Origin of the sequence: Pyxidicoccus trucidator (assembly GCF_010894435.1) — a bacterium.
Classification (GTDB): Bacteria; Myxococcota; Myxococcia; order Myxococcales; family Myxococcaceae; genus Myxococcus; species Myxococcus trucidator.
This window is the reverse complement of sequence record NZ_JAAIXZ010000017.1, coordinates 1-57,671: the sequence shown is the minus strand read 5'-3', so window position 1 is coordinate 57,671 and position 57,671 is coordinate 1. Positions and strand designations below refer to the sequence as shown.

The 57,671-nt window shown below is 70.9% G+C and carries 29 protein-coding genes, 1 tRNA gene and 1 pseudogene (1 of these 31 running past the window's edge); 14 read left to right on the top strand and 17 right to left on the bottom strand.

The annotated features are described in order from the left end of the window. The 5 genes from G4D85_RS36370 to G4D85_RS36350 form a co-directional block, all read left to right on the top strand. On the top strand, positions 1–755 hold the 3' portion of the coding sequence (locus G4D85_RS36370) for a hypothetical protein (RefSeq protein WP_164018701.1). The gene continues 175 nt to the left of window position 1, outside the view; 755 of the gene's 930 nt are visible here — the last part of the coding sequence; the start codon falls outside the window, past its left edge; the stop codon is at positions 753–755. Positions 756–928: 173 nt separating this feature from the next. Then, a complete protein-coding gene (gene ftsH / locus G4D85_RS36365) occupies positions 929–2,956 on the top strand; it encodes an ATP-dependent zinc metalloprotease FtsH (protein ID WP_164018834.1) in 2,028 nt (675 codons plus the stop codon). A gap of 191 nt (positions 2,957–3,147) precedes the next feature. After that, positions 3,148–3,393, top strand: a complete 246-nt coding sequence (locus G4D85_RS36360) for an RNA polymerase sigma factor region1.1 domain-containing protein (protein WP_164018700.1) — start codon at positions 3,148–3,150, stop codon at positions 3,391–3,393. Between the two features lie 98 nt (positions 3,394–3,491). Next, on the top strand, positions 3,492–4,097 hold the full coding sequence (locus tag G4D85_RS36355; RefSeq protein WP_164018699.1) for a nucleotide exchange factor GrpE: 606 nt from the start codon (positions 3,492–3,494) through the stop codon (positions 4,095–4,097). Positions 4,098–4,158: 61 nt separating this feature from the next. Next, a complete protein-coding gene (locus tag G4D85_RS36350; protein ID WP_205525857.1) occupies positions 4,159–5,622 on the top strand; it encodes a trypsin-like peptidase domain-containing protein in 1,464 nt (487 codons plus the stop codon). A 176-nt stretch (positions 5,623–5,798) separates the two neighbouring features. Here the strand turns inward: G4D85_RS36350 and G4D85_RS36345 are convergent, their stop codons facing one another. Continuing rightward, positions 5,799–6,437, bottom strand: a complete 639-nt coding sequence (locus G4D85_RS36345) for a DUF6066 family protein (protein ID WP_164018697.1) — start codon at positions 6,435–6,437, stop codon at positions 5,799–5,801. A gap of 170 nt (positions 6,438–6,607) precedes the next feature. Here G4D85_RS36345 and G4D85_RS36340 point away from each other — a divergent pair, with 170 nt between their 5' ends. Further along, positions 6,608–6,967: a PilZ domain-containing protein gene (locus G4D85_RS36340; protein ID WP_164018696.1), complete on the top strand. Its 360-nt coding sequence runs from the start codon at positions 6,608–6,610 to the stop codon at positions 6,965–6,967. Positions 6,968–7,124: 157 nt separating this feature from the next. Here the strand turns inward: G4D85_RS36340 and G4D85_RS36335 are convergent, their stop codons facing one another. Continuing rightward, a complete protein-coding gene (locus G4D85_RS36335) occupies positions 7,125–8,675 on the bottom strand; it encodes a Glu/Leu/Phe/Val family dehydrogenase (protein WP_164018695.1) in 1,551 nt (516 codons plus the stop codon). 314 nt (positions 8,676–8,989) lie between these two features. Here G4D85_RS36335 and G4D85_RS36330 point away from each other — a divergent pair. Beyond that, positions 8,990–9,065 (top strand) — tRNA-Thr (locus G4D85_RS36330). 121 nt (positions 9,066–9,186) lie between these two features. Here the strand turns inward: G4D85_RS36330 and G4D85_RS36325 are convergent. From G4D85_RS36325 to G4D85_RS36315, 3 genes are read right to left on the bottom strand one after another with little or no spacing between them, the layout of a single operon-like run. Further along, on the bottom strand, positions 9,187–10,080 hold the full coding sequence (locus G4D85_RS36325; RefSeq protein WP_164018694.1) for a cupin-like domain-containing protein: 894 nt from the start codon (positions 10,078–10,080) through the stop codon (positions 9,187–9,189). 40 nt (positions 10,081–10,120) lie between these two features. Continuing rightward, positions 10,121–11,353: a cupin-like domain-containing protein gene (locus G4D85_RS36320; protein ID WP_164018693.1), complete on the bottom strand. Its 1,233-nt coding sequence runs from the start codon at positions 11,351–11,353 to the stop codon at positions 10,121–10,123. Between the two features lie 15 nt (positions 11,354–11,368). Further along, the gene (locus G4D85_RS36315) at positions 11,369–12,124 is read right to left on the bottom strand and encodes a class I SAM-dependent methyltransferase (protein WP_164018692.1); all 756 of its coding nucleotides are present in this window, start codon (positions 12,122–12,124) and stop codon (positions 11,369–11,371) included. Positions 12,125–12,238: 114 nt separating this feature from the next. Here G4D85_RS36315 and G4D85_RS36310 point away from each other — a divergent pair, with 114 nt between their 5' ends. Further along, the gene (locus tag G4D85_RS36310; RefSeq protein WP_164018691.1) at positions 12,239–15,511 is read left to right on the top strand and encodes a non-ribosomal peptide synthetase; all 3,273 of its coding nucleotides are present in this window, start codon (positions 12,239–12,241) and stop codon (positions 15,509–15,511) included. Between the two features lie 4 nt (positions 15,512–15,515). On the opposite strand, the gene G4D85_RS36305 is transcribed toward G4D85_RS36310, so the two are convergent. After that, the gene (locus G4D85_RS36305) at positions 15,516–18,068 is read right to left on the bottom strand and encodes a DUF5916 domain-containing protein (RefSeq protein WP_164018690.1); all 2,553 of its coding nucleotides are present in this window, start codon (positions 18,066–18,068) and stop codon (positions 15,516–15,518) included. 125 nt (positions 18,069–18,193) lie between these two features. On the opposite strand from G4D85_RS36305, the gene G4D85_RS36300 reads away from it, so the two are divergent. After that, on the top strand, positions 18,194–20,518 hold the full coding sequence (locus tag G4D85_RS36300; RefSeq protein WP_164018689.1) for a M28 family peptidase: 2,325 nt from the start codon (positions 18,194–18,196) through the stop codon (positions 20,516–20,518). Positions 20,519–20,551: 33 nt separating this feature from the next. Here the strand turns inward: G4D85_RS36300 and G4D85_RS36295 are convergent, their stop codons facing one another. From G4D85_RS36295 to G4D85_RS36275, 5 genes are all read right to left on the bottom strand, one after another. Then, positions 20,552–22,600 (bottom strand): RiPP maturation radical SAM C-methyltransferase, encoded by a 2,049-nt coding sequence (locus G4D85_RS36295; protein WP_240359710.1) that lies wholly within the window; start codon positions 22,598–22,600, stop codon positions 20,552–20,554. Beyond that, positions 22,597–30,030 carry a non-ribosomal peptide synthetase gene (locus tag G4D85_RS36290; protein ID WP_164018688.1) on the bottom strand — a complete coding sequence of 2,478 codons (7,434 nt, stop codon included), beginning with the start codon at positions 30,028–30,030 and terminating at the stop codon, positions 22,597–22,599. Before G4D85_RS36290 ends, G4D85_RS36295 begins: the two co-directional genes overlap by 4 nt. After that, complete coding sequence (locus G4D85_RS36285; protein WP_164018687.1) at positions 30,023–31,027, bottom strand: class I SAM-dependent methyltransferase; 1,005 nt, start codon at positions 31,025–31,027, stop codon at positions 30,023–30,025. Before G4D85_RS36285 ends, G4D85_RS36290 begins: the two co-directional genes overlap by 8 nt. A gap of 40 nt (positions 31,028–31,067) precedes the next feature. After that, positions 31,068–35,600 carry a non-ribosomal peptide synthetase gene (locus tag G4D85_RS36280; RefSeq protein WP_164018686.1) on the bottom strand — a complete coding sequence of 1,511 codons (4,533 nt, stop codon included), beginning with the start codon at positions 35,598–35,600 and terminating at the stop codon, positions 31,068–31,070. Between the two features lie 84 nt (positions 35,601–35,684). Beyond that, positions 35,685–37,352 (bottom strand): PhpK family radical SAM P-methyltransferase, encoded by a 1,668-nt coding sequence (locus G4D85_RS36275; RefSeq protein WP_164018685.1) that lies wholly within the window; start codon positions 37,350–37,352, stop codon positions 35,685–35,687. 217 nt (positions 37,353–37,569) lie between these two features. Between G4D85_RS36275 and G4D85_RS36270 the strand changes: the two genes are divergently transcribed. Beyond that, positions 37,570–38,871: an MFS transporter gene (locus G4D85_RS36270; protein WP_205525856.1), complete on the top strand. Its 1,302-nt coding sequence runs from the start codon at positions 37,570–37,572 to the stop codon at positions 38,869–38,871. 113 nt (positions 38,872–38,984) lie between these two features. On the opposite strand, the gene G4D85_RS36265 is transcribed toward G4D85_RS36270, so the two are convergent. The 5 genes and pseudogenes from G4D85_RS36265 to G4D85_RS36245 all read right to left on the bottom strand — a co-directional run. Next, positions 38,985–40,769: a B12-binding domain-containing radical SAM protein gene (locus G4D85_RS36265; protein ID WP_164018683.1), complete on the bottom strand. Its 1,785-nt coding sequence runs from the start codon at positions 40,767–40,769 to the stop codon at positions 38,985–38,987. A gap of 19 nt (positions 40,770–40,788) precedes the next feature. After that, entirely contained in the window at positions 40,789–41,766 is a 978-nt protein-coding gene (locus G4D85_RS36260; RefSeq protein ID WP_240359709.1) for a hypothetical protein, read from the bottom strand. A gap of 119 nt (positions 41,767–41,885) precedes the next feature. Beyond that, entirely contained in the window at positions 41,886–42,923 is a 1,038-nt protein-coding gene (locus G4D85_RS36255; protein ID WP_164018682.1) for a pyridoxal phosphate-dependent aminotransferase, read from the bottom strand. A 23-nt stretch (positions 42,924–42,946) separates the two neighbouring features. After that, a complete protein-coding gene (locus G4D85_RS36250) occupies positions 42,947–52,828 on the bottom strand; it encodes a non-ribosomal peptide synthetase (protein WP_240359708.1) in 9,882 nt (3,293 codons plus the stop codon). A 133-nt stretch (positions 52,829–52,961) separates the two neighbouring features. Beyond that, a pseudogene (locus G4D85_RS36245) lies at positions 52,962–53,264 on the bottom strand (LysR substrate-binding domain-containing protein); the annotation flags it as partial. A gap of 105 nt (positions 53,265–53,369) precedes the next feature. Between G4D85_RS36245 and G4D85_RS36240 the strand changes: the two are divergent. Beyond that, a complete protein-coding gene (locus G4D85_RS36240; protein ID WP_164018680.1) occupies positions 53,370–54,251 on the top strand; it encodes a hypothetical protein in 882 nt (293 codons plus the stop codon). Here G4D85_RS36240 and G4D85_RS36235 read toward each other — a convergent pair. Further along, on the bottom strand, positions 54,241–55,122 hold the full coding sequence (locus G4D85_RS36235; RefSeq protein WP_164018679.1) for a LysR family transcriptional regulator: 882 nt from the start codon (positions 55,120–55,122) through the stop codon (positions 54,241–54,243). The genes G4D85_RS36240 and G4D85_RS36235 overlap by 11 nt on opposite strands. 75 nt (positions 55,123–55,197) lie before the next feature. Here G4D85_RS36235 and G4D85_RS36230 point away from each other — a divergent pair, with 75 nt between their 5' ends. The 3 genes from G4D85_RS36230 (at position 55,198) to G4D85_RS36220 (ending at position 57,424) form a co-directional block, all read left to right on the top strand. Continuing rightward, positions 55,198–55,800, top strand: a complete 603-nt coding sequence (locus tag G4D85_RS36230; protein ID WP_164018678.1) for a cysteine hydrolase family protein — start codon at positions 55,198–55,200, stop codon at positions 55,798–55,800. A gap of 100 nt (positions 55,801–55,900) precedes the next feature. Next, on the top strand, positions 55,901–56,710 hold the full coding sequence (locus G4D85_RS36225) for a sigma-70 family RNA polymerase sigma factor (protein WP_164018677.1): 810 nt from the start codon (positions 55,901–55,903) through the stop codon (positions 56,708–56,710). Positions 56,711–56,827: 117 nt separating this feature from the next. Beyond that, positions 56,828–57,424 carry a superoxide dismutase gene (locus G4D85_RS36220; protein ID WP_205525855.1) on the top strand — a complete coding sequence of 199 codons (597 nt, stop codon included), beginning with the start codon at positions 56,828–56,830 and terminating at the stop codon, positions 57,422–57,424. Positions 57,425–57,671: the final 247 nt, after the last annotated feature.

The window sequence follows — 57,671 nt, the reverse complement described above, 5'->3', positions numbered from 1 at the left end:
TGCTGCCCGAGCTGTCCGGCCTGGCCGCCAGCCAGCGCCACCCCGGCGTCTTCTGGGCGCACAACGACTCCGGCAACGCCTTCGAGGTGTTCGCCATCGACGAGACGGGCGCCGTCCGCGCGAAGCTGACGCTCACCGGCGCCGACCCCCGGGACGTCGAGGACGTGACGGTGGGCCCCTGCGCTCCCGGCGACTCGCGCCCGTGCGTCTTCCTGGCGGACATCGGCGACAACTTCGAGCGCCGCGACTCCGTGCGCCTCTACCGCCTGCCCGAGCCCGAGTCCGTGGCCGATGCCACCCTGCCGGTGGAGGTGCTGACCTTCACGTATCCGGACGGCTCCCATGACGCGGAGTCGCTGGTGGCGGACGCGCGCTCCGGGCGGCTGGCCGTCGTCACCAAGGCGCGCGCCACGCTGGGCAACGTGTACGCGCTGGACGGGGCCCGGCCGGGCGCCACCATCCAGGCGACGAAGCTGGGCACGCTGGAGGTTCCCGAGGGGCTGGATAGGGCCACCACCGCCGCGTCGCTCCACCCGTCCGGCCAGCGGCTGCTGCTGCGCACCTACTCCCGCGTCTGGGAGGTGCGCCAGCCAGACGCCGCCCGCCTGGAAGACCTCCTGAGGGGACAGCTCGTCGAGGTGCCGGGCGCGAGCCAGGCCCAGGCCGAGGCCATTACCTTTCTACAGGACGGCAACGGCTACCTGCTGGGCACGGAGTTCACCAGTCAACCGCTGTGGCGCACGGGATGTCGCTGATCCGGCGCAAAGGTCGGCACCGCCAGTGAAGCCCGCCTGCCGGGTTGACGGTATGGCGACGGTGAACATCTTTGGCCACAGCCAGGGTGCCGCCACATGGGCAAGGTGTCCCTGTGAGTGGGAGGGGGAGGGCGAGCGTGCCGACGATGAAGCCACAGGATTTGCCGCCGGGGATGGCCCCCCGCGGAAAGAAGACGGACAAGCCAACTCCGACGCCGGGGAAGGGCTTCAGGCTCGGTTCACCGCTGGGCTACATCTTGCTGCTGGTCCTGGGCTTCCTGCTGTTCCGCAACGTCTTCCAGGACGCGGGCGTGCGGCGTGTGAGCTACAGCCAGTTCCGTGATGCGGTGGAGGCGGGCAACTTCAGCCGCGTCCAGATTTCCAACGAGTGGGTGAAGGGCTTCCTCAAGGACACGGCGCAGCAGCCGCCGCCCTCGGGGGACCGCGCGCTGCGCAGCGAGCCCAGCGCCCTGCCGTGGATGGCGTACCGCGTCCCCGGGGACGAGGGGCTCGTCCCCATGCTGGAGGAGAAGGGCGTCCAGTTCGAGGCGGTGCCGCAGTCCGGCCTGGGCGAGGCGCTGTGGATATGGCTGCTGCCGCTGGGCCTCTTCTTCCTCTTCTGGAGCTTCATGATGCGCAGGGTGTCTGGCGGCATGGGCCAGGGTCCCCAGAGCGTCATGAGCTTCGGCAAGACGCGCGCGAAGGTGCAGGCCGAGGCCGACACCGGCGTGGGCTTCAAGGACGTGGCCGGCGTGGACGAGGCCGTGGACGAGTTGCGCGAAATCGTCGAGTTCCTCAAGACGCCGGAGAAGTTCCGCCGGCTGGGTGGGCGCATCCCCAAGGGCGTGCTGCTGGTGGGCCCTCCGGGTACCGGCAAGACGCTGCTGGCGCGCGCGGTGGCGGGTGAGGCGGGCGTGCCCTTCTTCAGCCTCTCCGGCTCCGAGTTCGTGGAGATGTTCGTCGGCGTGGGCGCGGCCCGTGTCCGAGACCTCTTCGCGCAGGCCACGGCGAAGGCGCCGTGCATCATCTTCATCGACGAGCTGGACGCCATCGGCAAGAGCCGCAACGCGGGTGTCGCTGGCGGCCATGACGAGCGCGAGCAGACGCTCAACCAGCTGCTCGCGGAGATGGACGGCTTCGACAGCCGCGCGGGCCTCATCATCCTCGCGGCCACCAACCGGCCTGAAATCCTGGACAGCGCGCTGATGCGCCCGGGCCGCTTCGACCGGCAGGTGCTGGTGGACCGGCCGGACAAGCGGGGCCGCGAGCGGGTGCTGGAGATCCACTCGAAGGGCGTGAAGCTGGGCCCGGACGTGGACCTCAAGTCCATTGCCTCCCGCACCCCGGGCTTCGCCGGCGCGGACCTGGCCAACGTGGTGAACGAGGCCGCGCTGCTGGCCGCGCGCCGCAACCGCGACGCGGTGATGCGGGCGGACTTCGAGGAGGCCATCGAGCGCGTGGTGGCGGGCCTGGAGAAGAAGAACCGCCGGATGAACGAGCGCGAGAAGGAGATTGTCGCGCACCACGAGGCGGGCCACGCGGTGGTGGGCTGGATGATGCCGCACGCGGAGCGCGTGACGAAGGTGTCCATCATCCCCCGCGGCCTCGCGGCGCTGGGCTACACCATGTCGCTGCCGCTGGAGGACCGCTACCTCATGTCGCTGGATGAATTGCGCGACAAGATGGCGGGGATGATGGGTGGCCGCGCCGCGGAGGAGATCTTCGTCGGTGAGATTTCCACCGGCGCCTCCAACGACATCCGCCAGGCCACGGAGATGGCCCGGATGATGGTGCGCGACTACGGCATGAGCACCCTGGGCCCCGTCGCCCTCAGCGCCGACCACGGGCCGGGCTTCCTGCGCTCCGCGGGCGTGCCCGAGGTTCGCAGCTACTCCGAGCAGACAGCGCGGATGATTGACGAGGAGGTCCGCAAGCTCGTCAGCGAGGCGCTCGACAGGGCACGGGAGACGCTCACCCTGCACAAGGACAAGGTGCAGGCCGTGGCGGCCCGGCTGTTGGCCACGGAGGTCATCGAGGAGGACGCGATGGCCGCCATCCTCGGCCCCAAGGTGGTCGCCCAGCGCGGCCTGCTGCACCCGGAGGCGCGTCAGGTCCTCTCCGCGCACCCCGTGGGTGTCGGGGGCAACGACGAGCAGACGCCGCCCACGCAGCACAGCACCAAGACGTCGCTGGACTCCTGAAGTCCCGGTGTCCGGGGCAATGGCGGGTGGGCCTCGTTAGGAAATGAGGGGCCCACCCGTTGAGCCCCCGGTGCGTCCGGGCGGCGACGCTCGGGCGCCTGCCCTGCAACCGTCCATTCGCCCACCCACGCCGCGGATGCCTGCGGTGTCCGGTGGGCGAAATTAACTTGAGGCCGAAAGGAGGCGTCGCCGTGGAGAACAGAATCGGCAAGAGCTACGTGGCCCGGAAGTCCCTCTTCGCCAAGGGGCTGAAGGAGGGGCGGCTCACGGTTCAGGAGATCGAGGAGGCGCTGCCTCCGGGGACCCTGACGGCGGCGGAGCGGTGGCTCCTCTACTACTCCCTGCGCGCCGCGCAGGTGGAAATCATCGACGAGGTGACCGGGCAGGTGGACCACGGCTTCATGGCCGAGGCGCCCTCCGCACCGCAGGAGCACTAGCGCTCGCGCGTTGACAGGTGCGCTCCCGCGGTTACGTTCCGGGCAACCCAGACCCCCACCGCGCGCGAGAGCGCACCTACCGCACCAGGTTCGACGACATGGATGGCAAGCCCCGCAGCGACGCAGCCCCGGAAACCCAGCAGGCCCAGACCGCCAACGGCCAGCCGCAGGGCGCGGAGGAACGCACCCCCGCGGAGGACTCCGCGCAGCAGGCCGACCCGGAGCTGGAGCGGCTGCAGGCGGAGCTGGAGGCCACCCGGAAGAAGTATGACCAGCTGGCCCGCGCCTACCAGGACGTGAACCGGGACCGCGAGGAGTTCAAGCAGCGGCTCACCCGCGAGCGCGACCGGATGATGGACGTGGAGCGCGGCAACGTGGCCACCACGCTGCTGGAGGCCATCGACGAGCTGGACCGGTGCCTGGTGGCGAGCGCCCAGGACACGTCTCCCCTGGCCCAGGGCGTGCGGATGATTCGCGACGCGCTGCTGACCAAGGTGCAGGGCACGGGCATCGAGCGCATCCAGGTGGTGGGGCAGACCTTCGACCCCAACGTGGCCGAGGCGACCGACATGGAAATCACCACCAACCCGGACGAGGACCAGAGGGTCGTCGCCGAGGTGCGCGCGGGCTACCGGCTGAAGGACCGCATCATCCGGCCCGCCCGGGTGAAGGTGGCCAAGTACATCGCCCCGGCCCAGGCCTGACGGGGAAAGCCGCTTCCGCTCGGGAAGGGGGCGACCGGGGTGGCTGTTGGCCCCGAACGCCATGGCCCGCCGTATAAGCTGCCTCACCGTGTCCTCCCGACTGCTCTCCGTCCTTCTCGTGCTGGCACTCGCCCCCGTGGCGGGTGCCGACGAGGGTCCGCTCGACTCATGGCTCCAGGCGCGGGTGCGCGAGCACACCGCCTGGTTCGCCGCCTCCCAGGGGACGGCGGGTGAAGGCCGCCCCGCCGCGCTGGGGCTGGGGCTGTGGCGCGAGCGTGCCCCCGGTGACAGGGGCATCCCCGACTTCGTGCCCCCCACGTCGCTGGCCCCGCTGATTCGCGCGGTGGAGGCGGGCGTGGTCAACATCACCACCGTGGCCCTGCGCGAGAGTGGGCTGGGGGGGATGAAGAAGGCCACCGGCTCCGGCTTCGTGCTGACGCCCGACGGGCTGGTGGTGACGAACAACCACGTGGTGGCGGGGGCGCGGCAGATTGCGGTGCGCCTGTCGGACGGCCGCGAGTTCCCCGCCGAGGTGGTGGGCCGCGACGCGTCCACGGACGTGGCCCTGCTGCGGCTGAGTGGCGCCGGCCTGGGCAACCTGCCCGCCGTCTACCTGGGGGACTCGGACCGGCTGGAGGTGGGGGACTGGGTGCTGGCCATCGGCAACCCCTTCGGCCTGGACCACTCGGTGGCGCACGGGATGATTTCCGCCAAGGAGCGCGTGCTGGGCGTGGGCCAGTTCGACGACTTCATCCAGACGGACGCCCTCATCAACCCCGGCAACTCCGGCGGGCCGCTCTTCAACATGAAGGGCGAGGTGGTGGGCGTGACGACGGCCATCATCAGCCAGGGGCAGGGCATCGGCTTCGCGGTGCCCATCAACCTGGTGAAGGACTTGCTGCCCAACCTGCGGGAGAACGGGAAGCTGGAGCGCGGCTGGCTGGGCGTGGTCATCAACGACGACGGCGGCAATGGCGAGCGGCGCGCCCCGGTGGTGAAGGACGTCTACAAGGAAAGCCCGGCGGCCACCGCCGGCATCCGTCCCGGCGACAGGCTGGTGGCGGTGAACGGGCGCACCATCGGCTCGTACCTGCAGTTGCTGCGCAAGGTGGCGCTGCTGGCGCCCGGCACCGAGGCGCGGCTGACGCTGATGCGCGAGGGCGTCACGAAGGAGGTGACGGTGCGCCTCATCGTCCGTCCCGCGCAGGAGGCCACCGAGGGGCTCCTCCAGCGCAGCTCCAGCGAGGAGGACGTGGGGCTGGTGCTGCGCGACTTGACGCCCGAGGTGGCCGCGCCGCTGGGCGTGCAGGCCTGGTCCGGGGCGCTGGTGTCCACCGTCACGCCGAGCAGCCCGGCGGCCGAGGCGGGCGTGCGCGCGGGCGACGTGGTGACGGAGGTGAACCGCCGCCGGGTGAAGGACGCGGCCGGGGTGCGCGCGGCGCTGGCCAAGGGGAGCGCCGGGGCCAGCATCCTCCTGCGGGTGCAGCGGGGCGACGCGCTCCAGTACGTGGCCATCGCCCGCTGAGGCACGCCGCCTCTGGAGCCTGCATCTCACGCTTGCTGAGGCACGCCGGCCTCGGAGCCCGCCGCCCATCAAGCGGGAAGCAGGGCGCCGCGCTTCGACGCGTGCCCCTGGCCCGGTGAGGCGGGAGCGCCGGGCCACCGGGGCCCGGCACCGAGGCTTGCCGCCGCGTCAGGGAGCTACTTCCCCTTGTTCGCGTCCTTGCCGCCGAGCCACAGGCCCAGCTGCTGGCCGGTGCGCCCCTCGGTGACGAGGATGCCCTCGATTCGGGCGGTGACGCCGAAGTTCTTCCCGCCGCCCTTCTTGGGGAGGCTCCACACGCCCTGCGGGGTGAAGACCACCTGCGCGCGCACGCCGCGCATGGAGAACATGCGCGAGAACATCTGCGCATTCCACCCCTCGGGCAGCGTGCCGGTGACGGCGAGGAAGGGCAGCACGGGGTTGCCGCCGGCGTCCGTCTTCTTCGGCGCGCCGTGGGTGAGCGCGTAGCGGCCGCCCGGGAAGAACGGGGTGATGTTGATGGTGTACTCCCCCGTGGCGGGCGAGTACGGGCCCGGGGCCAGCATGGTGGCGTCGTCCTCGGTGACAATCATGTACAGCCGCTTGCCCTGGTACTTCTTGCGGAACTCCTCCGCCTGCGACTTGCACTGAGGGTCCACGAAGGCGCCCTCGCACGCGCCGATGTACTTCTCCAGGAACGCCCCCAGCCCGCCGAGCGGCTCGGACTCGTCGCGCAGCTTCGCGAAGCGCGAGTCCACGTCGGCCAGGGCCAGCGCGGGCAGGAGGAGGGTGACGGCGGCGACGAGGAAGCGGCTCACGAGAGGGGACTCCGGGGAACGCGGGTTCCCGGGCATGGTGCCACCGAGCCGCCCCCCGGGCACTCCTCTTCTGGTGGGTGGTCAGGGGTAGATATAGGTGAAGAAGTTGCCTACATCTGGCTACCATGTAGTTTGTGCCTGTCACCACCTGTTCCGGGAGGCACATCCAAGTGTTCGAGCGTCCTCAAGAGCGCCGCACCCACCTTCGTTTCGACAAGGTCTTCACCGTCTACCTCACCACCCAGGACGGGATGATGAGGGGGGTGGGCCGCAACATCAGCGCGCGGGGCATGTTCGTGGAGGTCCGGGACTCGGTAGGCCTGGGCGAGAAGCTGAAGGTGACGTTCTCCGGCGAGGACGGCACGGAGATGACGTGCCTGTGCGAGGTCCGCTACCAGGTGGCCCTGTCCTTCGGGCGCAAGGACGGGCGCGAGGGCAGCAGCCGGGGCGTGGGCCTGCGGATTGTCGCCTACGAGACGCAGGATGACGCGCCGCTGCTCCTGGTGGACCGCGAGCGGGTGATGCACTGAAGCCACTCCGGGGCCCGTGAAGGGCTTGACGGCCCGTCGCTCCCGGAAGGTGGGGGCCGTGCGAGCCAGTCTTCCGGACCCTGGAAGCACGAAGGGCACGTCCTCCGAATGGGAGGCCGTGCCCTTCTTCGTTACAGCGGTGAGGCGCTCGCCCGGACTACTGCGAGAAGCCCTCGAGGAGGTAGTGGGCCTCGATGCGCTTGAGCGCGAGAATCATCGCGGCGCAGCGGGTGTCCACGGCCTCGCCGATGCAGTACTGGCGGCTGTCGTGCATCTCCGTCTTGCGCGGCTGGTTGCGCGAGATGTCGCGGATGATGCGGTAGTTGCGCTTCATGGCGCGCTCGAGGCGCTGGTCGACTTCGGCCTCGCTCCAGCGCTCCATGCGCTTGTTCTGGATCCACTCGTAGTAGCTCACCGTCACACCGCCGGCGTTGGCGATGATGTCGGGGATCATCTCGATGCCGCGCTTCTGGAGGACGCGGTCGGCCTCGGGGGTGGTGGGGCCGTTGGCGCCCTCGGCGATGAGCTTCACCTTGAGGCGCTCGGCGACGTCCGCGGTGATTTCGCCACCCAGCGCGGCGGGGATGAGGATGTCGGCCTGGACCTCCCAGAGGTCCTTCTTCTCGATCTTCTGGGCGCCGGGGAAGCCGAGCACGCTGCGCTTGAGATTCTTGGGGTCGGCCACGTAGGCGGCCAGCGCATTCACGTCGATGCCGTCACCGTTGTAGATGGTGCCGTCGGCGTCGTTGACCGCCAGGAGGCGGGCGCCGTTGTGGGCGAGGATGAGGGCTGCGTGGCTGCCCACGTTGCCGAAGCCCTGGAGGACGAACGTCTTGCCCTTCACGGACTCGCCCTTGTCGGCGTAGTAGTCCTCGATGCAGAAGGCGACGCCCTGGCCGGTGGCCTTGCCGCGGCCCTCGGAGCCGCCGATGCGCACGTCCTTGCCGGTGACGATGCCGCGCAGGTTGTGGCGCTCGCGCTCACCGTCGGAGAACTGGCGGTACAGCAGCGCCATGATGTCCGGGTTGGTGCCCACGTCCGGCGCGGGGATGTCGATGTTCGGCCCGATGAGGCTCTTGAGCCGGTACATGAAGCGCAGGGTGATGGCTTCAATCTCCTCGCGGCCGTACTCGCGCGGGTCGATCTGGATGCCGCCCTTGCCGCCGCCGAACGGAACCTCGGAGATGGCCGTCTTCCAGGTCATCTCCGCGGCGAGGGCCTTGAAGAGGTCCAGGGACACCTCGCGGTGGTAGCGGAGGCCGCCCTTGTAGGGGCCGCGGGCCTGGTTGTGCTGGACGCGGTAGGCCTTGAAGCGCTGCGACTCACCGGGGACCAGCTGGTACACCTTGCCGTCCGGCAGGCGCAGGTGGCCCTGGCGGATGGCCACGTCCGAGCCGAGGAGGGCGCGGCCGTTGAGGATGATGTTGCCGTTGGCCAGCAGCTCCAGGCCTTCCTTGTTGCGGACCTGCGTCTCGGGCAGGTCGGCGAAGGACTTCGCGCGGTCGGCGGCCAGGGGGACGAGGCGGTCCTTCAGCTTGGCCGTGACGTAGAAGATGTGCTCGTAGTCGGGCTCCTCGAGCTCGAGACGGACGCGCTTGTCCAGCTTGATGAGGTCCGCAGCGCGATGGAAGATCTCCATCGCCTCCGTGTAGACGGTGCGCTTGGGCGAGGGGGCCGGGGCGCGCATGAAGTTCTCTTCGCTGGCCATGACGGGAAACGCTCCTTGTGGGCCCCACCGGGTTGGTGGCGAGGCACGCGGGGATGGCGGCCCTTATGTGCATAGCCGCTTGGAGGATTCAACCGCGCGCAGCGGAAGGGATTCCTCCGGAATGTGGAGAGATGACGGGCACTTATGGCAACGCGCTGTGTCACCGAGGTCGGACGCGGTGTGTCATCGCTGTCACGGTGGGGTGCTTGGAGAGCCAAGGAGCAGCCGGGCGGGGAGGGGGCGCGAATGCACGGGGCTGATCATTTGTCCTTGCCCGACCAGAACCGGCGTGGTACTCCGCGCCCACCTTTTTTGCCGACATAGCTCAGTTGGTAGAGCAACTGATTCGTAATCAGTAGGTCTCCGGTTCAAATCCGGATGTCGGCTCCAGAACAGAAAATGGCCGGTTGCCCCCAGGGCAGCCGGCCTTTTTCATTTCCGGGCCTGCGGGGCCCGGTGCCGCGGCCGACGGCGCATACGGCCAGCACACCCGGGGATGGCGGCGGCGCGCTCAGCCCCGGGGGAGGCTCCGGCGCAGCAGGGTATAGGCCTCCTGCAGCTTCATCTGAAGGGCGACGCGTGCCGCCACCGGACCGACGCGAACCGTCGTCGGGATGTCCCACCACCAGAGGTTGGCCGCGATGGCGGGAGAGAGCGTGTGGACGCGGTGCCACCAGTGCACCGGGAGGAAGAGGAGCTCGCCCGGTTCGAGGATGAAGTCGTAGTCCGGCCGGAGCCCGCTGGCTGTCGTCCGTCGGGCCGCACCCGGCTTGAGATCCACCCCGCTGAGGTCTGCCGCCCAATCGAGCGGCGCCGGCTGGAGGAGCCGGGCCCGGGCGGGCGAGTAGAGCTGCCAACGCTTTCGGCCCGAGAGCTGGGCGTAGAGGTTGTGGGCGCGGTCCCTGTGGAGCTGGGCAAAGGTGCCGCGCGGGGCAATCCAGACAGAGGACTCGGTGAGCCGGTTCAGCCACCGGGGGGCATAGTCCGGGAAGCGGGCGTCCTCCCGCAGGGAGGGCACGGCCCGCAGCAGCGATGGACCCACCAGGTGGTTGATGTCCTCCGGCCTCTTCTCCAGCATCGTGTCCGCGAGCGCGTCCAGGTCGCTCGCGAGCGGCAGCGCCGCTGAGGCCTCCACCTCGTCCAGGTAGGTGGCCAGCTTCATCCTTCGTGCACCGCCCAGCGGCTCCGCGGTGCCAGGCAGGGCGCCCCAGGTGTACAGCGCCGACCTCACGGTGATCTCGACGTCTCCGTGCGTGGCGCGGAACCACTCGAACGACCACTTCGAGGCGGCGGGCCAGTCCCGGGTGGCACCGGTGAAGATGACCGGGTGTCCTGCCTTCTCCCACGATGCGGCGAAGCGCTCTCGGGAGACGAGCGGAACTCGGGGGATGGCCTGTGGCGTCATGGCGTGCTCCTCCGGGAGCAGGGCGTGCAGGCGCGCGAAGTCAGGCCTCGGCCCGCCACTCCAGGGCGCGGACGGCGTGGAGCTCCTGGATGAGCGTCTCCAGCGGGCTCCGCTCCCGGAGCTCCACGGCGAGCCACTCTCCCGAGTTGACCTGTCCGAGGAAGCCGAGCACGGCCTCGGTCTGGGGCACCGAGAGCCGGTGGCCATTGCTCCAGACGTGCACGTGTCCGTCGGCGGACTGCCAGGCCAGCGGATACCGGTCATCGGTCCGCACCTTGCCGGCGGTGCTGGGCAGAACGTCCTGCTTGCGCGGGGGGAGGGTGTCGAATCCGTAGCCGGAGACGTGCCGCATCCACTGATCCGTGAGGAGCGCCTGGACGAACTCCGGCTCAAGCGAGGAGCGCAGCATGTCGAACGCGCCGAGCACCTGCGTGGGCGGGGCCACGGGCCGCGTGACGCCGCCGGGGAACGGCCCCCAGCTGTCGATGCGCTCACCGGCGCCCGGAAGCTGCTGCAACACCCCGGCGAGGACCTCCGCCAGCACCGCCGCGCGCGGCCGGTTGTACAGGGTGATGTGCAGCACGAACGTGGGCTCCTCCGGATGGGCTTCCACCGTGTGCCAGTACGTGTACGGCCAGAAGAGGACGTCCCCCGGCTCCGCCTCGAGGACGATGGCGTCCTTCCTGAACCGCTCGAGCAGCCCCGGCTCGCGCAGATCTCGTGGCCAGCTCTGCCCGCCCAGCGTGCCAGTCGCCACGCCCCGCTGCGCGAAGTACTCCTCGGGCCACAGCAGGTAGGTCTTCTTCCCCTGGAGGATGAAGGAGATGTTGTTGGCCTCATCCCGGTGGGGGCCCCGGGGCGTACCCGAGTAGCGGCCGAAGAAGACCTCGAGGTTCGCGTGCGTCGGCATGCCGACCAGGCCGTACAGCTCGTGCAGGAAGTCACGGGCGCGCAGCCAGGCGTCCGGGAAGAGCTCCTGGAGCTTGTAGATCACCATGCAGATTTCCTGCTCGGGGGCGCACCGGGCGAGGTACGCGCTCACGTCCCGGTCGGCGTCGCTGGGCGCGAACGCCCCGTGCTCCGCGGCCGTCAGGTGGCGGCCGTCCACGTAGACGCTCGTCGCCTCTGTCTGCGGACGCGCGAACGACGCCCTCATCGCGCCGAACATCTCCTCCGCGGTCGCAATGGGCGTGGGCATCAGGTTCTTGAAGATCCCCGGCTTGCGCTGCCAGTGGTTCTCGACGAAGTCGACCCAGAACGAGCGGGTGGGCATGGCGTGCATTTCTTTTCAGGGCGCGGCAGGCCGCCGGGATTGCCCGGTGCCCGGCGGGACGCAGCGGTACATGCCCCAGGAGTGGTCGAAGCGGATGACCTGGAAGTCTCGCAGCTTCTGGAAGCCGGGGACCTCGGAGAACACCCGCCCGTAGGTGGGGCAGACGTAGATGATGAAGAACTCGCGGGGGGACTCGTCGACCGACTGGCGCACCCGGGCGAGCACCCGCCGCAGCACGGAGGCCCCGAACGGGTGGTACATGTAGAGCACGGCGTTGGAGCGGGGGAGCTCGAAGTCGAGGCAATCCATGTTGAAGCACTGGATGTCCTGGGAGCGCCTCGTGGAGGAGGTGTAACGCGCGACGTTGCGCAGCGCGACCTCGTGCAGCATGGCCGAGGCCTCCACTCCGATGATGCGCGAGAACTCGAACTCGGACGCGACCAGCAGCGCCCGCCCCTTGCCGGACCCGAAGTCCACGAAGGTGAAGTCCCGGTGCTGGATGGGCAGCGACTGGAGCGCGTGGCGGATCACCCGTGCAGGCGTCGGCACGTAGGAAGACGCACTGTCGAGCACCCCCGCCGGAAGCCCCGCCTCATCCGGCATGACATGGCGGGTGGTGTCCACGCCGTGCTCCCGGTCGAAGCCATCGTCCCGCGTATCCGGCGCCACGAGGTGGGCGATCACCTCTCGCAGCGTCTGCGCCGCGCCGAACATCTCCCAGTGCGCCTTGACGATGGCGAGCTTCTCCTTCGCGGTGAGGTGGAAGTTCATCGGGGCGCAGCGAATGCTGGCAGTCGGCTGAGATCCTTGTCAAGGAAGTCCAGGAAGACGCGTAGGCCTCGTTGAAGGGGCCAGTCCGAGCCGGTAACGTCCCCGCTCCCGCCGATGACCCGCACCGCGATCGACGACATCTACCCGCTCTCGCCTTTGCAGCAGGGGCTGCTCTTCCAAAGCCTCTACGCGCCGGCCGCGGGGCAGCACGTGCTGCAGATTGTCTGCGCCCTGGAAGGCCCACTCGACCTCGCCGCGTTCCAGGCCACCTGGACGTACCTGCTCGAACGGCACGGGGCCCTGCGCGCCTCCTTCGCCTGGGATGACGTGGATGAGCCGCTGCAGATCCTCCACCGCGAGGTGGCGCTCCCGCTCGAGTCGCTCGACTGGCGGCAACTGGATGAGGGCACCCAGCGGAAGACGCTGGACGCATACCTGGAGGCGGACCGTGGGCGCGGCTTCGAGCTCGACAAGGCTCCGCTCATGCGGCTGGCGCTCGCCCGGCTCGGGGAGGCGCGGCATGTCTTCATCTGGAGCTGCCACCACCTGCTGACGGACGGCTGGTCGCTCGGGCTGCTGCTGCGGGAGTGCCTTGCGGCGTACCAGGCCCTCTCGGCGGGGCGGACGCCGGCGCCGGCCCCGGTGCGCCCCTACCGGGACTACATCGCGTGGGTGAAGCAGCAGCCGCGGGAGGCGGCCGAGCGCTACTGGCGGGAGCGGCTGCGGGGCTTCACCTCGCCCACGCCCGTGCCCTTCGCTCGCGCCTCCAAAGTGGGAGAGGCGGCGCGCCACGGACGGCGGGTGGCCTCGCTCTCGCGGGAGCTCTCGGAGCGGCTGCGCGACCTGGCGCGTGAGAATGCGCTCACGCTGAACACCGTCTTCCAGGGGGCCTGGGCCCTGCTGCTCTCGCGCTACACGGGCGAGCACGACGTCGTCTTCGGCGCCACGGTCTCCGGCCGCCCCGTCACCCTGCCGGGCGCCGAGGCCATGGTGGGCATGTTCATCAATACGCTGCCCGTCCGCGTCCGGGTGGAGCCGGACGCCGCGCTCCTGCCCTGGCTGCAGCGGCTCCAGACCGCGCAGGCGGAGTGCCAGCAGTACGAGTACAGCTCGCTCATGGAGGTCCAGGGGTGGAGCGAGCTGCCGCGCGGACAGCAGCTCTTCGACACGCTGCTCGTCTTCGAGAACTTTCCCCGCACGCTCGCCGAGGGCTCCCACCTGGGCCGGTTGGGGATTGGGGACATCGAGGTCCTCGACTACACCAACTTCGCCCTGGACCTGGACGTGCTCCCCGGGCCGGAGCTCACCCTGCTGGCGACCTTTGATCTCCACCGGCTCGAAGAGTCGCGGGTCGCCCGTCTGCTCTCGCACCTGCTCCACCTGCTGGCCCAGCTGGTCGCGCGCCCTGACGTGCCGCTGCGGGCGCTGGACATCCTCCCCGAGGAGGAGCGGCGCCGGTTGCTCGTGGAGTGGAGCCAGCGCCCCGTGGAGTTCCCGCTGGAGCGCCCGCTCCACGCGCTGGTCGAGGAGCAGGTGGCGCGGGCCCCGGAGCGGGTTGCCGTCACCCACCGGGACGCCTCGTTGACGTACGCGGAGCTCAATACGCGGGCGAACCGCGCGGCGCACCGGCTCATCGCGGAGGGCGTGGGGCCGGATGTCCTCGTCGCCTTGCTGGCCGAGCGGGAGCTGCACTTTCCCGTGAGCGTGCTGGGCGTGTTGAAGGCCGGCGGTGGGTACCTGCCACTCGATCCAGGGCTGCCTCCCGAGCGCCTCGCCCAGATTCTCGGCCAGAGCCGGGTACCGCTGGTGCTCGTGTCCCCCGGCCAGCGCGAGCTGTTGGAGCGGACGCTGGCCCAGCTGGGGCATCCGTCGCCGCCCCGGATCCTCTCCACCGAGGAGCTCTGGGCGCATCCCGGCCCCGAGACCAATCCGCCGCTCCGGAGCTCCGGCTCCAACCTGCTCTATGTCATCTTCACCTCGGGCTCCACGGGCACGCCCAAGGGGGCCATGCTCGAGCATCGCGGGAAGCTGAACCACACCCTGTCGATGAGGGAGCGCTTGAAGCTCGGCCCCTCGGATGTCATGGCGCAGACCGCGTCGCAGTGCTTCGACGTCTCGGTGTGGCAGTTCCTCACGCCGCTGACCGTGGGCGCGCGGGTGGAGATCTTCGACACCGCGCTCCAGTACGACGCGCCGCGCTTCCTCGAGGAGGTGGAGCGCCGGGGGGTGACAATCCTGGAGGTCGTGCCCTCGCTCCTGGCGAACCTGCTCGAGGAGCTCGAGCGGATGGGCGAGCGCCGCCACCCGTTGGCGGCGCTCCGCTGGCCCATGCCCACCGGCGAGGCGCTTCCGCCCGCGTACTGCCGCCGCTGGCTGCGGATGTACCCGGACAAGCCCCTGTTGAACGCCTATGGCCCCACCGAGGTGAACGACGACACGAACCTCTTCGTCGTCGACCACCCGCCCGCGGAGGACGAGGAGCGCGTCCCCATCGGCTTCCCCCTGGACAACCTGGAGATGTACCTGCTCGACCGGCGCATGGAGCCGGTGCCCATCGGCATCCCCGGTGAGCTGTACATCGGCGGCATCGGCGTGGGCCGGGGCTACCTGAACGCTCCCGCGCGGACCGCCGAGGTGTTCCTCCCCAACCCGTTCTCGTCGCGGCCAGGGGCCCGCTTCTACAAGACGGGGGATGTCTGCCGCTACAGGGAGGACGGCGCCCTCGAGTTCGTGGAGCGGGCGGACTTCCAGGTGAAGCTGCGCGGCTTCCGCATCGAGCCGGGGGACATCGAGACGGCGCTCCAGCGGTATCCTCGCGTCAAGCAGGCCGTGGTCGTCGTCCGTGACGTGAGCGGGGGGAAGGAGCTGGTGGCCTACGTCTCGTTCGATGAACCTCGCGACGGCGCGCCCACGCCCTCCGGCGCGGACCAGGGCCAGCAGCTGCGGAGCTTCCTCCGCGAGCGGCTCCCGCACTACATGGTGCCGGCCGCGGTGGTGGTTCTGCCGTTCCTGTCGCTCAACGCCAACGGGAAGATTGACCGCAAGGCGCTCCCGGCGCCCGAGTCGGCCTTGCTGGCCAGGCCGGCCGTCAGGGCGCCGGGCACCCCGCTGGAGAAGAGCCTGGTGGCGATCTGGGAGGAGCTCCTGGGACGCACGCCCATCGGGGTGGATGAGAGCTTCTTCGAGCTGGGCGGCCATTCGCTGCTCGCCATCCGCGTCCACTCCCGGATGCGGGAGGCCCTGGGCGTGGACCTGCCGCTGCGGAGCCTCTTCGAGCTGGTGACGGTGGAGCAGCTCGCACGGAAGCTCGAGGCGCTGCGCTGGGCCGCCGGCGAGCCCTCTGCGTCTCCGGCGAGCGGAGAAGAGCGCGAGGAGTTCGACCTCTAGGGGCTCAGCCGGCCCAGAAGTAGGACCACTTCACCAGCACGACGTCGGTTGTCGGTCCACTCGGCAGGCCCGAGGGGCGCACCGTCCGGGGCAGTGGCGTGCCCGGCGCCTCGAGCTGGGAGCGGGTGTAGACGAGGTAGAGGAGTGAGCCCAGTCGGTACTCCCAGCGCAGCACCAGGTTCAGGTTCAGCGCGGAGCCGTGGAAGTCCGGACTGCCCCCGTACTCCACCGGCACGAGGTCCGAGAGCCGGATGCGCGAGTCCTCTCCGGGCACTCCCTGGAAGAAGCCGTCATACCTGCCGAGGTTGGTGAACTGCTGCGCGTAGCCCTGCAGCGTCAGCCGCGGCGTGAGCACCCACTGCAGCCGGAGGATGAACGAGAGGCTCTGGGCGGTCAGCGCGCCGAAGACGGGCGCGTCCTCACCCGGGTCGACCCAGCGCGGGCCGCTCGGCGCCAGCTCCGTGCTGACCAGGAGCTTCGCCTCGAAGCGATCATCCGGGCGGTAGGTGAGGCCCGCATCCGCCAGCCAGCCCAGCGCCCCGCGCGAGGCCGTGGGCCAGGGGGTGTACCGGAGGACGCCGTCCAGGGAGAAGGACAGGGGCCGGTGCGGGTTCGTCTCGGCGAGGAGGCTGAGGTAGTGGAGGCCCGCGCGCTGGTAGGGGATTCCCGTGCCGGGAATCTCCCGGGTGTCGAAGCGCGGATCGAGGTTGCCCACCTCCAGCCCCACCTCGTGGAAGCCCGGGAGGACCGCGTTGACCCCCGCACCCACCCGGCGGACCCGGTCGATGCCCCGGCCGTCCGCGGTCCACGTGCCGTTGGCGAGCACATAGGCATCGAAGGAGGGGAACAGGCCAAGGCCGTTCGGCCGGGTGTAGCGCAGGTAGACGGCCGCCGAATGCTCGTTCTGGCTGGGCAGGTAGCCCGCGGCGTTGAGCTCGAGCGTGGGGCTGTTGTACCGGTAGGAGACGTCGAACCGGAACGGCTCGCCGCCCAGCTTTCCCGCCATGACGTAGGCCCCCAGGCCGGTGTCCCCCCGGGCCAGGGGCGTTCCGTCGCTCAGGAGCCGCCGCGGTGGCCCGCCGACGGTCTGCGAGCCAAGGAGCTGGCCGGCCAGCACCCACTCGGAGCCCGCGCTCCGAAGGTCCCACTCGAGGGCCCCTGTGTTGCCCCCCTGCGCCACGCAGCCGAGCGGCTGCTGCGCCTCGGGGCGGGCGGCGTCCTCGTCGGTGCACGTGCTGGTGAAGGGGGTGGCCAGCGCCACCCGGCCGCCCACCGTCATGCCTTCCCGGGGCCGCCAGCGGGTGACCGCCACCAGGAAGTTCGCGGGAATCTGGGGCGCGCGTGGCAGCGCGTTCGCGGGTCCGAAGTGGAGCAGGCCCAGGCGGAACCGCCGGTCCGGTGTGGCCTCGTCGAACTCGGGTGCGCGCGTGCCGAGGACATAGGCGTCCAGCAACGCCACGTCGAGCCGCGGCGTCACCGACCAGGTCAGCTTGGTGGCCGCCAGGATGGGCGTCTCCAGGCCGATGCGGCGTGAGTAGAAGAGCTGCTGCGCCGACACGCCGCCGTTGCCGCTGGGCGGCGGCTGGAAGAGCTCCAGCCCCTGCACGAAGAAGGGCCGCTTCTCCGGGAAGTAGGGCTCGACATTGGACAGGTCGAGGATGAGCTGGTCCGCCTCCACCTGGCCGAAGTCGGGGTGGAGCGTGGCGACCAGCAGCAGCTCGCTGGAGAGGGCCGCCTTGAGGTCCAACCCGACGTCCATCGAGGGATTGAGCAGCCGCGGGTCGGGGCGGGTGGGGTCCGAGAACTGCGGCTCGCGCGCGGCGCGGGCCGCCAGGTAGGGGCTGAGCTCCAGCTGGGGGCGGGGCCTGAGCTGCCTCAGCTCCTCGAGCGTGCCGAACCGCGATATCTGACCGCTGCCGGTGCGGGGGACGAGGGCGGAGGCCATCTCCTCGTTCGTGCGTGCCAGCCTCCGCCGGGCGAGGAACCCCCACGTCTGGAGGTCGGCCTCGGTGAAGCGGAGGATGTTCAGCGGGATGCGCAGCTCGGCGGACCAGCCGCCCGGCAGCGTCTGGACCGCGGCGTCCCAGACCGCGTCCCACTCGGAGGAGACGGTGCCGTCGTCCTGGACGAGCGAGTCGAAGAGCACTCCGCCCGCGTTCACCCCGAAGACGTAGGCGCTCCGGCGATCGTTCACGGAGTCGATGGCCACCTCGACGGTGTCCGACGGGGGAGGGCTGTCCCGCCGCCCGAGCTTCCGGTTGAGCAGGGCGGGCTTCGAGTCGAAGCAGGTGAACCCCACGTAGAGGTTGCGCTCGTCGTACATCACGCGCACCACGGTGCGCTCGCTGGGTGGCGCACCCTCCAGGGGGAAGCGCTGGAGAAAGGCGTCGAAGGGGATGGCGTCGACCCAGGCGGGCTCGTCCAACCTGCCGTCGAGCGCGATCCGCTCCGTCACGCGCCGGGCCTGGAGCGCACGGCCGTCCTCGTTCGCGCCGGCAACGAGCGGCGAGAGCAGGGTGAGGACAACGGCCAGGGCGAGCGCGGCGGCGTGGGACATCTGTCGGGGTTGTCCGGACTATAGCTTGTCCCCGAGAGGGCGCGTCCATTAACCTCCGAGGCCCGCGGCGCGAGCTGTCGGGGCGTCTGGCCGAGCGCGCCCGCCGTGGCCCCGATGAGAGCGACGTGAGCGTGCCCGAGAAGATATCGGAGAGGAGAGGCGGGCTCCGTGCCTGGCTCACCGGGCTCGGGCTGACCACGGTGCTGCTCGCGCTGAATGGGGTGACGGACCGCCTGCCCATGCCCCGGCCCGCGGAGGCGCCTCCCAGCGAGTTCTCGGAGGCCCGCGCCGCGGCCGTCGTCCGCGTTCTCTCCGAGGAGATTGGCCCGCGCGTGCCGGGGATGCCGGGCCACCGCAAGGCCGCCGAGCACCTGCTTGGCCTGCTCCGCGCCATGCCGGGAGTGGAGGCGGAGCTCCAGGACGTCACGGGGACGTACCTCGATGGCGACACCATGGTTGCCTACCGCACCCAGAACGTCGTGGCCCGCCTCGCGGGGCGGAGACCGGACGCGCTGCTCCTCTCCGCGCACTATGACTCGACACCCGAGTCCTCCGGCGCGGCGGACGACGCGGCCGGCACCGCCGCGCTCGTGGAGGTGGCGCGGGCGCTCGCGAGCGGCCCTCCGCTCGAGAACACGGTGCTCTTCAACCTCAACGGCGCCGAGGAGTACTGCCTCTGCGGCTCCGCGGGCTTCCTCCGGCACCGGTGGGCGCGGGACGTGCGCGGCTTCGTCAACCTCGAGGCGACCGGGATGGGCGGGCAGTCCGTCCTCTTCCAGGCAGGGCCTGGCAGTCCGTGGCTGCTGGAGGCCTACGCCCGCGCCGCGCCCCGTCCCGAGGGGAACGTGCTCGGCCAGGACCTCTTCGCGCATGACCTCATCCCGGCCGCCACGGATGGCCTCGTGTACCGGCAGGCGGGCCTCCCCGGGCTGGACGTCGCGTTCTTCCGGGATGGCCATGCCATCCACTCCGCGCTGGACCGCCTGGCGCGGCTCGAGCCAGGCAGTCTGCAGCACATGGGGGACAACGCCCTCGCTGTCACGCGCGAGCTCGCGGGGCAGCCGCTGCGAGCGCCGGAGGCCGGAGCCCCTCCCGTCTTCTTCGATGTGTGGGGGCGCTGGTTGGTGGCCTATGGGCCTGGCGCCGCCGCGGCATGGGCCATCGTGGCGGGGGGGCTCGCCGCCGTGGCCACCGTCTTCGCCGCACGCCGCGCGCGGGTGGCGCCCGGGCGGATTGCCGCGGGTGGGGGGATTGCGCTGCTCTCCTTGACGCTCGCGCTGCTGGTGCCCGTCGCACTCTCGCTCGTCCCCCCCTACGTCCTCGGCCGGCCACACGGCTGGTACGCCACGCCGTGGCTTGCTTCCGCGGGCTTCGGCGCGCTGTCCCTGGCCGGTGCGCTGCTGCCGCGCTGGCTCTGGCAGCGCCGGTGGGTGGCCCGGGGTATTCCTCCGGCGCAGCGGGTCCTCGCGGCTTGGAGCGGCGGCCTGTGGGTGTGGCTGTGCCTCCTGGTGGCGGCGCAGGCCGCCGGGCTCGGCACCGCCTACCTCGCGCTCGGGTGGGTGCTGGGCGGCGCGCTCGGGCTGGCCGCGGCCGCCAGCGTCCCCCCGCGGCTGCGGGCCCTCGTGCTCTACGCGGGCTGGGCGGCGGGGATGTTGCTCACCCTGAACGCCAGCAGCGCGCTGTTGGACCTCTTCATTCCTGTCGCGGGCCGGCTCCCGCTCCCATTCCCGGCGGATCCGCTGATCGCCTTGATTGCCGCGCTGCCGGTGGCCGCCGGGGCGCTGCTGGGGCTTGCGCCTGTCCTGGAGGGCGAGCGGCTCGGGGTGCCCCTGGCCGCGAGCGCCCTCGGGGGCGCGCTGCTCCTGGGGGCCATCGCATCGAGCGCCCCGTATACGCCCGAGCATCCCAAGCGGATGTGGCTGGAGCACCGCCAGAGCGATGCCGGCACCCAGCTGCTTTTCTCGAGCTGGGACCACCCCGACGCGCGCGGGGCGCTCTCGGCCTTCGGCGACCTGCGCTCCGTCCAGGGCCTGCCCGGAGCCCGGCTCCGGTACGGGCGGCCCGCCTCCTCGCTGGAGCTGCTGGAGCCCCGCGTGGAGGTGCTCGAGTCGCGCTTCGACGAGGCCACCGCGAGCCGGACCGTCCGGCTCCGCTTTCCCGCGGGAGCCGACTATCTCTCGCGCGTGACGATTCCGGCGGGCGTGCTCCGGGGCTGGTCGCTGTCGGAGGAGCTCCCTCCCTCGGACGGCGCCCAGGTCCTGGAGCTGCTCGGTGCGCCGGATGCGGGGTGGGAGATTTCCTTGCGGCTCGCGGGCCAGGAGCCCGTGCCGCTGGAGTTCGAGGACTACTTCAGCGCCCGGTCGCCGGAAGTCGACGCGGTGCTCTCCCGGATGCCGCCCTGGACGACCACCAACGTCAGGTTCTCCACCCACGCCACCCTGAAGCTGTGAGCGGGCCCGCCGACGGGCGAGGCCCGGTGCTGCTCAGGCCACCGGCAGCGCCACCGCGGGGCGGCGCGGCTCACCCTCGCTCCCGCCCGGCCGGGAGCGCTCCCGCTGCTCCGCCTCGTGCGACTCGCGAATGCGTCGCGCCGCCATCTGGGGGGTGAAGGCGGGGGCCAGTGCCAGGAAGCGGCTCGCCTCGAAGCGCTCGCCCTCCCGGTAGAGCAGGCGCAGCGCGTTCCAGCCGTCGAGCAGCCCACGCAGCTCCTCCACGCTCATGCGCCCCGTGTCGACGAAGCGCGCGCGGAGCTCCTCCCATTTGCGGATCTCCAGACAGTACAGGTAGACGTCGCGCGCGGGCCCGCGCAGCACCGTGTTCTGGAGCTGGCCGGAGCGGGCATCGTAGATGCGCAGGGACGTGCCTCCGTCCAGATACGACAGCAGGTGCCGGTACTCCGTCTGGCGGGCCGCTGCGTACGCGCCGCTCCACACCTTGCAGGCCTGATAGACGCCGCTCCAGTCCACGGGCTGGGTGGGGCTGTCGAACGAGAGGTCCATCAGCGCCAGCTGCTCGTACACCCGCTCCGGCAGCCCCACGCGGTAGAAGTCCGCGTTGCGGATGCGGGTGAGCCCGTACTCCTTCCGGAGGGCATCCAGCGTCGAGCCGCGTCCCAGCCAGAAGGGGTTTGGGTTGAGCGGCTCATAGGCCAGCGCATACTCGAGGAGGGTCCGCTGGGTCTCCTCCACCTCCTGGGCGGTGCCCCCGGGGAAGTGGGTCAGCAGGTTGGCCCCGTTGGTGATGCCCAGCTCGTGGCAGAGCTTCATCACCTGGAGGTTGGCGATGACCGAGGTGCCCTTGCCGATGCGGTCGAGGTAGCTGGACGAGAGGCTCTCGATGCCGAACTGCACGAAGCGCAGCCCGGCCTCGTGGAGCAGGAGCAGCTCGTAGGGCCGCACGTTCGCCCGCATCTCGTAGAAGATGATGAAGTCCTTCCGGGTGTCGATCAGCCGCTGGGCCAGCTCGTCAATGCCCTTGCTCCGGATGATGTTGTCGAGGAAGAACAGGACGTTGTTGGCGTAGCGCTCGTTGAGCGCGACGACCTCCGACGCGAGCCGCTCCGCGCCCTTCTGGCGGTAGCCGTTCCACTGCACGTTCAGGTTGCAGAAGTAGCAGGTGTTCTTGGGGTTGCCGCTGCGCTTGGTCCGGTCCCACCAGCACCCGCGAGAGCCCTCGATGGTGATGAGCCAGAGCAGGTTGGCCCGCTCGGCCTTCGCCGCGTACTCGTCGTAGTCGGGCAGAGGGAGCTCGTCCATGTTCGAGACCTCCCACAGCGGCGCGCCGTTCTCGTGAGCGGCGGCCGTCTCGCGGGAGAGGATGCCCTTGAGCCCGCTCATGTCCGCGCGGCCCTCCCGGAGCCTGCGGACGAGCGCCGTCAGCGGCTGCTCCCCCTCGCCTTGAATGACGTAGTCGAGGAAGTCGAACTCCTTCAGGAGCGACGGGCCGACCTTCTCGGAGACGGTCGAACCGCCGAGGAGGATGCGGGTTCCCGGCGAGCGCCGCGCGAGCCGCTGACCGAAGGCCAGGTTCGCGAAGAGCTGGCCGAAGCAGGTGGTCAGGCCGACCAGCTGGTACTGCCCGGCGATGGCCTCCACCGCCCGGTCCAGGTGGGCGTCCAGCCGCCCGAGCAGCCCATCGAAGGCGGACTCCCAGGTAGGCTCGGGGCCCCGGAGCGCCGCGTCCAGCAACCCTCCACCCGGGCCATCGAGCGGGCCGGCCAGCTCCGCCATGCGCTCGCCGAAGTAGGCGCGCACGTGCTCCTTGCGCTCCGGGAACAGGAGGGCGGCATAGAGCAGCTCGCCGAGCGAGAAGGCCTGGGAGATGCGGTCATAGAGCGGAACCCCGATGGCCAGCGCGGCCTCGAGGAACTCCGAGCGCGTCGTGACCTCCACGCCCGGCTCCTGCTGGCGCAGGAAGGCCGAGAGCGCTCCGAGCGCGGCGGAGGGATGCCGGTACATGGACCAGGGAAGCGCGATGAGGCACACCTTCATGGGAGCTCCGGTGCGTGGGGAGGGGGTGGGCAGCGCCGTCATGGGGCCTCCATCAGCGCGGCGAGCCGCTGCTCGGGCGCTTCCGTCAGGCGCGCCAGCAGCCGCTGGAAGTCCTCCAGCAGGAGCCGGGCCTGCTCCGTCCCGACGCTATCGAGCCGGTGGCCCAGCTCGATGCCCAGGCGCTCGCCGGGGACCACGACCAGCGCGAGGGGGTACGGCCAGCGGTCGATCACCCGCATCCGGTCGAACGTGAACCCGAGCTGGAGCTGCTCGACGGCGAACTGCATCGGGTAGTTCTGGAAGCGGACGACGCTGTGGAACAGGGGCGCGCCGTCCGGTACGCCGGCCCAGCGGCGCAGGGCGGAGAGGGGGACGTGCTCGAACGGACGCTGTTCCTGTTGGCGGGCCTGCAGGGCCCGGAGCCAGTCCACCGCGGGCGTCAGCGGCTCCAGCCGCGCGCGCAGGGGGAGGGTGTTGAGCAGGGGCCCGATGATGTCCTCGACGCCGGGCACCTCCGCGGGGCGCACCACCGAGGTGGCTCCGAAGCAGACCTCCTCGCTGCGCCTGGCGCGTGCGAGCACCAGGGCCCATGCGCCCTGGACCAGGGTGTTCAGCGTGAGCCGCTGACGCCGCGCCATCCGCGAGAGCGCCTCGGTGCCCTCCCTCGACAGCCGCGCCCGTCGCTCCGCCCACCGCCACTCGCTGGGCTCCTCCGCCCGCTCCACCGGGCCAGGGAGGGCGAGCCCCGAGAGCTCGCGGCGCCAGTACGCCTCGGCCCTGGAGACCTCCTGGCGTCCCAACCAGCGGAGCACCTCCCGGAAGGGAGGACGCGGTGGCAGGTCCATCCCCGTCCCGCGCTCGAGGGACTTGTACAGGGTGAAGACCTCCTGGAGCAGCAGGGACATGCACCAGCCGTCCAGCATTCCGTGGTGGGTGCTCCAGACGAGCTGGTAGCGCTCTGGCGCGAGCTGGACGAGCGCCAGCCGCATGAGCGGAGGCTGCTCCAGCTCGAAGCTGCGCGGGCCGCCTTCGAGCAGCCGCTCCAGCTCCTCGGTACGGCGCTCCGGTGGCAGGCGCGTCGCATCGCTCCGCTCGACGCACAGCCGGGCCTCGCGCTGGACCACCTGGTGTGGCTCGCTCACGCCCTCGAACACCACCGCGCTGCGCAGCACCGGGTTGCGGTCGATGACACGCTGGCAGGCCTGCTCGAAGAGGTCTGGCGAGAAGGCGCCCGAGATGCGTCCGGAGATCTGGATGAAGTACGCCCACGTCCCCGGACGTGCCCGGGTCTCCTCGAACATCTCCTGCTGCGAGAGCGCCAGCGGGTACACGTCCTCCACGGGGCCGCGATTCGCCAGGAGCCGCTCCAGGCCCGGGCGGTCCACGCGCGCGAGTGGGAAGTCGGCCGGGGTGGGCCGCCGCGCGCCCCCTGCCCGGGCGAGCGCCACGAGCCCCCTCAGCGCTTCGAGGAAGTGCCCGGAGAGCCGCTCGACGGTCTCCTCGCGGTGAAGCTCCGGGCTGTACGTCCAGTTCACGCGCAGCTGCCCCCCGTGCTCGAGGCTGTTGACCTCGAGCAGGTGCGGGCGCTGTGCGCGGGGACTGAGGGTGGGCCCCACCGACTCGTCGGCCGGCCGGAAGAGCGCGTCGCTGGAGAAGACCTGGTCGAACTGGCCGAGATGGTTGAAGACGAGCTCCGGCTCGAGCGCCGGGGCCTGCTCCGCCGCGCTCTCGCGCAGGTAGCGCAGGATGCCGTAGTCGATGCCCCGGTTCGGGATGCTCCGCAGCCGGGCCTTGACGGCCTCGAGCGTGTCGAGCAGCTCGCCCCCTCCGTGCTCGAGCACCACCGGGAACAGCGAGGTGAACCAGCCCACCGTCCGTGACAGCTCCACGTCGTCGAAGAGCGGCTCACGGCCGTGCCCCTCGAGGTCGACGAGCCAGCGGCGCCCCCCGGTCCAGGCCGCGAGCGCTGACGCCAGCGCGGTCAACAGGACGTCGTTGATCTCGCAGTGGAAGGCCTTGAGCACCTCCTGCCGGAGCGCCCGCGTCTCCTCGGCGCCGAGCGTGCGGGACAGGGTGCGGGAAGCCCCCACCGTCCGGGCGGACGGGCCAGGGGCGGCGAGGTCCACCGGAAGCGGGGGGATGCCCGAGGTCGGGAGCCGCCGCCAGAAGTCCAGGGAGGCCACGGGCGTGCGTGCGTACTCGACGAGCCGCCGTGCCCAGCGCTGGTAGGAAGTGGTCTTGTCCGGGAGGCTGAGCCCGCGCCCCTCACGCAGTTGCTGGTACGCGGTCTGGAGATCCTCCAGGAGGATGCGCCAGGAGAGCCCGTCCACCACCAGGTGGTGGGCAATCAGCAGCAGCCGCTCCGGCTCGCCGGGGCCCAGCCCGAAGCGGGCGACCTTCAACAGGGGCCCCTGCTCCAGGCTCAGGCGCTCCTGGAGGCCGGCGGCGGCGGCTTCCAGCGCGGGGCGCTGCTGCTCCGGGGGCAGGCCGCCCAGGTCGAAGCTCTCCACCACCGCCCGCTCCTCGGGGGGCGCGCAGCGCTGCGACCAGCCGGAGCCGGTCTGCTCCAAGCGCATGCGAAGCGCGTCGTGGTGGCGCAGGATGTGGCGCACGGCCTGCTCCAGCCACTCCAGGCGCAGCGGCTCGCGGACGACGAGCATCACCGCCTGGTTGAAGTGGTGGGGGGCTACCGGGCGCTGGCGCAGGTACCAGTGCTGCACGGGCGTCAGCGGCACCTCGCCCGTCACGAGCTCCGGCTCCGCCGCGGCGACAGGCGCCGAGCCCACCACCGCCGCCAGCTCGGCGATGGTCTGGTGCGCGAACATCTGCCGGGCGGTGAGCCTCAGCCCGGCCTGGGTGGCCCGTGCGACGATCTGCACGCTCAAAATCGAATCGCCGCCCAGGTCGAAGAAGTTGTCCTGGACGCCAACGCGCTCCCGCCGCAGCACCTGGGCCCAGAGGGTTGCCAGGCGCTCCTCCACCGGATTGCGCGGCGGGACGAAGCCTTCGTCAGGCCGCTGAGGGGTCGCCTCCGGCGCCGGGAGCGCCTTGCGGTCCACCTTGCCATTGGGGTTGAGCGGCAGGGCGTCCAGCAGGACGAACGCCGTGGGCACCATGTAGGCCGGCAGCTGCTTCTGGAGGAAGTCACGCAGCGCGGGGACGAGCGCGCGCCGGGACTGTTCCCGGAGCGGATCGTTGCCGTACCTGCTCCAGTCCTCGCCAGGCGGGCGGCCCCCGTCGGGCTTCGGACGGACCACCTCGAGGCGCTGGCACGGGCGGCGATGGAAGACGGCGTTGAACGCGCCGTCCCGGCCATCGCCGGCCCAGTCGATGACCACGTCGTAGCCCAGCTTCTCCGCGGCCGCCCGGAAGTCTTCCGGGTCCTCCGCGGGGACGGGCGGGAGCGCCGCCAGGGTCCGCCGCAGCTCGCCCACCGTGGCGGGCCCTCCGGCGGCCGCGAGCAGCGCCATGGCCTGCCGCTCGTGGGCCAGGCGCGCGTTGGGCACGTTCGTCAGCGACAGCACCGCCGGGGCCTCCCTCGCGAGTCTCGCGCGGACCTCCTCGAGGGTGAGCCGCCGTTCCCGCCAGTCGAGCCACTCCACCTCGAGTGGCTCCTCGCGCGGGCCGTTCACCTCGAAGAAGACGTCGTACTTGAAGCGGGTCAGCTCGTTGCGGTAGCGGCCCCCCTTCAGCTGCATCCACACCTGGCTCAGCGCGGGGACGTGCTCGCGCACCGCCCGGAAGAACTCCGGGTCGATGCACAGGTCCTTGTCGCCGGCCAGGTTCTCGCGCGCGGCGCGCTGGAGGGCTTCGCGGCCGACCTCGTCGCTGGCGCGGTGGAACTGCACCGTGGTGTGGAACAGCTCCAGCAGGGGCAGCGGGCGCACGCCGCCGACGAAGATCTGCCCGCCCGGGCGCACCAGCGGCACCAGCTTCTCCAGGAGCCCGACGCAGTAGTCCAGCGAGGGGAAGTGTTGGCTGACCTCGTTGATGACGACGACATCGAACGGCTCCTCGCGAATCCGGTCGACCTCGTGCGCCGCACCCTGCATCAGCGAGACGCCGGGCAGGGGAGGGGAGCGTGTCAGGAGCGTGCGCAGCCGCTCCAACGCCACCTCCGAGAAGTCCACGCCCAGGTAGCGGTCGACCCTGGGGGCGATGCGCAGGAGCAGCAGCCCGGTGCCCACGCCAATCTCGAGCACCCGCCGCGGCTTCAGCGCGAGGATGCGCTGGACCGTGTCGTCCACGACCTCGTGGATGACCTCCACCGGGATGGGCGCGTGGTCGTAGGTGTCGATCCAGATGCGGTGGTTGACCGAGGGGTCCTCGCTCGAGAACTCCTCGGCATGGCCGTAGAGCTGGTCGTACATCGTCCGGAACTGCGAGACGCGGTGGCGCTGCGCGTCCTCGGTGGGCGTGCCCTCCGGGGCAATGGCCGGTGTGCCGGCGCGAGCGACGACGTACGCGACCAGCCGCGCGTTGCCGGGGAGGTCCTCCCGGACCGAGACCGCGTTGGCCTGGACGGCGGGGTGCTGCGCCAGTGCCGCTTCAATCTCCTCGAGCTCGATGCGATACCCGCGGACCTTCACCTGCTGATCAATGCGGCCGAGGAACTCGAGCACGCCGTCCGCGCGCAGGCGGCCCAGGTCCCCGGTGCGATAGAGCCGCGCTCCCGGCTCCTGGCTGAACGGGTGGGGCACGAAGCTCGCCGCCGTCAGCTCCGGGCGCCGGTGGTATCCCCGAGCCACCCCGACGCCGCCCAGATAAATCTCCCCCTTCACCCCGATGGGCACCGGCCGCATCCCGGCATCCAGGACATGAATCTCGTTGTTCTCCACCGGCCGCCCCACGGGCACGCGCCCACGGAGCCCGCCCGGCTCGTACTGGTGGATGGTGGTGTAGACGGAGGACTCGGTCGCTCCGTACTCGGTGAAGAGGCCCGCGTGCGGGAAGCGCTCCAGGTGGGTGCTGATCAGCTCGTGGGGCATCGTCTCGCCCGCGACGATTGCCACCTCCAGCGAGCGCATCCGTCCCGCCGGAGCCGCCTCGACCAGCTGCTGGTAGAAGGTCGGCACGCAGAGCAGGTGGGTGATCCGCACCCGGTCGATGCACCGGACCAGCTCCACCGTGTCCTGCTGGAGGTCCACCTCGGGCAGCACGAGCAGCCCGCCCTGGCACAGCGTCCAGAAGATGCCGGCCACCGAGCTGTCGAAGGCGAACGACGAGAGCAGGAGGTAGCGGCGCGCGGGCGCGCGGTAGTAGTGGAGCCGCGCCGTATTCGAGAGCTGCAGGCCCCGGTGGGAGATCATCACGCCCTTGGGCTGCCCCGTCGAGCCTGACGTGTAGATGATGTAGACGAGGTTGTCCGGGGAGACGTTGCGCTCCAGCCTGGCGGCGCGCTCCTGGGAGATGCGCTCCCACTCCAGGTCCAGGCACACCACCCGCGTCTCCCCCGGAGGTGGGAGCACGTCGAGCAGCGCGCGCTGGGTGAGCAGCACGCGCGGCTTCGTGTCCTCGAGGACGAACGCGAGCCGCTGCCGGGGGTACTGCGGATCGAGCGGGACGTAGACACCGCCGGCCTTGAGCACGGCGAGGATGGCCACCAGGGCCTCGGGCGAGCGGCGGAAGCAGAGCGCCACCCGGACCTCCGGGCCCACGCCCAGTGAGCGCAGGTACCGGGCGAGCTGGTTGGAGCGGGCGTCGAGCTCGCCGTAGGACATCGGCGGGAGATCGGCGGTGCCGTGGCCCTCCGCGCACGCCACCATCACCGCCGGGGCCTCGGGGGTGCGGGCCGCCTGCGCCTCGATGAGCTCGTGGATGGGCGTGTCGGCCGGGAAGTCGGCCCGGGTCGCGTTCCACTCCACCAGCACCCGCCGCTCCTCCTCGGGAGGCAGCAGCGGGATGTCCGCCAGACGGAGCTCCGGCTCCGCGGCGACGGACTCGAACAGCCGCCGCAGGTGCTGCTCCATCCGGCCGATGGTGCTCACGTCGAAGAGGTCGGTGTTGTACTTCAGCCGGCAGATGAGTCCGCTCGAGTGCTCTTCGAACTCGATGATCAGGTCGAAGTGCGCCGTCTTGCTCGCGACCTCCAGCGGCTCGACCGACAGGCCCGGCAGCGACGCGTCGGCCTCGCCGCCGGGCGCCATTCCGAACATGACCTGGAAGAGCGAGTTCCGGCTGAGGTCTCTCGTGAGCTGGAGCTTCTCCAGCAGGTACTCGTACGGGAGGTCCTGATGCGCGTAGGCGCCCAGGGACGTCTCCCGGACGCCGGCCAGCAGCTGCGGGAACGTGCTCCGGGCCGAGGGGCGGGCGCGCAGCACCAGCGTGTTGACGAAGAACCCGAGCAGGCCTTCGGTCTCCACGTGACGGCGGCCGGCGATGGGCGAGCCGATCAGCAGGTCCTCCTGGCCGGTGTAGCGATGAAGCAGGGCCGCGAAGCCCGCCAGCAGCGTCATCGCGAGCGTGGCGTCATGACGCTGGGAGAGGGCCTTGAGCCCGGCGACGAGCTCCGGCGGGAGCAGGAAGCTGTACCGGTCACCGCGGTAGGTCTGCGTCGGCGGGCGCGGGCGGTCCGTGGGCAGCTCGAGGACCGACGGGCTGTCGGCGAGCTGGCGCCGCCAGTAGTCGAGCTGCGCCTGGAGCACCTCGCCCTGGAGCCACTGCCGCTGCCAGAGCGCGAAGTCCGCGTACTGGATGGGCAGCTCCGGCAGGTTCGCGGGAACGCCGGCCCGTGCCGCGGCATAGAGCATGGCCAGCTCGCGGTTGAGCACGAGGTCGGACCATGCGTCCGTGACAATGTGATGCAGCGTCAGCAGCAGGACGTGCTCATCCGGAGCCAGCCGCAGCAGCGTCGTCCGGAGCAGGGGCCCCCGGGTCAGCGAGAAGGGACGCCGCGCCTCCTCCTCGGCCAGCCGGCGGGCCACTGCCTCCCGCTCGGAGGGCGGGTGGGCCTCCAGCGAGAGCACCGGGAGCGGGTGGGGCGCGGGCGGGGCGATGACCTGGAAGGGCCGTCCCTCCACGCTCTGGAAGGTGGTGCGCAGGCTCTCGTGCCGGTGGAGCAGCCCGGTGCAGGCCGCCTCGAGCGCGCGCACGTCGAGCTCGCCCCGCAGGCGCAGGGCGCTGGCGACGCTGTAGACCGGGCTGTCGGGCTCGAGCTGTTCGAAGAACCAGAGGCGCTGCTGCGCGAAGGAGAGCGGGAGCTCCGCGGTCCTCGGGGCCCTGGGAATGCCGGAGGCGACCGCGCGGGTCGAGGTCCGCGCCTCGCGCAGCAGCGCGGTGAGCTCGGCCTTCCGGGCGCTGATGGACGCGCGCAGCTCTCCGGTGAGCACTCCCCTGGGCGCGCTGCAGCGCAGCTGCTCCTGCTCGAGCCAGAGCTTCACGTCGAGCTGGCGCAGCTTCGTCACGAAGTCCAGCAGGGGCACCGCTCCGGGCTCTCCACCCGGCTGGCGCGTTCCGCCGCTCCCGTCAGTCATGGCGCCCCGTGCGGCGTACGGGGGACAGGTCGAAGATGGCGCTGTACGGAATCCCGATCTCATGGACACCGTTGCACTGCCAGCCCGCCTCCTCCAGCAGCTCCAACCAGTCCGCGCGGGTGGGGATGTACTGGCCCATGGCGGCGTGCGTGACGTGGAACCCCAGCGTGAAGATGGGAACCCCGGAGATGGTGGTGAACGGCTCCGCGCGGTAGGTGTCGCACAGCAGGAAGCGCGTGACGTTGCGGAAGACCTGCTTGAGCCGCTCGAGCACGGCCAGGCAGGCCTCTCGCGGCCACAGGTCGTGCCCGTTGAAGAAGCTGGTGAGCAGATCCACCCGGTCCAGGCGCGGAGACGGCTCCAGCGTCCGCAAATCACTCAGGACGAGCCCGATGCGGTGCTCGAGGCCCGCCTCCTGGATGCCCCGGGCCGCCAGCTCGATGGCACCCGGGTTCATGTCGATGCCGATGCCCTCGGCGGGGTAGCGGCGGGCCATGCCGATGAGCCGCTCCGCGCTGCCGCAGCCAAGGTCCGCCACCACCCGGAAGTCGTGCATCCGCAGGACGTGGTCGAACTGCTCGTCCACGAACTGGCGACCGTAATCCCGTCCCCCCAGGGCGATGGCGCGGCCGTCCCGCTCGATGAAGCCCTGCGTCCGGGCTGCCAGGGGGATGGTGCCGCTCAGGTTCTGGAAGAGGCGGCCGTACCCCGAGGTGAGCCAGGTGAAGTAGCCCTTCGTCCTCAGGATGTCCGCGAAGTGCTTGCCAGGCCGGGCCGTCCCATCGGCCGAGCACGTGACGATTTCATAGAGGGCGAGGACCTCCATCAGGCTGTCGACCGTCATCGCGTGCAGCTGGTGCTGCTCCGCCCAGCTGGGCAGGTGCAGCACCCCGGCGCGATCAAGCGCGTCCAGCAGGCCCAGCTCGTTCATGGCGGAGATGGCGACCGCGGCGAGGTGTCCGTTGAAGAGCTCGGCGCTGAGCGGTGGAGGGGACATCGGGGACGACTCCTGAAACGAGGCGAGTGTCTTCGGGAGACTACTTCTTGAGGCGGGCAAGGAGCTTGTCGAGCTTCTGCTGATCGAGTCCCGCCAGGGGGAAGTCGGAGGGAGTGTAGGCAGGCTGGGCCTGGAGGTCATCGCCAGCAATCAGCGCGCGCAGGACCGCGGTGTAGCGGCCGGCGAGGTCCTCGAGCGTGGCCCGGTGGTACATCGCCTCGCTGAAGAACCAGGTGATGCGCAGCTGTCCCTCGGCCACCCCCGCGACGACAGCCAGCTTGTGCCGGCGCGTCGGCGCCTGGGGCTCCGCGGGGTCCTTCACGGTGAGCCAGCGGCTGTCCAGGTGGTACTGGCCGACGTAGCGGAAGAGCACCTCGGCTCGCGGGCGCTGCGCCAGGGCGTGGGCGTCGGGCTCGCTACCGAGGTAGCGCAGCACCCCATGGCCGATGCCCCGGTGGGGCACCGAGCGCAGCTGCTCCTTCACCGCTTTGACCGTCGCCCCCATGTCGGCGCCCGGCGCCGGGGTGAGCAGGACGGGGTACAGCGACGCGAACCACCCCACCGTCCGGGAGAGGTCCACTCCGTCGAACAGGTCCTCCCGTCCATGGCCTTCCAGGTCGAGCAGCAGCGCCTGCTGGCCGGACCAGCCGCACAGCGCCTTCGCGAGCGCGGCAATCAACAGCTCCCCGAGCTCGGACCGGTGCCGCTCCGGCAAGTCGCGGAGGAGCGCCTGGCTCTCCTCCGGAGTCAGGCAGAAGGCCAGGCTTCGCTCGAGCGTGAGCGGGAGGGTGGCCTCGCGCCTGTCCACGGGGAGGAGGGCGGCCGGCGCGGCCATGCTGCTCCAGTGCGCCAGCTCCTCGCGCGCGCCGGAAGTCGCATGGCGTTGCAGCTGCTCGACCCACGTCTTGAGCGAGCTGGTTCTCGGGGGCAGCTCGCACCGGCCCTGCTCGACGAGCTGCTCATAGGCCGTGTTGAGGTGCTCGAACAGGATGCGCCAGGACACGCCGTCAATCACCAGCCGGTGGGCGGCGATCAGCAGCCGGGCCGGACGCTGGGCGCCGAGCTCGAGCCAGGCCGCGGCGACCATGGGGCCGGTGTCCAGCTTCAGCCTGCGCTGAAGCCGCTGCGCGACCTGCTGGACCCCTGCCTCCAGCGCGGCGTCTGGGAGCGGCGAGAGGTCGACCCGCTCCAGCGGCATGGGTGCGTCGGGCGGGGCAACCGAGGCCTCCCAGCCGGACGGCCCCCGGTTCACCCGGAGCCTGAGCGCGTCGTGGTGGTGGAGCAGGGCGGTCAACGCCTGCTCGAGCCGCGCGACGTCCAGCGGCTGACGTGCCTCGAGTGGCACGAGGATGCACCAGGCGTCGGGCTCCGGCGCCTCCTGCTCGAAGAACCACCGCTGGATGGGGGTGAAGGGGATGGGGCCGCGCAGCGGCTCCTCCTGCACGGCGGGAGTCGCCGGGGCGTCGGAGGCGATGCTGGCCAGTCCCGCGATGGTCTGGTGCTGGAAGAGCTGCCGCGGGCTGAGCCGCAGCCCCGCCTGGTTTGCCCTGGAGATGACCTGGATGCAGAGGATGGAGTCGCCGCCCAGGCCGAAGAAGTTGTCGTGGATGCCCACCTCGTTGAGGTTGAGGAGCTGGCACCAGATGCGGGCCAGCGTCGCCTCCGCGGGCGTGCGCGGGGGGACGGGGGCCTGCCGCTGCTTCTGCCGGGCCTGTTCAATCGACGGGAGCGCGTCGTAGTGGACCTTCCCGTTGAGGGTGAGCGGCAGCTTCTTCAGGTGGATGTAGAGGTTCGGGAGCACCTCACTGATGAGGCGCTCCGCCAGGAAGGCGCGGAGCTGTTCGGGCTCCAGCTCCTGTCGCGCGACATAGTAGGCGACCAGGACCTCACTCCCGTTCGCGTCCTTCTTCAGCAGCACGACGCCGTCACGCACCTGGGGGTGCTGGGTGAGCGCCTGGCGCAGCTCCGCGAGCTCCACGCGGTAGCCGTGGTACTTCACCTGGCTGTCGGCGCGCCCGAGGTGCTCGAGGGTGCCATCGGAGAGGTGGCGGGCCAGGTCTCCGGTGCGGTACAGCCGGGCGCCCGGCGCGGTGCTGAATGGATCAGGGATGAAGGCCTGGGCTGTCAGCTCGGGCCGGCCCAGGTAGCCGCGAGCGAGCGCGGCCCCGCCGATGTAGAGCTCACCGGCCATGCCCACGGGCACCGGCCTCAGCCGAGCGTCCAGGACGTACACCCGCGTGTTGGCGATGGGGCGCTCGAGCGGCAACGCCGTCTCCGCGGCGAAGGGGCGCGCGGGCTCGAAGCGGAACGTCATCACTCCCACCGTCGTCTCGGTGGGGCCGTAGTGGTTGTGAATGCGGCATTCCGGAGCCGCCGCCTGGAGCTGCTCCACCCATGCGCGAGGGCTGGCCTCCCCGCCGAGGATGAGGCTCCGCCGCGGGAGCAGCCCCCGCGTGTCTCCGGCGCTCAGCAGCGCGCGCAGGTGGCTCGGGACGACCTTGAGGACGTCAATCGGATGCCGCCGCATGTAGTCCGCCAGCGCGAGCGGATCCGCGGCCCGCTCGGCGGAGATGACATGCAGGCAGCTCCCGGTGCAGAGCGCGGGGAAGATGACCGTGTTGCCCAGGTCCGCCGAGAAGGTCGAGACGGTGGCATAGGTGGCGTCCTCCGGCAGCTCGAGCCGCTCCAGGATGCTCACGAGGTAGTTGTGGAGCTGGCGGTGCTCCACCACGACGCCCTTGGGCCGTCCGGTCGAGCCGGACGTGAACAGGACGTAGGCCGGGTTCTCCGGGGTGACGCCGCTGTCTGGCGCGTGCGTGGGCTCCTGGACGAGCGCCGCCTCGCCAGCGTCGATGCACAGCACCTCGCAGCCCTCCCGTGTGGGCACCTCCCCGAGGCGGCGGCGCTCGGTGAGGAGCACGGGGGCCTGGAGATCCTCCAGCAGGTACATCAGCCGCTGACGGGGCTGCGACGGCTCCAGCGGCACGTACGCGGCCCCCGCCTTCATCGCCCCGAGCATCCCCACCACCATCTCGATGGAACGCTCGAGCAACAGGCCGACCCGGCGCTCCGGCCCCGCGCCGCGCCGCCGCAGGGCGTGGGCAAGCTGGTTGGCCCGGGCCTCGAGCTCGGCATAGGTGAGGGACTGGGCCTCGAAGACGACCGCGGTACGGGTCGGGTGGCGGGCCGCTACCTCGGAGATCCACTCGTGGACGCAGCGGGAGGGGATGCGCTGTGCCGTGGCGTTGAAGTCCACCAGGAGCCGCTCGCGCTCGCGGGCCCCCAGTGGCTGCAGTGCCTCCAGCGGTGCCTCCGGCGCGCGGGCCGCATGCTCGAGGAGCGCTTCCAACTGGGCGGCCACGTGCCGGATGTCCGCTTCGGACAGGAGGCCCGCGTCATACTGGAGCTCGAGGCGCAGCGAGCCGCCCGCGTGAGCGCCAGCGAGGGACACCTTGGCGCGGTCCACGAAGGCTCGCCGGAGCTCGCCCCGGAACCCGGAGGCGGCGGGCTCGCCGGCGGCCTCCTCCTCCCACGCGAAGCCGAAGGCCGGGTAGTCCCGGCCCGCGACGGGCTCCCCCTCCTCGACGGGCCAGACGAAGTAGCGCTGCCACTCGAGCAGCTCGCTCCGGGTCTGCTGAAGCTGCCGGGCCAGCTCGCCGAGGCGCCGCGTCGGCGCCACGTCGCAGCGCAGCGGCAGCCAGCGCCCCATCGGCCCGAAGGTCTCCGCCAGCTCCGGGTGCTCGCGACCGTCGCTCCACAGGCCGAGCACGAGCTCCTTCTGTCCAGCGAGCTTGCCGAGCAACGCCGCCCAGGTGGCGAGCACGAGCCCCTCCAGGGTGCCCCCGGCGCGATGCGCCGCGCCCTCCAATGACGCCAGCGCTTCGCCTCGCAGCGTGAGGGGGTGGCGCTCCACGCGGTACGGCGGCGCTACGCCTCGGCGCTCGAGCGGCAGCGCGACGCTCGGGGCCTCGCGGGAGTGCCGCTCCCACCAGGCCGCGGCGGGGCTTGATGGCTCGGCGCGCTCGGCGAGCAGCTCGCCCTGCCACTCGGAGAAGGAGAGATAGGGCAGCGGCGCGGAAGTGGACCCGGGCCTGCCCGCGGGCGCTGCGTAGGCGCTCTGGAGCTCGCGGCAGAGCAGCCGCAGGGTGGCGGCGTCCGCGCGCATGGCCGGGAGGATGAGCCCGAGCAGGTGCAGCCGCTCGTCCAGGGTCGCCAGCGTCACGCGCAGCATCGGTCCGGAATCGAGCGCGAACGGCTGCGCGCACACCGCTTCGAAGTGCGCTCGCGCGTGGCGCTCCCGCTCCTCCGGGCCGAGCATGCGCAGGTCCACCGTGGCCCACGCCACCTCGCCGCGGGGCGCCACGGCCTGCGCCGGCTCGCTCTGCCCGGGCATGGCCGGAAACAGCGTGCGCAGCACCTCGTGCCGCTCCACGAGCTGCTCCAGGGCGCGCGTGAGGGCGTCCTGGTGGAGCGCTCCCTCGAGCCGCATCAGACACTCGACGCGGAACGGCTCGCCGTGGCGCTGAAGCCGCCACACGCGCTGCTGCTGGGGAGACAGCCGGTAGACGTCCATGCCCACTCTCGCAAGTTCCGGGTCTCCGCCTGGGCTCGCACCGGCTCGCCGCCGGCCCCGCCGCCAGGCGTCACTGCCATCCTGCTAGCGCGCACCCAGGGAGGGCGCACCCCACTGGCGCACGTGCTCACGCATCTGCCGCAGGTAGCCTTCCTGGAGGGTGCGCTTCTCCTCCGGCGGCACGTAGGCGATCTCGAGCGCGAGGAGCCGATGCGCGAGCCGCATCAGCACGTTGAACTGGTCCAGCCCCATGCCCCTGCCGAGCATGTACGGGATGATCCAGAAATCGAAAGACCATTGCGGCAGCCACGTGGAGCCGTTGATCGTGAGGAACATCCGGTCGATGTGGTCCATCGCCTCCAGGCTCTCCATGGTGGCGTGCCGCCAGCTGAAGCCCTGACCGGAGATTCCATACTGCTGCCGCTTGGCGTCCACGGGAGTCCCTGGCTCGCAGTACCAGAGCTGGGCGCGGTAGTAGTCGGGCCGGGTCTGCTGGAGGAACTCGATGGTCTCCTCCACGGTCTCCTCCGTCTCGCCCGGAAAGCCGACGATGAACGAGGCGAAGGTCTGGATGCCGTGGCCATGCAGCCACTTCATCCCGTTGGCGTACTTCTCCACGCTGGCGGCCTTGTTCATGTTCGTCAGGATCCGCGGGGAGCCCGACTCGATGCCAAGGAACACACCCCGGCAGCCGCTGCGGGCCGCCAGCTCGACGGACTCCTCGTCCGCGTTGCTGCAGCGGAAGTAGGAGAACCAGTTGAAGCCGTACCGGCGCTCGATCATCAGCCGGCACAGCTCCTTGAAGCGCTTGAGCGGCACGTTGAAGGTGTCGTCGATGAAGACGACATTGCGCGTGCCCAGCTCGGCCATCGCGTCCAGCTCACGCCCGACGGCGTCGAGGCCCGCCAGCGTCAGGCTTCCCGCGCGCATGGGGTAGGCGCAGAACGAGCAGCTGTAGGCGCAGCTGCGGGCGGTGCGTGTCTGGAGCGTCGGCCCCAGCGGGGCGTCCGCCAGCGCGCGCCAGTCGATGGCGTTCTCGTCGAGCGGGTTGTTCTCCTCCACCCGGGGGTTGATCCGATAGCGCCCGGCGCGCACCGGGCCCCGCTCATCGACGTAGGCGAGGTTGGCCACCGAGGAGAGGTCACCGCCGTCCCGCAGGCACTCGACGAGCCGCGCCAGCGTCAGCTCGCCCTGACCCTCCACCACGTAGAGGTCGGCGCCCAGGTCGTCCAGCACCGTGGCCAGCTCGTCGCCCTGGTAGCGCCGGAAGTGGTTGGCGATGAGCGGGCCTCCCACGACGATGCGGACGTCCGGGTTGTGCTGGCGGATGAACTTCACCATGTCCACCACCGGCTCATTCAAGACGTAGAGCGTGGTGGTGATGGCGATGCAGCGAGGGTTGCGCGCGAGGAGCTCCGCCAGCGCGCGCTTCTCGTGCTGGAAAAGGTTGATGTAGCTGGCCTGGAGCCCCCTGCGGCGCAGGAAGCTGGTGAGGTAGACGGCCGCGAGGCTGGGAAGGTCTCCGGACAGGAAGTCGCGGTGTGGCTCCGCCGGGCCGAGCGTCTCCCGGTACACGTGATTCAGCAGCTCCGCGTAGGTCAGCTTCCTCCCGCCGATGTCGACGAAGCTGAACTTGAGATCCCGGTAGGCCTCCGAGTCCTGGCCGTAGCGCTGGAGGGTGGCTTCGTACTCGTCGAAGCGGGTCTCGTTGTAGCCGACGACGATGCAGTCGAGACGCTTTGACTCCGACATGAATCAATCCGTGGGCAGCGCCGGGCGACAGCCCGGAGACGAGGCGGAATCAAAGACAACCGGGGGTGGCATCGTCCCATAGATTCTGCATGGCTTCAACGGCGGGGGAGGCTGCCGAAGCGAGCCTGCCCGGCGGCCCCGCGATGGTCCTTCGAGTCGTTTGAAATGGACCTCCGGGGCGGAACCGGCAACGCTATGGCACTCGATGCGGACCTTCGTGATCGTCTTGCTAGGGCAGCTCGTCTCGCACCTTGGCTCGGCGTTCACGCAGTTCTCACTGAGCGTCTGGATCTATCAGCAGACCGGCTCCACCACGAGCTCCGCGCTCATCCTCCTGAGTGGCGCGCTGCCCGAAATCCTCCTGACGCCCTTCGCGGGCAGCCTCGCGGATCGATGCAACCGGCGGCTCATCCTGATGTGGAGCTCGCTCGGCGCCGCGGCCTGCGTGCTGGTGCTCGCGTGGGTGCTCTACACGCGTCCATCCGAGATGCTCTACGTGTACCTGGCGGTGGCGGGCTCCGCGTTGTTCGCGACGCTCCAGCCCCCGGCGTTCGTCGGGTCGGTCGCGTCCATGATTCCGTCCCGGCAGCTGGGCCGCGCCAACAGCCTCATCATGCTCGGCACCGCCGGTGCGCCCATCCTCGCGCCGTTCTTCGCCGGGCACCTGCTCGGCAGCATCGGGCTGTCAGGGGTGGTGTTGCTGGACCTGCTCTCGTTCCTGGTGGCCGCCGCGTGCTTCTTCTGCGTGCGCTTCGGCCAGGTGACCCCCGCCCCCGGCTCGTCCTTCAGGCCCGGGGTGATGCTGGCGGATCTCCGCCTGGGGATGCGCTACGTCGTGGCGCGCCCCGGCCTCCTGTGGCTGCTGCTGTTCAGCATGGTGCTCAACTTCAACACGGGCATGGTGCAGGCGCTGATCACGCCCGTGGTCTTGAGCTTCACCACCGCCGCCGTGTTGGGGCAGGTGATGTCCCTGGGGGGCATCGGCGCCCTCGTGGGCGGTGTGGTGATGAGCGTCTGGGGGGGGCCCAACCGTCGCATCCGCGGGGTGCTGGTCTTCTCGCTGCTCCAGGCGGTGGCGCTGTGCGCCAGCGGCCTCAGGCCGAGCGTGCCCCTGATCACCGCCTCCGCCTTCATCTTCCTCATGCTCTTCACGGCGCTGGCCGCCACCTATCACGCCCTGTGGCAGATCAAGGTGGGCACCGAGATCCAGGGGCGCGTCTTCGCGGTGCGGACCCTTGTCGGGCTCGCATTCACCCCCCTCGCCTACGGAATCGCCGGGCCGCTCGCCGACCATGTCTTCGAGCCCTTGCTGATGCCGGACGGCGCGCTCGCGTCCTCGGTCGGGGCCGTTATCGGGGTGGGGCCGGGGCGCGGCGCGGCGTTCCTGCTGTCGCTTGTGGGGCTGCTGGCCGGCCTGGTGGCGCTCATCGGGCTCGTCCAACCCCGCCTGCGCAGGCTGGAGGACGACCTGCCGGATGTGGAGCAACAGCCTGGGGCGGCGCACGGCAGCACGCCTTGAGCCCCTGAGCTCCCTGGCCCGCCTCCACCCGTTCGGTGGGAGGGGGAGGGAAGCGGGGGCCCACGCTCCGGGCGAGCGGAGGCGGCCCCCTCTGGAGCGCGAGCGGTGAGCCGCTACTGCACGTTGACCGCGGTCTGGAAGCCGCGGTTCTTCAGGTCGAGGATCAGCAGATCGAGCGACATGTTCTCGTCGTTCGTCGAGAAGATGTTGTTCTTCTGGAGGTAGCCGGCCATCTCGTTGATGAACTCGGCGATGTACTCCACCTTCTTCGGGTAGTCGTCCTCGTCCGCGTAGCCGAGGAGCGAGTCGAACGAGCTGGAGCGCTCGTAGCGCTTGCGGAAGGGGGACTTCGAGTAGTCCCGCGAGGTCATCTCGAGCGGAGTGAACAGCCGCAGCTCCAGCTTCCCGCGCACCGTGAAGAAGGGCCGGACCTTCTTCTCCAGCACGTTCTTGCGCAGGAAGTCGACGGTCATCTTGAGCTGCTCCACCGTCTCGCCGGGGTAGTTGTGGAACAGCATCAGCTTGTTCACGATCCCCTTCTTCGTGCTGAGGTCGAGGATCTCCTGCACCTTCCGGATGGAGACCCCCTTGATCATCTTCTTGAGGACCTCCTGTGACGCCGACTCCAGTCCCCACTCGACGACCCGGATGCCCGCCTTGTGCCAGAGCTCCAAAATCCGCTCCTCGGTGAACTGGGGCTCGAACCGGGCGTAGGTCAGGATGTTCACGTCGAGGTTGCGCTTGATGAGCTCCTCGGCGATCGCCGTCCCCTCCTGGACCTCCAGCATGTCATCCACGAAGTGGAAGAAGCGCGTGTTGTAGCGCTTCACCAGGAACTCGATGTTGTCCACCGTCTTGACGGCGTCGTTGCTGTAGTAGCCGGAGTACGTCTTGTAGTGGTTGCAGAAGGTGCACTTGGCGAAGGCGCAGCCGCGCGACGTGGACAAGGGCAGGGTGGGCAGGAGGAACTTGTCCAGGTCGTAGTCGTCGAAGTCCGGGCGGAACGTCGACAGGCGGATGTCGTACTTCGGCTCGTTGACCTGGATGTTCCCCTGGGCGTCCCGGTACACGAGGCCGTCAATCTGCTCCAGCGGCTTGCCTCGCAGGAACTCCAGGAAGGTCGTCTCCGCCTCCTTGAGGAAGGCGAAGTCGATGTAGTCGTGCCCCTCGAGGTATTCCTCCTTGAAGGTGGAGGCGTCCGGCCCGCCAATCACTATCTTCCCGTCGCCGAGCAGCGGCTTCAGGTTCCGCGCGAACCAGAGCGTGGCCTTGCGCTGGATCTGGATGACGGAGAAGCCCACCACGCGCGGCTTCAGCTCCGCCACCTCCAGGACCTTGCGGTGCAGGAAGTTCGTCACCGGGTTGTCGAGCTCGCCGCCGGCCTCCGCGTACGTGAGCGCCAGGTCGATGACGATGTGCAGCATGCCGGTCAGGACGAAGATGAGCGTCGCGATGCCGCTCTCCTCCGTGCTGCAGAACACCTGCTCGTACGCGCGGGCCTGCAGCTTCTTCTTCGTCTGCTCGACCCTCGCGAAGCCGATGTGCTCGTCGAGGTAGTGCAGGTACACCAGCGCGTTGCGGATGCGATCGAACTCGGCCGGGCTCCCGATGTGCGCCTTGGCGAGCCCTGGCAGGAAGCGGTAGGCGAGGTCCTTCAGCATCTCCTCGGTGAGGAGGAAGTCCCGGAGCAGCACGTTCACGTCCTGCTGCTTCACCTTCAGGAAGTTGCGGCGCAGGGCCGCCGTCAACGTGGGCACCGCCAGGTGCGGGTAGTCCATGTTGTGGTTTGGCATCTTCAGCAGAACCACGTCCACGCCGCGTGCACCGCCCTGGGCACGCTGGGCGCTCGATACGTCGGTGGAGGCGCTGCCCTCGCCTGCTTCGGTCTCGTGAGACATCGCACACCTCTCCTGCTGCTCAGTTCTTGCGCTGCTCGTCCTTCTCGGCTCGCAGCGACTGACTCTCGAGGATCCACTTGTTGTCGACGAACACCGGAGACTGGCACTCGTAGGTATCCGCGATCGAGTCCAGGTCGAACTCGAGCACCACGTTCTCGCTGCGGTGCCGCCACTCGCTGTAGTGGTGGAGGGACGCGTACCGCTCCAGGAACACGCTGTCGAACGTGGCGACCCGGGCCTCGATGGCCTCTCCCGCGCCGTAGCTGGTGCGCAGCTCGGCCAGGTCCTTGTCGATGGAGGGCTGGCGCGTGATCTTCCCCAGGTGCCAGAGCTCCTTGAGCGCGTAGAAGTGCTTCATGTAGCCGCCGCGGCTCAGGTTGACCGCGTCGTTCAGCTGCGGCCACTGGGACCAGAGCAGGGCAACGCAGTCCGCCAGCCGCGTGGGCGCGTCTCCCCCCGTCATGAAGGGGATCTCAATGACGGGGAACTTCTCCAGCAGCGCCTTGTCCGCGGGCTCTCCGGTGGACAGCTTCCGCAGCTCCTGTGAGAGCTCCGGGAAGGTCTCGACGGGCCGCTCGGCGGTGATGCTGAAGCGGTAGTCGATGATGTGCTTGCGCAGCGTCGCCGCCGAGGTGCGCATGGCGGCGACCAGCCCACCGAACCCGTTCGCATCGCTGAAGTGTGGCATCAGCGCGAGCCGGGGGAGGCGGCAGTCCAGGCCGGTGATGAACGCGACGAAGTCGTCGCTGAGCGGCTGCGAGGCCAGGACCTTGAAGTTCGGGTCGGACTTCTGGGAGTTCTTGCGCTCCCGGAACCCGGTGATGACGGACTGGATTTCCCCCCGCGTCCGCTCATCGTCCTGCGCCACGCAGAGGTAGACCGTCAGGTGCGCGTAGCGCGTGCCATTGTACCAGTCGAGCTCCCGCTCGACTTGCGCCGCCAGGCTCGCGCCATCCGAAGCTGGCAGGACAAATTCGACAATCCTCTTACGCAGCATCTGACCTCTGTGCGGTTCCCAGGGGCAAAAATAGCCGATTGCGCAGGCCAACCTCTACCCGCTTACATGAATTCCACGAAATCCAATAAGCCAAGCTTCACTTACGGCGATGTAGGGAATCAACCCGCTACGGGCGGTCGGCCGTCGCTTCCCAGCAGTGCCTGCAAGGCTTCGAGCAGGCGGTCGACGCCTGGGGCGGGCGGCACGGTGATGCGGAGGTGGTTGCGCACTGCGTCCTTCGGGAAGCGGCGCACCGCAATCCTCCGGCCCGCCAGGCCCTGCTGCAGCGCGGCGGCCTCGCGCGCGGGATGCCGCGCCAGGACGAAGTTGCCGTGGGAAGGCCGCACCTCGAAACCGAGCGCGCGCAGCGCGGTGACCATCCGCTCGCGGGAGTCGTGCAGCTGCCGGGCGAGCTGAACGAAGTGCTCGCGCCGCGCGAGCGCCTCGAGCGCGACCGCCTGCGGGAAGGCGCCGACATTGAAGGCGTCCTTGCGCTGGAGCAGCTCGGCGACGAGCGCGCGGTCGCCGATGCAGTAGCCGACGCGCGCTCCCGCCAGCCCATAGAACTTGGAGAAGCTGCGGACGGTGACGACGTTGGCGCGCACCTCGCGCGGCAGCGCATTGCCCGCGATCTCTCCGTAGGCGTTGTCCCAGACGAGGAACGAGCCGGGGGCGTGGCCGAGGGCGAACACCTCCTCGGCGCGGACGGCGTGGCCGGTGACGGCGTTGGGCGAGTCCACCACGGACAGGCACGGCCCCGGGGGAGGCTCCACCCGGCCGGTGGAGAAGGTGCTTCCAGGCAGTGTCTCGAGCCGGTAGCCCAGGCGGGCCGCCAGCAGGCCGTGGATGGCGTAGCCGACATCCTGGAGCCACATGGCCTCATGGGACGGCCGCAGGTAGCGCAGCAGCTCGGAGAGGACCTCGTCCGAGCCATTCCCCACGAAGATGTTCTCCGCGGCGACGCCATACAGCTCGGCGAGCTGCTCGCGCAACAGGAGCGACGTCGGGTGGGGGTACGCCGAGAGCGTCACCTTCGCGAGCGCTCGCCGCGCCAGTTCGTCGAGCATCGCCGGCTCGGCGAACAGGTTCTCGTTGCGGTGCAGGGCGAGCCAGCCGTCCCCCTCGAGGTGCACCCCGGGGTCATAGGTCACGGTCATCAGCGGCCTCCGTCCGGGCTCATTCAGCGCTCCTCCCCCTTCGGGGGCACGTTGAGCGGCCTGGGCTTGATGGTGCGCAGCCTCTCGAAGTCCGAGGTCCTCCGCTCGGTCTGGGGCTGGAGCTGAGGCTGGGGCGCGGGCACCGGCGGGCCGACGCGCGACGCCGCGCCGGAGACGAGCTCCCCCAGCAGGCCCTCGTACTGCTGGTGCATCCGCGTGACGGTGGCTTCCTCGAAGAGCTCGGCGGCGTAGCTCCAGGTGACGGTCAGCCCGCCGCCGTGCTCCTGCAGGATGACCACGAGGTCGAACTTCACCCGATCGAAGTTCGGCTCCACCTCGCTCAAGGTCAGGTCCTTCAGCCGCAGCGCGGGCAGGGGCGCGTTCTGGAGGACGAAGAGCACCTGGAACACCGGGTTGTGGCTCAAGGACCGTTCGATTCCGAGCTCGTTCACCACGCGGTCGAAGGGGACGTCCTGGTGGTCCTGGGCCGCGAGTGTGATGGCGCGCACCTGGTCCAACAGCTGCGCGAAGCCCATGTCCCCGCGCACCTGGCACCTGAGCGCGAGCGTGTTCACGAAGAAGCCGACCAGGTCCTCGGTGAAGGGATGCGTGCGGTTGGCGAGCGGCGTTCCGACGACGAGGTCCTCCGCACCGGTGAGGCGGTGCAGCAGCGCGTAGAACGCGCACAGGGCGGTCATGAAGAGGGTGGCCCCCGAACGCTTCCCGAGCGCCTCGAGGGCAGCGGTCCGGCCCTCGTCGATCCGGCCCACCACGAGCTTGCCGTGGTGGCTCGGCAGCTCGGGCGGCGGGAAATCGAATGGCAGCGAGAGCCGTGGCGGCGCGCCCGCCAGGTGCTGGCGCCAGTACTGGAGCTGGGACTCGAGCATGGAGCCCTTGAGCCACTCCCGCTGCCACCAGGCAAAGTCGGCGTACTGGATGGGCAGCGGTGGCAGGGGGCTCTCCCGGCCGGTGCTGAAGGCCTCGTACAGGGCGGTCACCTCCCGGAAGAGGACGCCCAGCGACCAGCCGTCCGAGACGATGTGGTGCAGCGTCAGCAGGAGCAGGTGCTCCCGGTCGTCCAGCTGGAGCAGCCGGACCCGCAGGAGCGGGGGCGCGTCGAGCGCGAACGGCTGCTCCGCCTCCTGACGCTCCAGCTCGCGGGCTCGCGGCTGGCGCGCCGGGGGCGGCAGCGCACGAAGGTCCTCGACGGGGATGCGGAGCGTGAGCCGCGGCTCCACTCGCTGGGCCGGGGTTCCGTCTCGCGACACGAACGCGGTGCGGAGCACCTCGTGACGCTCGAGGAGCGTGTTGAAGCACTGCTCGAGCACCCGCACGTCCAGCTCGCCGGTCAGGCGCAGGGCTCCAGGGACGTGGTACGCCGCGCCGTGCGGGTCGAGCTGTGCGATGAACCACAGCCGCTGCTGGGAGAAGGACAGCGGCATCGCGCCCTCGCGGGGCACCGGGGAGAGGGGACGCGTTGCGGCCGGCACCGACGCTCGCGCCGCATCGATCCGCTCCGCCAGCGCGGAGATGCTGCCCGCCTCGAAGAGGGTCTTCAGCCGCAGCTCGACCCCGGTGGCCTCGCGCACCCGGGAGAGGAGCCGCGTGGCCATCAGCGAGTGGCCGCCCAACGCGAAGAAGTTCTCGTGCAGCCCGATGCGGGCCACTCCGAGCAGCTCGGACCAGATTGCCGCGAGCGTCGCCTCGGTGCGGGTGCGCGGCGCGAGCGCCGCGGGGTCATTCGTGCCCGCTGGGAGGGGCTCCGCGGCGAGCGCGCGCCGGTCGACCTTCCCATTCGGAGTCAGGGGAAGCGCCGCGTGGAGCGCCACCGCGCCTGGAACCAGGTGCCCGGGCAGCCGCTCCGAGAGGAAGGCGCGCAGCGCCTCGGGGGTGACCGCGGAGGCGTCTCGCAGGACGACGTGCGCCACCAGCCGCCGGGTGTCGGCGCGGTCTCCCACGGCGACGACCGAGGCGTCGCGCACCGCCGGGTGTCCCAGCAGGGCGGTCTCTATCTCCCCCGGCTCGACGCGGAACCCGCGAATCTTCACCTGCTGGTCGACGCGCCCGAGAAAGTCGAGGCGTCCGTCGGCGCGCCAGCGGGCCCTGTCTCCCGTGCGGTACATGCGGGCGCCGGGCTCGCGGCTGAAGGGATCTGACAGGAACCGCTCGGCGGTCAGCTCCGGCCGGCCGAGATAGCCATGGGCCAGGCCATCCCCCGCGCAGTACAGCTCTCCGGGCACGCCCACTGGCACGGGCTCGAGCGCGGCATCCAGCACGTAGACCTGGGTGCCCGTAATCGGCGCGCCAATGGGAACCGGCGCCTCCACCTCGGCGGGAGACGCCATCGGGTGGCAGCAGGTGAACGTGGTGTTCTCGGTCGGCCCGTACCCGTTGATGAGCCGCAGCCGCGGGTGCCGTTCGAGCACCCGGCGCACGTGCTCAGGCGACAACACGTCACCGCCGGCGAGCAACTGCCGCACCGTCCCGAGCGCCTCGAGCTCCCGCTCCACGACGCTGTGGAAGAGACCGGCGGTCAGCCACAGGCTGGTAACCCGGTGCCTTGCCAGCACCGGCCCCAGCGCCTCGAGCGCCGCCGCGCCCTGCTCGGGGAAGAGCACCAGGCGGCCGCCATTGAGCAGCGGCCCCCAGATCTCCAGGGTCGCGGCATCGAAGGCTGTCGGCGCGAGCTGGAGGAAGGCGTCGTCCGCCGTCAGGGTGAGGTAGTTGGGCCGGCTCACGAGGCGGATGACCGCCCGGTGGGGGACGCAGACGCCCTTGGGCCGGCCCGTGGAGCCGGACGTGTACATGACGTAGGCGAGGTCCTCCGCCATGACGCCGCTCGGGAACCGCTCACCCGGGCGCACGGCGAGGGACGGCCCGAGGGTGTCGAGCGGCAGCGGTCCTGCCTCGGCGCCTTCCAGGGCTGGCAGCAGGGACGTCTCGGTGAGCACCCACCGCGCGCCCGCGTCCGCGAGCACCCGCGCCAGGCGCTCCGGCGGATGGCTGGGCTCGAGCGGAAGGTACGCGCCGCCCGCCTTCAGGATGCCGAGCATCCCGATGATCAGCTCGAAGGAGCGGTGGAGGCAGAGCCCCACTGGCGGCATCCCGGGCCCGACCTCCAGACCGCGCAGGTAGCGCGCGAGCTGGTTGGCGCGTCGGTCCAGCTCCCGGTACGTCAGGGCCTGCCCTTCGAGCTCGACCGCGGTGGCGTCGGGGGTCCGGTCGGCCTGGGCCTCGAAGGCCCCGGAGAGCGACGCGTCACGCGGGACGCCCTGGCCCGTGCTGTTCGCCGCGGAGATGAGGGCCTGCTCCGCCTCGGTGAGCAGGGGGAGGCGGGCCAGGGGCGCGTCAGGCCGGGCCAGCGCGCCCGCGAGCAGCCGTTCGAAGTGCTCGGCCATGCGGCCGACCGCCTTGTCGTCGAGCAGCGCGGTGTCGAACTGCCAGCTGGCAATCCACGCGTCGCCCCGCTGGAAGACTTCCAGGAGCACGTCGAACTTCGCGTGCGCGGGGAGCGGCTCGTCCAGGGTGGCGTGCACCCCCGCGAGCGCGACGTGGGCCTCGGGCGCGTTCTGGAGCGCGAACATGAACTGCAGGAAGGGGGGACGGCTGGAGGCACGCGCCAACCTCAGGGCCTCCACCAGCTTCTCGAAGGGCAGGTCCTGATGTGAGAAGGCGCCGAGGGCTCCCTCGCGGACGCTCGCGAGCCACTGCCGGAACGAGCTTCCCTCGGCCCCCCGTGTCCGCAGCACCAGCGTGTTGACGAAGAATCCCACCAGCGGCTCGAGCGCGGCGTGCGTCCGGTGGGCCACGGGCGTGCCCACGACGAGGTCCCGCTCTCCGGTGTAGCGGTGCAGCAGCGCCTGGAACGTGGCGAGCAGGGCCATGAACGGCGTGGCCCCCTCGCGGCGGCAGAGCGACTCGAGGGAGGAGATCAGCGGCCGGGGCAGCGCGCGGCGGACGGCGCCACACGGGCCGGGCGCGGCGGTCCGCGGCCCCCGTGCGAGGGGGAACTCCAGCTCCGTCGGCGCTCCCTCCAGGGTCCTCCGCCAGTACGTGAGCTGCCGCTCCAGCACCGCGCCCTGAAGCCACCGGCGCTGCCACACCGCGAAGTCGGCGTACTGCGCGCCCAGGGCAGGCAGCGAGGCCGCGCGCCCGTCCTTCCGCGCCTCGTACAGCGCGGCCAGGTCGCGGAAGAGGATGCCGAGCGACCACGCGTCGCAGACGATGTGATGCAGGACCACGACCAGCCGGTGTTCCTCGTCCGCGAGGCGGAGCAGCCGTGCGCGCAGCAGCGGCGCTCGCTCCAGCGCGAAGGGGCGTGCCACCTCCGCGAGGGTGAGCTCCTCCGCGCGCGCCTCTCGTGCCGCGGGAGGCAGCGAGCGCAAATCGTCCAGCGGGAGTGGGACTGTCGCCGCTGGCTCGATGAGCTGGAGGGGCTCACCGTCGCGCTCGACGAAGCGGGTGCGCAGGAGCTCGTGCCGGCGGAGCAGCTCCGCCAGGGCGCCCTCGAGGGCGGTGGGCTCGAGCGGGCCCGACAGCCGAAGCACCCCGGGCTCGTTATAGGCGGCGCTGTCTGGCTCCAGCCGGGCCAGCAGCCAGAGCCGTTGCTGGGCAAAGGAGAGGGGGAGGGGGACGTCGCGGGGGACGGGGACGAGCGGCGGGGCCACGGCGGGCCGCGCACCCGCGCGGGCCTGCTCGAGCCGGGCGGCGAGCGCGGCCACGGTGCCTTCCTCGAACAACGCCCGGACGGGCAGCTCCACCCCGAACGCGTCGCGGATGCGCGAGATGACCTGCATGGCCAGCAGCGAGTGGCCGCCCAGCTCGAAGAACCCCTGGTCGACGCCGACGCGCTCCAGGCGCAGCACGTCCGCCCAGATGCCGGCCAGCACCTCCTCCGCCGCGGTCCGCGGCGCCAGGCCCGCGTCGGGAGCATCGGGCTCCGGGAGCGCGCGCCGATCCACCTTGCCCGAGGAGTTGTAGGGGAATGCCTCGAGCCGCACGAAGTGGGCGGGCACCATGTACGGGGGGAGCCGCGCGGCCAGGTGCGCGCGCATCCCCGAAGGAGTCAATTGCGGAGGTGCCACGGCGTAGGCGACCAGCCCTCCGGGCCTCCCGGGGGCCTCGGTGCGCAGCAGGACGAGGGCGTCGCGGACGCCCTCGCACGTCCGGAGCGCGGCCTCGAGCTCCCCCAGCTCGACGCGAAATCCGCGGACCTTCACCTGCGCATCGGCGCGGCCCAGGAACTCGAGCACCCCGTCGGCGCGGACGCGGGCCAGGTCCCCGGTGCGGTAGAGCCGTGCGCCGGGCGTCGTCGCGTGCGGGTCTGGCACGAAGCGCTCCGCGGTCAGCGCGGGGTCCCCGAAGTACCCGCGCGCCAGCCCCTCACCCGCGAGCCAGAGCTCTCCGACGCCGCCGGTCGGCACGGGCTCGAGCCGCCCGTCGAGCACGTAGGCCCCCATGGTCCGCAACGGCCGGCCGATGGGCACCTCCTCCAGGTCCTCCGCCAGCTCCGCGGGGAGGTCGAAGGACGTGGCGGACACGGTCCCCTCCGTCGGGCCATAGACGTCGATGAGGCGAATGGACGCGGGGGCGCGGCGGTGCCACTGCGACACCCGCTCCGCGTGCACCCGCTCACCGGCGACGATGAGCAGCCGGAGCGACGGGGGCAGCGCGAGGCCCTGCTCCTCCAACGCGGCCGTGAGCGTGTGCCAGAACGCGGTGGGCAGATCCAGCACCGTGGCGTCCCACCGCCGGCAGCCCTCGAGGAAGGCTTCCGCGGTCGCGAGCATCGCCGCGTCTCGCAGGACGAGCGTGGCGCCCGTGGCGAGTGCAAGGAAGATCTCCTCCACGCTGGAATCGAAGCTGAGCGAGTTGAACTGGAGGATGCGGTCCGCCGCGCTGATTTCAAAGAGCGCCCGCTCCGCGTGGACGAGGCTGGCGAGGGCGCGGTGGCTGATCATCACGCCCTTGGGCCGGCCGGTGGAGCCGGACGTATAGATGACGTAGGCGAGGTTCTCCGGGGTGAGCGTCGAGGGCGGCGGCTCGCGGCGGACCTCTTCCGCGCCCCCCACATTCACCACCGCCACGTCGTGGCCGGAGAAGAGCGGCGCATGGCTGGCCCCGATGATGGCGGTTCGGATGCCCGCGTCGGTGAGGACGTCCCCCAGCCGCGCCGCGCTGAACTCGGGATCGAGGGGGACGTAGGCTCCGCCCGCCTTGAGGACTCCGAGCACCGCGATGATCTGCTCGAGCGACCGCTCCAGGTAGATGGCCACCGGGACTTCCGGTCCAACGCCGAGCGCACGCAGCCGCCAGGCCAGCGCATTGGCACGCGCGTCCAGCTCCGCATACGTGAGCGCGCCAGCGTCGGACAGGACCGCGAACGCTCCTGGAGCGCGCTGCGCCTGCGTCTCGATCCATGCCTGGACGCACGCCGGGGCGGGCGCCTCCGCGGGCCGTCCCCACTCCAGCAGCCGTGCCCGGTCCGCCGCCGAGTCGATGGGCAGTGCGGCCAGCATCGCCTCCGGCCTGATGACTGCGCCGGCCAGCAGGCGCTCGTAACGCTGCAGCAGCCGCTCGGCCGTCCCGGGCTCGAACAGGTCCGCGTTGTACTCGAGCGTCACGTGGAGCCGCCCCTCGACCTCGGCGACGGCGAGGCTGAGGTCGAACTGGGCGGTCCCCGCATCCAGCTCGATGGACTCCATGGCCAGGCCCCCCAGGGCCAGGCGCGCGCCGCCTACCCCCAGGGCGAGCGGGGCCAGGCCCTCCTGGCTCCGGAGCGGGAGCTGCTGGAGCGCGAACATCGTCTGGAAGAGGGGAGAACGGCTCGCGTCGCGGGCGGGGGCCAGGCGCTCGACGAGAACGCTCAGCGGCAGGGCCGCGTGCTCCAACGCCTCCCGGACGGTCCGGCCCACCTCCGCCACCAGCGCCCGGAACGGGAGGTCCGGCGACAGCTCCACGCGGAGCACCACGGGGTTCACGAAGTAGCCCACGGTCTGCGCCTGCTCCACCCGGTCTCGCCCGGCGGTGGGGGTGCCCACCCAGAGCTCCCGCTGCCCGTTGTGCCGGTGCAGCAGCGACGCATAGCCCGCCAGCAACGCGGCGAAGACGGTCGTGCCTTCATCCCCCGCGAGCCGCTTCAACCGCGCGGTGAGCTCGGGGGCGAGGAGCCGCTCCCGCCGTCCACCGCGGTAGGTCTGCACGGGCGGGCGACGGTGATCCGCCAGGTGCTCGAGCACGGGCGCCGGTCCCGTCAGCCGCTTCCGCCAGTAGTCCCACAGGCGGGCTCCGCGCTCTCCCTCCAGCTCACCACGCTGCCGGTGGACGAAGTCGACGTATGAGGCGCCCGCCTCGGCCAGCTCCCCACGCGCACCGCGCAGCGCCGCCGGGTACGCCACCGATAGCTCACCGGCAAGCTGCCCGAGCGACCAGAGGTCCGCCACCAGGTGGTGCACCACCACGAGCAGCGCGTGCTCGCCTCCCTCCCGTGGATAGAGCCGCACGCGCAGCAGCGGCCCTCGCTCCAGGTCGAAGGGCCTCGAGGCCTCTTCCCGCAGGGCCTGCCGGAGCGCCTCGTCCCCCCCCGGGGGCGCCGCCCGCGGCTCCAGGTCGAGCGCGCCACTGGCATGCAGCCGCTGGAAGGGTTCTCCGCCCGCCGCGTGGAAGGTGGTGCGCAGGGCTGGGTGGCGCTCGATGAGCTGCAGCACCGCGCGCCGGAACGCGTCCGGGTCGAGCGGCTCCAGCACGCGAAGCGCGGCGGCGATGTGGTACGCGGCGCTGTCGGGCGCGAGCTGCTGCAGGAACCACAGCGCCCGCTGACCATGGGAGAGGGGAAAGTCACCCGTCGCCGGAGCCGCCGCCCCTGGCGTCGTCTCGAGGTCCCCGCTCGCCGCGAGTGCCGTCTCGACCTCGGTGACGAGCTCCTCGAGGCTGGCGCCTCGCAGCAGGCGCGTGAGGGGCACGGTCGCCTTCAGGCGCGCCTGAAGCCGATGCTGGAGCTCCACGCTCGACAGCGAGTCGAGCAACAGCGGCTCGCTGGCCTCGGGGGCGGGATGGCCCAGGACGCGCGAGACCTCCTCCGCGACCGCCTGACCCAACGGAGAGAGGGGGGCCCGGGCCGCTTCGAGGCCGGGCGCCGCGGAGCCATTTCCAGCTGCCCCGGACTGCGTGAAGCGCGCCAGGGGCTGGAGCTCTCCGGCGACGAATCCGGCGCGGCAGGCATGCCGTTGGATCTTGCCGCTCGAGGTCTTGGGCACGGTGCCCGGCTCGAGCAGCTCCACGGCGTGGACGGCCAGCTCGTGTTGCAGGGAGACTGCACGGCGGATCGCCTCGAGCACCTCGTCGAGGCCGTTGCCCGCGAGCTTCGCGGACACCTCGTACACGATGACGAGCCGCTCTTCGCCGCCCGCTTCCACCGAGAACGCGGCGCCGGAGCCGGGACGGAGGGCGGGATGGCTTCGCTCGACGGTGCGCTCGATGTCCTGCGGGTAGTGGTTGAGGCCGCGGATGATGAGGAGGTCCTTGGCGCGCCCTGTCACGAAGAGCTCACCGTCCCGCACGAAGCCGAGATCTCCGGTGCGCAGGAAGGGCCCCCCACCTGAGCCGCGGAGCGTGGCGTGGAACGTCCGCGCGCTGGCCTCCGGCTGGCTCCAGTACCCCTCCGCGACGCTCGAGCCGGAGACCCAGACCTCACCGACCGTCCCATCGGGAACGGGAGCCCGCAGCTCGGGCTCCACGATGAGCAGCTGGCCATCCAGCGCGTTGCGGCCGGAGCTCACGAGCGCCTGGGCGTCCGCCAGTCCCGGCGCTGCTGGGACGGCCTGGCCCCGCTGGAGCGAGGCGCCCTCGAACAGCTCCACTCGCGGCGGTCTGCCGACCTCGCCTCCGGCCACCAGCAGCGTGGCCTCGGCCAGTCCATAGCAGGGGAGGAAGGTCTCGCGGCGGAACCCGGACGGGCCGAACGTCCGCGCGAAGTTCTCCAGCGTCTCCTGGCGGATCGGCTCGGCGCCGTTGAACGCCACGCGCCAGGAGCGCAGGTCCAGCTCAGCGCATTGCTCCGGGCTCACCTTGCGCACACACAGCGCGTAGGCGAAGTCCGGCCCGCCGCTGGTGGTGGCGCGGTAGCGGGAGATGGCCCGGAGCCACCGGAGCGGCTGCTGCAGGAAGTCCGCGGGCGACATCAGCACGGCCGGGTAGCCCGTGTAGAGCGGCTGGAGCAGGCCGCCGATGAGCCCCATGTCATGGTAGGGCGGCAGCCACGTCACCACCCGGCTGTCGCGCGTCTGCTGGAAGCGGATGCGGATCGCCTCCAGGTTCCGGAGGAGGTTGCGATGCGTGAGCATCACCCCCTTGGGCAGGCTGGTGGACCCGGAGGTGTATTGGAAGAACGCCCGAGCCGCTCCGGTGAGCGCGGGCGGCGCCCACGTCTCCGCGGCGCGATCGTCGAGCGTGTCGGTGGCAATCCACGCCAGCCGCTCCAGCTCGGGAGCGAGCGGGAAGAACTGGCGCAGCAGCTCCAGGTGCTCGGTCCGGATGAGCCCGGCGGTGGCCTGCGCGTCCAGCGTGATGGCCTGGAGCCGCGCGAGCGAGCGATCATGCCGTGGCGGGTAGACGGGCACCGCCACGACGCCGGCATAGAGGCACCCGAAGAAGGCGGCGATGTAGTCGAGCCCGGGGGGATAGAGGAGCAGGACGCGCTCACCGGGGGCCAGCTGGCTCAGCCCGGCCGCGATCATCCGGGCGCGGCGATCCAGCTCCGCGCAGGTCAGCCGCTCCTCCTGCTCCTCTCCATCCACGAGGAAGGTGTAGAGCGTGAAGTCCGGTTCCAGGCGAGCGCGCTCGCGCAGGAGGTCCACGAGGGTGGCGCTGGCTCGCGCCGGATCGTTGCCGTCGCTCATGGCTTCCATGGTAGCCGGTATCCAGCGCAGTGTGAGCAGGGAACGAAACGCCCGTGAAGGGTGGCCACCAGGGTGATGGCTGCCGGCACGCCCACCCTCTGCTGCCGCGCGAACGGGACCTGCACTTTCTGGCGAGAGCCAGCCCGGGCGTCACGTAGGCCTCGAGCACCCGCACGAGCCGCCCGCTCTCCAGTTGCTGCTGCACCGCCGGCTCGAAGGCGTACGCCAGGCCCAGGCCCCGCTCGGCCAGGGACAGCATCGCCTCGTTGTTGTTGATGACGATGCTTCCGCGTACCGGCACGCGCCAGTTCCTGCGGCCGCGCTCCAGCTCCCAGGCGTAGAACGCGCCCGTCTTCTCCAGCCGGAAGCTGAAGCACTCGTGGCGCAGCAGGTCCTCGGGGCGCTGGGGCGTGCCGTGCTTCGCGAGGTAGCTGGGGCCTCCCATCGAGCATGCGCTCCCGGAGGGGGCGCGCGCGCCGGAAGTGCGTGCCGCTGTAATGCGGCCCGCCCCGCTGCGTCTTCACGGATGTCCCATACACAAGGAGTTCCCATGGACCGCACCAAGCTCAGCCTCAGCCAAGCGCTTATCCATCTTGCGCTGGTGGGCGCCTTCTTCCCCGCGGGCGTCCTTGCCGACACGACTGCTGCGCGCGCCGCCGCCACCGCGAGCTCGCACGCGCACCACGCCCAGGAGGGCACCGACATGTACCGCACCCACTTGCAGATGCACCCCGCGCCGGCCCAGGCCGGCCAGCCGGTGTCGCTCACCCTCACCGTCCGGGATGGGGAAGGGCGCGCCGTGTCGCGGCTCACGCCCTCGCACGAGAAGCCCATGCACCTGTTCGTCGTCTCCAGGGACCTGCGCCACTTCGCGCACGTGCATCCGTCCCTGGCCGGCGAATCCTTCCGTGTCCAGCACACCTTCGCGGCGGCAGGGGAGTACACCCTCTTCGTCGACTACCAGCAGCCGGGTCGCGGCCAGGTGGTGGACCGGCACAGGGTACACGTCGAGGGCGCCGCGCTCCCGGTGGCCGCAGCGCTGACGGAGTCGCCCAGGACGCAGCGCGCAGATGGACTCGAGGTGACGCTGCACAGCGACGCGGAGATTCGCGCAGGCGAGGCAGCCATGCTGCACTTCGACGTCACCGACGCGGCGACGGGCAAGCCGGTGGTGGACTTGGAGCCCTACCTGGGCGCGATGGCGCACTTCATGGTGCTGAGCGCCGACGGGCAGGACTTCGTCCATGTGCATGCCCTCGACACCCGCGGCAGCGCCTCGCGAGTGTCGGCGCATGCGGTGTTTCCGCGCTCGGGCCTCTACAAGCTCTGGGCGCAGGTGCAGCGCCATGGCCGGGTGGCGACGGTGCCATTCGTCGTGCGTGTGGACGACGCCGAGGCACGCCCCAGACAACCGCAGGCCGTCATGGGCTGATGGGCCCGAGCCGCTCCTGCTCCGCCTCGAACGCGGCGACCACGGCGTCGATGAGGGCGCGCACGCGCGGCACGTCCTTCAGGTCGCGGTGCACCACCAGCCAGGCCTCGCGCACTGGCGGAGGGGCGGGCGGCGGCACGGCGATGAGGCCGCCCTCCTCCTCGGCGAACCAGCGCGGCACCAGCGCCTTGCCAAAGCCCGCCCGCACCGCGGCGAACTGCGCCGACAGTCCGTTGGCGCGCAGCGCCACGCGCGCGCCCGCCGCGTGCCGGGCCAACCATTGCGCTTCTGGCAGGTGGGCGAAGGAGTCGTCGAAGCCGACCCAGGCGGACGCATCGCCGCCCGGCGCCACGTAGACGCCGTAGGCGATGGCGGTGAGGCGGCGGGTGACCAGCTCCCCTGCCTGCGGCCGGGCGAGGCGCACGGCCACGTCGGCCTCCCGCCTGGCCAGGCTGAGCGAGCGTGGATCGCTCAACACCTCCAGGTCGATGCCGGGATGGCGGTGATGGAAACCCGCGAGGCGCGGAATGAGGAAGCGCTCGGCGAATCCCTCCGTGGCGGTCAGCCGCACCGTGCCTGTCAGTCCGGCCTCCTGGCCTGCGCGGCGCAGGATGGCCAACGCGCGCTCGTCCATGCCCGCAGCCAGCTCCAACACCGCCGCCCCTTCCGCGGTGAGCGCGTAGCCGTCGGCGCGGCGGTCGAACAGGGCGCGGCCCAGCGTGTCCTCCAGCGCGGCGATGCGGCGGCCGACCGTAGCGTGGCTGACCTTCAGCGCCCGCGCCGTCGCCGACAGACTGCCCGCCCGCGCCAACGCCACGAAGACGCGCAGGTCCTCCCAATCCAGCGGGCCTGCCCGTTTTTGAACAGTCACTGCGCGAAGATAGCGGAAGCCTGTGCGTAGATGAACGGGTTAATGAAGGGGCGGACACCTACCCAGGAGCTCTCCATGACCACCCCTCGCACCCTTCTTTCCATGGCCGGCGCGCCGACCCACCCCGCTCCTTTCGACCGCGCGGCGCTCGTCATTGTCGACGCCCAGATGGAGTACACGTCCTCCGGCAACCTGCCGCTGTCCGGTGTCGATGCCGCCGTGGCGGAGACGGCGCGCCTGCTCGAGCTGGCCCGCCGCCAGGGCACGCCCGTCTTCCACGTCGTGCACCACAGCGCCGTCGGCAGCCCTATTTTCGATCCGCAGGGGCCTGGCAGCGCCATCATCCCCGCCGTGGCCCCCAGGCAGGGCGAGGCGGTGGTGACCAAGGGCCTGCCGAACTCCTTCGCCGGAACCGACCTGCACGCGCGCATCCAGGCGACCGGCCGGACGGAGCTGATCATCGCCGGCTTCATGACACACATGTGCATCTCGGCCACGGCGCGCGCGGCGCTCGACCTCGGCTACCGCAACACGGTGGTGGCGGCGGCCACCGCGACGCGCGACCTGCCCGGTCCCATGGGCGGCGTGGTGCCGGCGGCCGAGCTGCAGCGCAACGAGCTGGCGGCGCTGGCCGACATGTTCGCCGTGGTGGTGAAGGACTGTGGGGCGTGGGGGTAGGGATTCTGTGTGAGTGACTTGGATGGCCAGGAGGGCATCCTGGCGACCGAGCGTGCTTGCGATGGAAGTGACGGATGCGTGAGGAGGATGCGCGCGGGTGATGTCGACGCGAACCGATGAGCAGCTGATGGAGGCCGCGCGCGCTGGTGACGGCAAGGCCGTGGATGAGGTCCTCGCCCGCCACGAGAAGCAGGTGTACCGCTTTGGCCTGCGCATGTGCGGCTCGGAGGAGGACGCCAAGGAGGTGCTCCAGGAGACGCTGCTCGCGGCCTTCCGAGGCATCCATGCGTTCCGGGGTGACGCGGAGCTGTCCACGTGGCTGTACCAGGTGGCCCGCACGCACTGCTTCCGCCTGCGCCGCCGCCGCGTCGGAGCGCCCGAGGAGTTCCAGCCCCTCGACTCTCCCGAGGCCACCCACGTCGCCGCGGAGGAGGCGACGCCGGAAATGGCCTCCCACGCGCGGCAGATGGGGGCGGTGTTGCAGGCGGCCATCCTCGCGCTGCCGGAGGCGCAGCGGGAGGTGCTCATCCTCCGGGACGTTGAGGGGCTCACGGCCGAGGAGGCGGCGCGGGTGGTGGGAATCGAGGTGCGGGCGCTGAAGAGCCGGCTGCACCGCGCGCGCCTCCAGCTGCGCGAGCACCTCTCCACCCTCATGGGGGAGGGCGCGCAGGGGCAGGACCCGGGGTGCCCGGAGCTGGCGCAGGAGCTGTCGGCGTTCGCTGCGCAGGAGGTGGACCAGGCCACCTGCGCGCGCCTGGAGGACCACCTGTCGCGCTGCCCGCGCTGTGCCGAGGCGTGCGACTCGCTCAAGCGCACGGTGTCCCTGTGCCGGCGCATCCCAGGGGATGCGGTGCCCGCGCCCGTGCGCGCGGCGGTGCGCCAGGCGCTGTCACGCGCGCTGCCCGCCTGAGCCCGCCAGCTCGAATCCTTCTCCATACCCATCGCATGGAGAGCGACACCTCGTCGCGAAGGTCGCCGCCCCCGAGCATCAAGTGGATGGTGGGGCCCTTCGAACTGGTGGCACGCGGTGGCGCCGCTACCCTTCAACCCGGCGAAGCTCAAGGGGCTCTCGGCGAAGCTCCTCCGCAGCCACCACGAGAGCAACTACGGCGGGGCGGTGAAGAACCTCAACAAGGTGGAGGAGGAGCTGGCGCGGGTGACGAAGGACACGCCGGGCTTCCTCTTGGGCGGGCTGAAGGAGCGGGAGCTGACCTTCACGAACTCGATGATCCTCCACGAGGCGTACTTCGGGAACCTCGGCGGGGACGGCAAGGCGAGCGGTGCCATCCAGAAGCTGCTCGCAGCGGCGCACGGGGACTTCGGCCGCTGGGAGGAGCAGTTCCGGGCCACGGGGGCCAGCCTGGGCGGAGGAAGTGGCTGGGTCATCCTCACGTACAACTTCCACTCCGGTCAGCCGCGGACCTACTGGAGCGGCAACCACTCCCAGGCCCTGGCCCAAGGCCACCCGCTGCTCGTCATTGACATGTACGAGCACGCCTACCAGATGGACTCCGGCGCGGCAGCCGCCCGCTACATCGACGCCTTCTTCCAGAACGTGAGCTGGGATGTGGTGAACACCCGCCTGGAGCGGGCCCAGAAGGCCGCGACAGCTCTTCGAGGATGAGTTCCCACGACACAAGGTTGGCGCCGAGAACGCCCTCGTTCAGGCTGCACCAGAACCCGGAGGACAGGAACGTCGTCGTCCAGTAGCGCTCGCGGACTCCCTCGATGGCGCCCTTGTAGGCTAGTTGAACTGCGCGAGATGCGGGTATGCGGCCTCATCGCATGGGGTTGCGGACGCGGTGGCGGGGAGGAGCGCGCCGTCCGTGTGCGCGCCAGTGGCCTCGGCGCGCTGACTCGTTGCGCTGCGC

Coding starts and splice junctions, on each gene's coding strand:
- G4D85_RS36310 (WP_164018691.1), top strand. CDS start 12,239: ATGACCCGCACCGCGATCGACGACATCTACCCGCTCTCGCCTTTGCAG.
- G4D85_RS36355 (WP_164018699.1), top strand. CDS start 3,492: ATGGATGGCAAGCCCCGCAGCGACGCAGCCCCGGAAACCCAGCAGGCC.
- G4D85_RS36290 (WP_164018688.1), bottom strand. CDS start 30,030: ATGACTGACGGGAGCGGCGGAACGCGCCAGCCGGGTGGAGAGCCCGGA.
- G4D85_RS36335 (WP_164018695.1), bottom strand. CDS start 8,675: ATGGCCAGCGAAGAGAACTTCATGCGCGCCCCGGCCCCCTCGCCCAAG.
- G4D85_RS36250 (WP_240359708.1), bottom strand. CDS start 52,828: ATGGAAGCCATGAGCGACGGCAACGATCCGGCGCGAGCCAGCGCCACC.
- G4D85_RS36240 (WP_164018680.1), top strand. CDS start 53,370: ATGGACCGCACCAAGCTCAGCCTCAGCCAAGCGCTTATCCATCTTGCG.
- G4D85_RS36225 (WP_164018677.1), top strand. CDS start 55,901: ATGTCGACGCGAACCGATGAGCAGCTGATGGAGGCCGCGCGCGCTGGT.
- G4D85_RS36275 (WP_164018685.1), bottom strand. CDS start 37,352: ATGTCGGAGTCAAAGCGTCTCGACTGCATCGTCGTCGGCTACAACGAG.
- G4D85_RS36255 (WP_164018682.1), bottom strand. CDS start 42,923: ATGACCGTGACCTATGACCCCGGGGTGCACCTCGAGGGGGACGGCTGG.
- G4D85_RS36230 (WP_164018678.1), top strand. CDS start 55,198: ATGACCACCCCTCGCACCCTTCTTTCCATGGCCGGCGCGCCGACCCAC.
- G4D85_RS36260 (WP_240359709.1), bottom strand. CDS start 41,766: ATGCTGCGTAAGAGGATTGTCGAATTTGTCCTGCCAGCTTCGGATGGC.
- G4D85_RS36325 (WP_164018694.1), bottom strand. CDS start 10,080: ATGACGCCACAGGCCATCCCCCGAGTTCCGCTCGTCTCCCGAGAGCGC.
- G4D85_RS36265 (WP_164018683.1), bottom strand. CDS start 40,769: ATGTCTCACGAGACCGAAGCAGGCGAGGGCAGCGCCTCCACCGACGTA.
- G4D85_RS36295 (WP_240359710.1), bottom strand. CDS start 22,600: ATGACGGCGCTGCCCACCCCCTCCCCACGCACCGGAGCTCCCATGAAG.
- G4D85_RS36350 (WP_205525857.1), top strand. CDS start 4,159: ATGGCCCGCCGTATAAGCTGCCTCACCGTGTCCTCCCGACTGCTCTCC.
- G4D85_RS36320 (WP_164018693.1), bottom strand. CDS start 11,353: ATGCCCACCCGCTCGTTCTGGGTCGACTTCGTCGAGAACCACTGGCAG.
- G4D85_RS36305 (WP_164018690.1), bottom strand. CDS start 18,068: ATGTCCCACGCCGCCGCGCTCGCCCTGGCCGTTGTCCTCACCCTGCTC.
- G4D85_RS36280 (WP_164018686.1), bottom strand. CDS start 35,600: ATGGACGTCTACCGGCTGTCTCCCCAGCAGCAGCGCGTGTGGCGGCTT.
- G4D85_RS36315 (WP_164018692.1), bottom strand. CDS start 12,124: ATGAACTTCCACCTCACCGCGAAGGAGAAGCTCGCCATCGTCAAGGCG.
- ftsH (WP_164018834.1), top strand. CDS start 929: ATGGCCCCCCGCGGAAAGAAGACGGACAAGCCAACTCCGACGCCGGGG.
- G4D85_RS36285 (WP_164018687.1), bottom strand. CDS start 31,027: ATGTCCCCTCCACCGCTCAGCGCCGAGCTCTTCAACGGACACCTCGCC.